At 72.6% G+C, this 53,307-nt stretch carries 46 protein-coding genes (1 of these 46 only partly in view); 24 read left to right on the forward strand and 22 right to left on the reverse strand.

The window, feature by feature from the left end; all coding sequences use genetic code 11:
- From AC156L_RS13535 to AC156L_RS13550, 4 genes are all read left to right on the forward strand, one after another.
- A protein-coding gene (locus tag AC156L_RS13535; RefSeq protein ID WP_330879655.1) for an LLM class F420-dependent oxidoreductase crosses the window boundary here: on the forward strand, positions 1-30 show its 3' end. 1,020 nt of this gene lie to the left of the window's left edge; 30 of the gene's 1,050 nt are visible here — the last part of the coding sequence; its start codon lies off the left edge, out of view; its stop codon occupies positions 28-30.
- Positions 27-848, forward strand: a complete 822-nt coding sequence (locus AC156L_RS13540) for an undecaprenyl-diphosphate phosphatase (RefSeq protein WP_330879654.1) — start codon at positions 27-29, stop codon at positions 846-848. Before AC156L_RS13535 ends, AC156L_RS13540 begins: the two co-directional genes overlap by 4 nt.
- A 65-nt stretch (positions 849-913) precedes the next feature.
- Complete coding sequence (locus AC156L_RS13545) at positions 914-1,603, forward strand: histidine phosphatase family protein (RefSeq protein WP_330879653.1); 690 nt, start codon at positions 914-916, stop codon at positions 1,601-1,603.
- A gap of 66 nt (positions 1,604-1,669) precedes the next feature.
- Complete coding sequence (locus AC156L_RS13550) at positions 1,670-2,179, forward strand: GNAT family N-acetyltransferase (protein WP_330879652.1); 510 nt, start codon at positions 1,670-1,672, stop codon at positions 2,177-2,179.
- Between the two features lie 61 nt (positions 2,180-2,240).
- Here AC156L_RS13550 and AC156L_RS13555 read toward each other — a convergent pair whose 3' ends face one another.
- Both AC156L_RS13555 and AC156L_RS13560 read right to left on the reverse strand, forming a co-directional pair.
- Positions 2,241-3,818, reverse strand: coding sequence for a M4 family metallopeptidase (locus tag AC156L_RS13555; RefSeq protein ID WP_330879651.1), 1,578 nt, complete (start codon positions 3,816-3,818; stop codon positions 2,241-2,243).
- 387 nt (positions 3,819-4,205) lie between these two features.
- Positions 4,206-4,787 (reverse strand): DUF4240 domain-containing protein, encoded by a 582-nt coding sequence (locus tag AC156L_RS13560; RefSeq protein WP_330879650.1) that lies wholly within the window; start codon positions 4,785-4,787, stop codon positions 4,206-4,208.
- A gap of 102 nt (positions 4,788-4,889) precedes the next feature.
- Here AC156L_RS13560 and hrpA point away from each other — a divergent pair, with 102 nt between their 5' ends.
- The gene (gene hrpA / locus AC156L_RS13565) at positions 4,890-8,819 is read left to right on the forward strand and encodes an ATP-dependent RNA helicase HrpA (protein ID WP_330879649.1); all 3,930 of its coding nucleotides are present in this window, start codon (positions 4,890-4,892) and stop codon (positions 8,817-8,819) included.
- A gap of 325 nt (positions 8,820-9,144) precedes the next feature.
- Positions 9,145-11,082: a glycoside hydrolase family 44 protein gene (locus AC156L_RS13570; protein ID WP_330879648.1), complete on the forward strand. Its 1,938-nt coding sequence runs from the start codon at positions 9,145-9,147 to the stop codon at positions 11,080-11,082.
- A 259-nt stretch (positions 11,083-11,341) separates the two neighbouring features.
- Here the strand turns inward: AC156L_RS13570 and AC156L_RS13575 are convergent, their stop codons facing one another.
- From AC156L_RS13575 to AC156L_RS13620, 10 genes are all read right to left on the reverse strand, one after another.
- A complete protein-coding gene (locus tag AC156L_RS13575; RefSeq protein WP_330879647.1) occupies positions 11,342-11,944 on the reverse strand; it encodes an FHA domain-containing protein in 603 nt (200 codons plus the stop codon).
- Positions 11,944-13,224, reverse strand: a complete 1,281-nt coding sequence (locus tag AC156L_RS13580; protein ID WP_330879646.1) for a vWA domain-containing protein — start codon at positions 13,222-13,224, stop codon at positions 11,944-11,946. Before AC156L_RS13580 ends, AC156L_RS13575 begins: the two co-directional genes overlap by 1 nt.
- Positions 13,214-14,194, reverse strand: a complete 981-nt coding sequence (locus AC156L_RS13585) for a PP2C family serine/threonine-protein phosphatase (RefSeq protein ID WP_330879645.1) — start codon at positions 14,192-14,194, stop codon at positions 13,214-13,216. The genes AC156L_RS13580 and AC156L_RS13585 overlap by 11 nt, the downstream gene beginning before the upstream one ends.
- Before the next feature lie 2 nt (positions 14,195-14,196).
- The gene (locus AC156L_RS13590; protein WP_330879644.1) at positions 14,197-16,602 is read right to left on the reverse strand and encodes a serine/threonine-protein kinase; all 2,406 of its coding nucleotides are present in this window, start codon (positions 16,600-16,602) and stop codon (positions 14,197-14,199) included.
- The gene (locus tag AC156L_RS13595) at positions 16,599-17,381 is read right to left on the reverse strand and encodes a hypothetical protein (RefSeq protein WP_330879643.1); all 783 of its coding nucleotides are present in this window, start codon (positions 17,379-17,381) and stop codon (positions 16,599-16,601) included. Before AC156L_RS13595 ends, AC156L_RS13590 begins: the two co-directional genes overlap by 4 nt.
- A 6-nt stretch (positions 17,382-17,387) precedes the next feature.
- Positions 17,388-18,356 carry a glutamate ABC transporter substrate-binding protein gene (locus AC156L_RS13600; protein ID WP_330879642.1) on the reverse strand — a complete coding sequence of 323 codons (969 nt, stop codon included), beginning with the start codon at positions 18,354-18,356 and terminating at the stop codon, positions 17,388-17,390.
- Positions 18,353-19,645 carry a hypothetical protein gene (locus AC156L_RS13605; RefSeq protein WP_330879641.1) on the reverse strand — a complete coding sequence of 431 codons (1,293 nt, stop codon included), beginning with the start codon at positions 19,643-19,645 and terminating at the stop codon, positions 18,353-18,355. Before AC156L_RS13605 ends, AC156L_RS13600 begins: the two co-directional genes overlap by 4 nt.
- A gap of 261 nt (positions 19,646-19,906) precedes the next feature.
- Complete coding sequence (locus AC156L_RS13610) at positions 19,907-20,458, reverse strand: riboflavin biosynthesis intermediates N-glycosidase (protein ID WP_330879640.1); 552 nt, start codon at positions 20,456-20,458, stop codon at positions 19,907-19,909.
- Complete coding sequence (locus AC156L_RS13615; RefSeq protein ID WP_330879639.1) at positions 20,458-21,039, reverse strand: pyridoxamine 5'-phosphate oxidase family protein; 582 nt, start codon at positions 21,037-21,039, stop codon at positions 20,458-20,460. The genes AC156L_RS13610 and AC156L_RS13615 overlap by 1 nt, the downstream gene beginning before the upstream one ends.
- A gap of 67 nt (positions 21,040-21,106) precedes the next feature.
- Positions 21,107-21,670: a GNAT family N-acetyltransferase gene (locus AC156L_RS13620; RefSeq protein WP_330879638.1), complete on the reverse strand. Its 564-nt coding sequence runs from the start codon at positions 21,668-21,670 to the stop codon at positions 21,107-21,109.
- 45 nt (positions 21,671-21,715) lie between these two features.
- Here AC156L_RS13620 and AC156L_RS13625 point away from each other — a divergent pair, with 45 nt between their 5' ends.
- The gene (locus AC156L_RS13625; RefSeq protein ID WP_330879637.1) at positions 21,716-22,348 is read left to right on the forward strand and encodes a class I SAM-dependent DNA methyltransferase; all 633 of its coding nucleotides are present in this window, start codon (positions 21,716-21,718) and stop codon (positions 22,346-22,348) included.
- 149 nt (positions 22,349-22,497) lie between these two features.
- Positions 22,498-23,397 (forward strand): GNAT family N-acetyltransferase, encoded by a 900-nt coding sequence (locus AC156L_RS13630; protein WP_330879636.1) that lies wholly within the window; start codon positions 22,498-22,500, stop codon positions 23,395-23,397.
- On the opposite strand, the gene AC156L_RS13635 is transcribed toward AC156L_RS13630, so the two are convergent.
- Positions 23,361-24,401 (reverse strand): NAD(P)-dependent alcohol dehydrogenase, encoded by a 1,041-nt coding sequence (locus AC156L_RS13635; RefSeq protein ID WP_330879635.1) that lies wholly within the window; start codon positions 24,399-24,401, stop codon positions 23,361-23,363. The genes AC156L_RS13630 and AC156L_RS13635 overlap by 37 nt on opposite strands.
- 93 nt (positions 24,402-24,494) lie before the next feature.
- On the opposite strand from AC156L_RS13635, the gene AC156L_RS13640 reads away from it, so the two are divergent.
- Complete coding sequence (locus AC156L_RS13640; protein WP_330879634.1) at positions 24,495-25,085, forward strand: TetR/AcrR family transcriptional regulator; 591 nt, start codon at positions 24,495-24,497, stop codon at positions 25,083-25,085.
- Between the two features lie 6 nt (positions 25,086-25,091).
- On the opposite strand, the gene AC156L_RS13645 is transcribed toward AC156L_RS13640, so the two are convergent.
- Complete coding sequence (locus tag AC156L_RS13645) at positions 25,092-26,075, reverse strand: GlxA family transcriptional regulator (protein WP_330879633.1); 984 nt, start codon at positions 26,073-26,075, stop codon at positions 25,092-25,094.
- A gap of 123 nt (positions 26,076-26,198) precedes the next feature.
- Here AC156L_RS13645 and AC156L_RS13650 point away from each other — a divergent pair, with 123 nt between their 5' ends.
- On the forward strand, positions 26,199-27,167 hold the full coding sequence (locus AC156L_RS13650; RefSeq protein WP_330879632.1) for an NmrA/HSCARG family protein: 969 nt from the start codon (positions 26,199-26,201) through the stop codon (positions 27,165-27,167).
- Between the two features lie 42 nt (positions 27,168-27,209).
- Here the strand turns inward: AC156L_RS13650 and AC156L_RS13655 are convergent, their stop codons facing one another.
- Positions 27,210-27,632, reverse strand: coding sequence for a VOC family protein (locus AC156L_RS13655; protein WP_330879631.1), 423 nt, complete (start codon positions 27,630-27,632; stop codon positions 27,210-27,212).
- Between the two features lie 91 nt (positions 27,633-27,723).
- Between AC156L_RS13655 and AC156L_RS13660 the strand changes: the two genes are divergently transcribed.
- Positions 27,724-28,704 (forward strand): helix-turn-helix transcriptional regulator, encoded by a 981-nt coding sequence (locus tag AC156L_RS13660; protein ID WP_330879630.1) that lies wholly within the window; start codon positions 27,724-27,726, stop codon positions 28,702-28,704.
- 67 nt (positions 28,705-28,771) lie between these two features.
- Positions 28,772-28,987: a hypothetical protein gene (locus AC156L_RS13665; protein WP_330879629.1), complete on the forward strand. Its 216-nt coding sequence runs from the start codon at positions 28,772-28,774 to the stop codon at positions 28,985-28,987.
- Positions 28,988-29,005: 18 nt separating this feature from the next.
- On the opposite strand, the gene AC156L_RS13670 is transcribed toward AC156L_RS13665, so the two are convergent.
- Positions 29,006-29,620 carry a TetR/AcrR family transcriptional regulator gene (locus tag AC156L_RS13670; RefSeq protein WP_330879628.1) on the reverse strand — a complete coding sequence of 205 codons (615 nt, stop codon included), beginning with the start codon at positions 29,618-29,620 and terminating at the stop codon, positions 29,006-29,008.
- A gap of 191 nt (positions 29,621-29,811) precedes the next feature.
- Between AC156L_RS13670 and AC156L_RS13675 the strand changes: the two genes are divergently transcribed.
- On the forward strand, positions 29,812-31,206 hold the full coding sequence (locus AC156L_RS13675) for an MFS transporter (RefSeq protein ID WP_330879627.1): 1,395 nt from the start codon (positions 29,812-29,814) through the stop codon (positions 31,204-31,206).
- On the opposite strand, the gene AC156L_RS13680 is transcribed toward AC156L_RS13675, so the two are convergent.
- Entirely contained in the window at positions 31,180-32,367 is a 1,188-nt protein-coding gene (locus AC156L_RS13680; protein ID WP_330879626.1) for an MFS transporter, read from the reverse strand. The genes AC156L_RS13675 and AC156L_RS13680 overlap by 27 nt on opposite strands.
- 125 nt (positions 32,368-32,492) lie before the next feature.
- Between AC156L_RS13680 and AC156L_RS13685 the strand changes: the two genes are divergently transcribed.
- From AC156L_RS13685 to AC156L_RS13705, 5 genes are read left to right on the forward strand one after another with little or no spacing between them, the layout of a single operon-like run.
- Positions 32,493-33,488 (forward strand): helical backbone metal receptor, encoded by a 996-nt coding sequence (locus tag AC156L_RS13685; RefSeq protein WP_330879625.1) that lies wholly within the window; start codon positions 32,493-32,495, stop codon positions 33,486-33,488.
- On the forward strand, positions 33,481-34,572 hold the full coding sequence (locus AC156L_RS13690) for a FecCD family ABC transporter permease (protein ID WP_330879624.1): 1,092 nt from the start codon (positions 33,481-33,483) through the stop codon (positions 34,570-34,572). Before AC156L_RS13685 ends, AC156L_RS13690 begins: the two co-directional genes overlap by 8 nt.
- Positions 34,569-35,336 carry an ABC transporter ATP-binding protein gene (locus AC156L_RS13695; RefSeq protein ID WP_330879623.1) on the forward strand — a complete coding sequence of 256 codons (768 nt, stop codon included), beginning with the start codon at positions 34,569-34,571 and terminating at the stop codon, positions 35,334-35,336. The genes AC156L_RS13690 and AC156L_RS13695 overlap by 4 nt, the downstream gene beginning before the upstream one ends.
- A gap of 52 nt (positions 35,337-35,388) precedes the next feature.
- Complete coding sequence (locus tag AC156L_RS13700; RefSeq protein WP_330879622.1) at positions 35,389-36,198, forward strand: Rossmann-like domain-containing protein; 810 nt, start codon at positions 35,389-35,391, stop codon at positions 36,196-36,198.
- A gap of 16 nt (positions 36,199-36,214) precedes the next feature.
- Complete coding sequence (locus AC156L_RS13705) at positions 36,215-37,249, forward strand: pyridoxal-phosphate dependent enzyme (RefSeq protein WP_330879621.1); 1,035 nt, start codon at positions 36,215-36,217, stop codon at positions 37,247-37,249.
- A 474-nt stretch (positions 37,250-37,723) separates the two neighbouring features.
- Here the strand turns inward: AC156L_RS13705 and AC156L_RS13710 are convergent, their stop codons facing one another.
- From AC156L_RS13710 to AC156L_RS13725, 4 genes are read right to left on the reverse strand one after another with little or no spacing between them, the layout of a single operon-like run.
- The gene (locus tag AC156L_RS13710; protein ID WP_330875314.1) at positions 37,724-38,986 is read right to left on the reverse strand and encodes a cellulose-binding domain-containing protein; all 1,263 of its coding nucleotides are present in this window, start codon (positions 38,984-38,986) and stop codon (positions 37,724-37,726) included.
- Between the two features lie 43 nt (positions 38,987-39,029).
- Positions 39,030-40,574: a non-reducing end alpha-L-arabinofuranosidase family hydrolase gene (locus AC156L_RS13715; protein WP_330875315.1), complete on the reverse strand. Its 1,545-nt coding sequence runs from the start codon at positions 40,572-40,574 to the stop codon at positions 39,030-39,032.
- A gap of 44 nt (positions 40,575-40,618) precedes the next feature.
- Entirely contained in the window at positions 40,619-42,004 is a 1,386-nt protein-coding gene (locus AC156L_RS13720) for a glycoside hydrolase family 43 protein (RefSeq protein ID WP_330875316.1), read from the reverse strand.
- Positions 42,001-43,362, reverse strand: coding sequence for a glycoside hydrolase family 10 protein (locus AC156L_RS13725; RefSeq protein WP_330875317.1), 1,362 nt, complete (start codon positions 43,360-43,362; stop codon positions 42,001-42,003). The genes AC156L_RS13720 and AC156L_RS13725 overlap by 4 nt, the downstream gene beginning before the upstream one ends.
- Positions 43,363-44,058: 696 nt before the next feature.
- On the opposite strand from AC156L_RS13725, the gene AC156L_RS13730 reads away from it, so the two are divergent.
- The 6 genes from AC156L_RS13730 to AC156L_RS13755 all read left to right on the forward strand — a co-directional run bounded on the left by AC156L_RS13730 (position 44,059) and on the right by AC156L_RS13755 (position 52,403).
- Positions 44,059-44,832 (forward strand): FadR/GntR family transcriptional regulator, encoded by a 774-nt coding sequence (locus AC156L_RS13730; protein ID WP_330875318.1) that lies wholly within the window; start codon positions 44,059-44,061, stop codon positions 44,830-44,832.
- 210 nt (positions 44,833-45,042) lie between these two features.
- Positions 45,043-46,146, forward strand: coding sequence for a LacI family DNA-binding transcriptional regulator (locus AC156L_RS13735; protein ID WP_330875319.1), 1,104 nt, complete (start codon positions 45,043-45,045; stop codon positions 46,144-46,146).
- Between the two features lie 261 nt (positions 46,147-46,407).
- Positions 46,408-48,036, forward strand: coding sequence for a glycoside hydrolase family 27 protein (locus AC156L_RS13740; protein ID WP_330875320.1), 1,629 nt, complete (start codon positions 46,408-46,410; stop codon positions 48,034-48,036).
- 21 nt (positions 48,037-48,057) lie between these two features.
- Complete coding sequence (locus tag AC156L_RS13745) at positions 48,058-49,704, forward strand: glycoside hydrolase family 43 protein (RefSeq protein WP_330875321.1); 1,647 nt, start codon at positions 48,058-48,060, stop codon at positions 49,702-49,704.
- 19 nt (positions 49,705-49,723) lie between these two features.
- A complete protein-coding gene (locus AC156L_RS13750; protein WP_484406888.1) occupies positions 49,724-51,019 on the forward strand; it encodes a CE1 family esterase in 1,296 nt (431 codons plus the stop codon).
- A 67-nt stretch (positions 51,020-51,086) separates the two neighbouring features.
- Entirely contained in the window at positions 51,087-52,403 is a 1,317-nt protein-coding gene (locus tag AC156L_RS13755) for a glycoside hydrolase family 6 protein (RefSeq protein ID WP_330875323.1), read from the forward strand.
- 81 nt (positions 52,404-52,484) lie between these two features.
- Here the strand turns inward: AC156L_RS13755 and AC156L_RS13760 are convergent.
- On the reverse strand, positions 52,485-53,307 hold an 823-nt coding region (locus AC156L_RS13760), incomplete at its 5' end, for a hypothetical protein (RefSeq protein ID WP_484406889.1).

Genomic DNA, 53,307 nt, shown 5'->3' on the forward strand with positions numbered 1-53,307 from the left:
GCTCTGGATCTGGCAGGAGTGGGTAGTTGAGCTGGTTGCAGGCTCTGGTCCTCGGACTGGTTCAGGGGCTTACCGAATTCCTACCCGTGTCTTCGTCGGCGCACGTGCGGATCACGTCGACGTTGTTCTTCGGCAACGACGCGGGCGCGTCGTTCACGGCGGTCATCCAGCTCGGTACCGAGCTGGCGGTGTTGATCTACTTCGCCAAGGACATCGGGCGGTTCGTCTCCGCCTGGTTCCGCGGCCTCTTCAGCGCGGAGGCGCGCAAGGAGAAGGACTACCGGCTGGCCTGGTACGTGATCATCGGGTCGATCCCGATCAGCGTGCTGGGCTACCTGCTCAAGGACGAGATCCGCACCTCCGCGAGGAACCTGTGGATCACGGCCACGATGCTGATCGTGTTCGGCCTGCTGCTCGGCCTCGCCGACCAGCTCGCCAAGCACTCGCGGTCGGAGCTGACGATGAAGGACGCCGTCGGCATGGGCCTCGCCCAGGCCCTCGCGCTGATCCCCGGCGTCTCCCGCTCCGGCGGCACGCTCACCGCGGGCCTGTTCCTCGGGCTCGACCGGGCGGCCGCGGCGCGCTACTCGTTCCTGCTGGCGATCCCCGCCGTCTTCGGCGCGGGCATCTTCAGCATCCCGGACGTGCTGGACCGGGGCCCGAACGACGCCTCGGTCCCGCAGATGGTCGTGGCCACGATCATCGCGTTCGCGGTCGGGTACGCCACCATCGCGTGGCTGCTCAAGTACGTCTCGAAGCACAGCTACTCGGCGTTCGTCTGGTACCGGGTCATGCTCGGCATCGTCCTCATGGGCCTGCTGTCGATGAACCTGCTCCCCGCGAACTGAACCCCCGTCACCCGTGAGGGCCACCACGTCCGCGTGGTGGCCCTCACGGCATCTAGGGTGGTCCCGTGGCCACCGTGATCCTCCTGCGACATGCCCGTTCGACCGCCAACGGCTCCGGCGTGCTCGCCGGCCGCACACCGGGCGTGTCCCTGTGCGAGAAGGGCGAGGCGCAGGCGCTCGGGCTGGTCGACCGCCTCAAGGGCGTCCCCGTGGACGCCGTCGTGGCCTCGCCCATGGATCGCTGCCTGCAGACCGTGGCGCCGTTCCTCGCCGACCGCGGCCTCACCGCCGTCACCGAACCCGACCTCGCCGAGGTCGACTACGGCAGCTGGACCAACCGCGCCATCAAGGACCTCCTCAAGGAGCCCCTGTGGACGGTCGTGCAGCAGCACCCGTCCGCCGCCGTGTTCCCCGACGGCGAGGGCCTGGCGGCCGTGCAGGCCAGGGCCGTCGCCGCGATCCGCGCCCACGACGCCCGCGTCACGGCCGAGTTCGGCCCCCGTGCCGTCTGGATCGCGTGCAGCCACGGCGACGTCATCAAGGCCGTGCTCGCCGACGCGCTCGGCCTGCACCTCGACGGGTTCCAGCGCATCGTCGTCGACCCCGCCTCGGTGTCGGTCGTCCAGTACACCGAGACCAGGCCCTTCGTGCTGCGCTCCAACGACAACGGTGGGGACCTGGCGGGCATCGTGCCGCCGCCGGAGCACGAGCCGTCCTCCGACGCCGTGGTCGGCGGCGGCGCGGGCGCCGCGTAGTCCGACGGCGGGCACCCGAACGGCGGTACGGCCGAATTGTCGGACCGCCGTTCTAGGGTCTCGGCCATGACGGAGGTCGACGCGATCTGCCTGCGGCCGTGGGCCGAGGGCGACCTGGGGCTGCTGCGCGCGCAGAACACGCCCGAGATGCTGGTCCACCTGGGCGGGCCGGAGTCCGAGGAGGCCGTGCTCGACCGGCACCGCCGGTACGTCGAGCTGTCCGCGAGCGGGACTGGGCGGATGTACGTGGTGCTGCTCGGGCCCGACTCGGTGGTCGCGGGGTCGATCGGGTTCTGGGAGAAGGAGTGGGACGGCGCGTCGGTCTACGAGACCGGCTGGCACGTCCTGCCTGAGTTCCAGGGGCGCGGGGTGGCGACGCGGGCCGCGGTCGCCGTTGCTCGGATCGCCGCCGCCGAGGGCGACCACGAGGAGCTGCACGCGTTCCCGCCGGTGGCCAACACGGCGTCGGTCGGCGTGTGCCGCAAGGCCGGGTTCGCGCTGCGCGGGGAGCACGACATCGAGTACCCGGCGGGCACCTGGACGCGGTGCGAGGACTGGTGGGTGCCGCTGGGGTGAGACGTGCCGGGGCCCGGACCGTGCAGGGGGGCGGTCCGGGCCCCGGAGTACCGGGCGGGGCCTACTTGACGTTGACCGCCGCCCACGCCCTCGTCACCGCGGCGACCTCGGCGCTGCCCGCTCCGTAGAGCTCGGTGGCGGCGGCGATGGTGCCGGTGCGCGCGGCGGCGTACTTGGTGCTGGAGGTGAACCTCGTGGTCAGCGCCCGGTACCAGACCTTCTCGGCCTTGGCCCTGGTGATGCCGGTGACGGGCAGGCCGTCGTAGGTCGGGCTGTCGTAGGCGACCCCGTTGATCGTCTTGGGGCCGCTGCCCTCCGAGAGCAGGTAGAAGAAGTGGTTGGCGATGCCGGACGAGTGGTGCACGTCCAGGTTGCCGACCGTGGAGGACCAGTAGTCCGCGGACTTGCCGTCCCTGGACGGCTTGTCCATGTAGCGCAGGGGAGCGCTCGTGCCGCGGATGTCGATCTTCTCGCCGATGAGGTAGTCGCCGACGTCGCTGCTGTTGTTCGCGCTGAACTCGACCGTGGTGCCGAAGATGTCGCTGGTGGCCTCGTTGAGACCGCCGGGCTCACCGGAGTACACCATGTTGCCCGTGGCCGACGTGACGCCGTGCGACATCTCGTGGCCCGCGACGTCCAGCTCGGTCAGCGGCTTCTGGTTGCCCACGCCGTCGCCGTAGGTCATGCAGAAGCAGCTGTCGCTCCAGTTCGCGTTGTTGTAGGCGTTGCCGTAGTGCACGCGGCTCGTCGCGCCGACGCCGTTGTTCTTGATGCCGCTGCGGTTGTGGACGTTCTTGTAGTAGTCCCACGTGACCGCGGCGCCGTAGGCCGCGTCGACACCGGCCGTGGCCTTGTCGCTGATCGCGCCGTTGCCCCACTTGTTGTCGGCGTCGGTGAACAGCGTGCCCGTGCCGGAGGTGTTGTTGGCGTTGGTGACCGTCTGGTTGCCGCGCAGCGGGTCCTTGAGCTGGAACGTCGACCCGGACCTGGTCGTCTCCAGCTTCACCGTGCCGCTGTACTGGCTCACGCCGGAGCCCTCGACGTGCATCACGCGGTCCTCGCTCATCAGCACCTCGCCGGTGGCGGCGTCGGTGTAGACGTGCAGCTCGCTGGGCGACCGGTCGGCCTTGGTCCCGGTGAGCACGACCTCCCACGCCAGCGTCGGGGCCCGGTCGATCGCGAACACCACGAGCTGGGGTTCGGCCTTCGTCCAGGTCGCGCCGGCCTCGGCCACCCGTGCCGAGGACGCCGCGGTGGCGGCGGGGATCGCGGGCGTCGTGGACACGGTCAGCGCCGCGTCGGTGGCGCGGTCGACGGAGCTGATCGCGCCGGTGCCGGACCGGTGCACGACCATGTCGCCGCCGACGACCCGCAGGCCGTCGAGGGTGCGGTCGTAGCGGACGTGCCGGGTGCCGTCGGGGTCGGTGACGACGTCCTTGACCACGAGCTGCTCCTGGCCGCTCAGGCCCAGTGCCGACCTCACCGCTCCGGCCTGCGACGCCGCGAGGCTCAGGGTGCTCTCGCGGTCGGGCGCGGCGGAGGGTGTGGAGGTGGGCGGCGCCGCGGTGGCGGTGAGGCCGCTGACGGTCACCAGCGCGGCGGAGACCAGCGCCGCGTAGCCCAGGGTGGTGCGCTTCATGGACGCTCCTGTTCCGGTGCAGGGGGAGTTCGGCTCGTCCACGAAATCCGCGAATGAGACGAACACCGAGGAACATCTCGGCCAACAGCGCGTTGACCAGGAAATCGATGTTATGGCTGCCTCTGCGGAGGTAAATCGTCTCCCACATCGTGGGAAAGTCTCAGATTTCGAGCGATCCTGCTGGTCAGGGCTGTCCGACTAATCCGGATTGCGGATGAAAGGCCAGCTCAGCGGGGCCGGAAACGACGGCGGAACAAAGCGCGCAAGCGGGCAGGGGAATGAATCGCGCTGGGCCTTTCGGTGGCGTCCGTTGGTCTGGGACGTGTTGAGAGTTAATGACCGGCCGTGGTCGTTCGGTCACGCACGATCGCGGTGACCGGACGGGTGCTAGCCGTGGGCGACGCGGTCGGCGAAGAGCGCGCTCAGCCGGGGCAGTCTGCTCAGGAGCTCCGGGAGCGCGTCGAAGTCCCAGGGCTCGCCGTCGGGCTCGGGGCTGACCATGGACGCGTGGCGGCGGGCGGCGAGGTCGGCGTCCAGGCCGTCGTGGTCGCCGGTGCGCCGCCGGTGGGCCTCGCGGGCGACGTAGTCGAGGCCCTCCCAGTCGAGCGGCTCGTCGGTGGGCCACGCGTCGGGGTCGGTGGTGGCGAGCCGCTGGACCGGGGCGAGGTCGGCGAGCGCGTCCGGATCGGCGGCGACCGCGGTGAAGCCCGCGCGGCCGAGGCCGACGAGCCAGGCGAGGAAGTAGAAGAAGCCGTCGTCGGAGCAGCCGCCCAGGACGAGGTTCGCCGCTCCCCAGTGCCGCCAGGTGTCGGCCCGGCCCCGGACGTGGTCGAGCAGGACCTGGAAGTCGGTGATGTCGGGCGGGGGCAGGCTCGCCAGGTGCGTGGTGAGCCACGTCAGCCGCTCGGCCGGGGTGCGGGTCGCGGCGGCGGAGCGCTCGATGAGGGCCCAGAAGGAGGCTTCGTCCATGGCGTCGACGGTAGGCGTCGGGTCCGACAGTTGATCTTGGTATCGGGTGCGGGGCTTTAATGGCGGGCTCGCCCGCGCGCGGGGATCTATCCTGGACGCAGTATGGACACGCCGCTCGCCGGGTCACCACTTGCTGACCTGCACAAACGCCTGCCCGAGTTGATGCTTCGCGACCAGCGCAGGCTGCAACGCCGTCTCGATGGTGCCCGCAGGGTGAAGGACCCGCTGTCCAAGCGCGCCATAGCCGCGGAGATCGCGGGGGAGATCGACGACGCCGAGCTGCGGCTCGCGCTGCGGCGCGAGGGCGTGCCGACGCTCTCCTACCCCGAAGAGCTGCCGGTCAGCAAGCACAAGGACGAGATCCTCGCGCTGATCCGCGACCACCAGGTCGTGATCGTGGCGGGCGAGACGGGGTCGGGCAAGACGACCCAGCTGCCGAAGATCTGCCTGGAGCTGGGCCGCGGGGTGCGGGGGCAGATCGGGCACACGCAGCCCCGGCGGCTCGCGGCGCGGACGGTCGCCGAGCGGGTCGCCGAGGAGATGAAGACACCGCTGGGGTCCGCGGTGGGCTACAAGGTGCGGTTCAGCGACCAGTCCGGCGAGGACACGCTGGTCAAGCTGATGACGGACGGCATCCTGCTCGCGGAGATCCAGTCGGACCGCGACCTGAGCCGCTACGACACGCTGATCATCGACGAGGCCCACGAGCGCAGCCTGAACGTCGACTTCCTGCTCGGGTACCTCAAGCAGCTGCTGCCGCGCCGCCCCGACCTCAAGGTCGTCATCACCTCGGCGACGATCGACCCGCAGCGCTTCTCCCGGCACTTCTCCGACGCGCCGGTGATCGAGGTGTCGGGGCGGACGTACCCGGTGGAGGTGCGGTACCGCCCGATCGTGGACCCGGACGACGAGTTCGTCGACCCGGACCGCGACCAGACCTCGGCCATCGCCGAGGCCGTGGTGGAACTCCAGGCCGAGGGGCCGGGCGACATCCTGGTGTTCCTGTCGGGCGAGCGGGAGATCCGCGACACCGCCGACGCGCTCACCCAGCTGGAGCTGCGGAACACCGAGATCCTGCCGCTGTACGCGCGGCTGTCGTTCGCCGAGCAGCACCGGGTCTTCCAGGCGCACTCGGGGAGCCGGGTGGTGCTGGCGACGAACGTGGCGGAGACGTCGCTGACGGTGCCGGGCATCAAGTACGTCATCGACCCCGGAACGGCCCGCATCTCGCGCTACAGCCACCGGCTGAAGGTGCAGCGGCTGCCGATCGAGCCGGTGTCGCAGGCGTCGGCGAACCAGCGCAAGGGCCGCTGCGGGCGCGTGTCCGAGGGCATCTGCATCCGGCTGTACACCGAGGACGACTTCGAGTCGCGGCCGGAGTTCACCGATCCGGAGATCCTGCGGACGAACCTGGCGTCGGTCATCCTCCAGATGACGTCGATCGGGTTGGGCGACATCGCCGCGTTCCCGTTCATCGACGGGCCTGACTCGCGCAACATCGCCGACGGCGTGCAGCTGCTGCACGAGCTGGGCGCGATCGACCCGGCCGAGACGGACGTGCGCAAGCGGCTCACGCCGTTGGGGCGCAAGCTCGCGCAGCTGCCCGTCGACCCGCGGCTGGCCCGGATGGTGATCGAGGCCGACCGCAACGGGTGCGTCCGCGAGGTCATGATCATCGCGGCGGCGCTGTCCATCCAGGACCCGAGGGAACGTCCGCAGGACAAGCAGCAGGCGGCCACCGAGCAGCACGCGCGGTTCGCCGACCCCACCTCGGACTTCCTGTCGTTCGTGAACCTGTGGACGTACCTCAAGGACAAGCAGAAGGAGCTGTCCTCCAACCAGTTCCGCCGGATGTGCCGCACCGAGTTCCTGAACTACCTGCGGGTGCGGGAGTGGCAGGACATCTACTCGCAGCTGCGGCAGGTGGCCAAGACGCTGGGGCTCACCGTCGGCGAGGACGTGGCCGACCCGCAGCGCGTGCACATCTCGCTGCTGTCTGGTCTGCTGTCGCACATCGGCGTGAAGGACGTCCCGAAGAAGGACCCCGGCAAGCGCGCCTCGACCGAGTACGTGGGCGCCCGCGGCGCGCGGTTCGCGGTGTTCCCCGGCTCGGCGCTGTTCAAGAAGCCGCCGCAGTGGGTGATGGTCGCCGAACTCGTGGAGACCTCGCGGCTGTGGGGCCGGATCGTGGCGCGGATCGAGCCGGAGTGGGCCGAGCAGCTCGCACCGCACCTGGTGAAGCGCAACTACAGCGAACCGCACTGGGAGATCAAGCGCGGCTCCGTGGTGGCACTGGAGAAGGTGACGCTCTACGGGGTGCCGATCGTGGCGGCCCGCAAGGTCAACTACGGGCGGATCGACCCGGAGCTGTCGCGGGAGCTGTTCATCCGCCACGCCCTCGTGCAGGGCGAGTGGACCACGCACCACAGGTTCTTCCACGCCAACCGCGCGCTGCTCGCCGAGGTCGAGGAGCTGGAGAACCGGGCCCGCCGCCGCGACATCGTGGTGGACGACGAGACGCTCTACGAGTTCTACGAGCAGCGCGTCGGGGCCGAGGTCGTGTCGGTGCGGCACTTCGACACGTGGTGGAAGAAGACCCGGCAGAAGCAGCCGGACCTGCTGACGTTCACCAAGTCGATGCTGATCAACGAGCGCGCGGAGGTCAGCGAGCAGGCCTACCCGGACTCCTGGCAGCAGAACGGGCTGTCGCTGCCGCTGTCCTACCACTTCGAACCGGGCGCGGGCACGGACGGCGTGACGGTGCAGCTCCCGCTGCCCGCGCTGACGACCCTGGGCGACGAGGCGTTCTCGTGGCAGATCCCCGGCCTGCGGCTCGACCTGGTGATCGCGCTGATCCGGTCGCTGCCCAAGCCGGTCCGGCGGAACTTCGTGCCGGTGCCGGACGTGGCGAAGGCGGTGCTGGAGCGGATCTCCACCGACGATCCGCTGCTGCCCGCGCTGGAACGGGAGCTGCGCGCACTGACCGGTGTGGTCGTGCCGCGCGAGGCGTGGCAGCTCGACCAGGTGCCGGACCACCTGAAGCTCACCTACCGGGTCGTGGACGAGAACAACCGCGAGCTGGCGCTGGGCAAGGACCTGGGGGTGCTGAAGAAGCAGCTCGTGAAGGAGGTCCGGGCCACGCTGACCGCCGCCGCGGTGGACGTGGAGAAGTCCGGGCTGACGTCGTGGAGCTTCGGCAAGCTGCCCAGGACGATGGAGCAGAGCCAGTCCGGGATCGTGGTGACGGCGTACCCGACGCTGGTGGACGAGGGCGAGACCGTGGCGATCCGGGTGGTCGACACCCCCGGCCGGCAGGCGTTCGCGATGTGGCGCGGCACCCGGCGGCTGCTGCTGCTCGCCGTGCCGTCGCCGGTGAAGGTGCTCCAGCGGACCCTCGACAACGCGGCGAAGCTCGCGCTGACCCGCAACCCGCACGGCGGTGTCGCCGCGCTGCTCGCGGACTGCATCTCCGCGGCCGTCGACCGGCTGATGGCCGAGGCGGGCGGTCCCGCGTGGACGGAGGCCGGGTACGAACGGCTGCTCAAGCACGTCCGCACCAACCTCAACGCGGCCGTGTTCGCCGTCGTCGGCGACGTGCGCAAGGTGCTGGTCGCCGCGCACGACGTCGAGCTGCGGCTGTCCGGCATCAAGGCCCCGGTGTTCGGTCCGTCGGTGGCGGACGTGAAGGCGCAGCTCGCGGGCCTGGTGCACAAGGGGTTCGTCACGCGGGTCGGCGCTGCGCGGCTGCCGGACGTGGTCCGCTACCTGCGCGGGATCGAACGGCGGCTGGAGAAGCTGGTCGAGAACGCGGCGCGCGACCAGGAGTGGATGGACCGCGTCCACCAGGTGCACCAGGAGTACCGCGAGCTGCGGGCGCAGGTGCCCGCCGACGAGCCGAACGAGGCGCTGGACGAGGTGCGGTGGATGATCGAGGAGCTGCGGTTGAGCTACTTCGCGCAGACCATCGGCACCCGGTACTCGGTGTCGGACAAGCGGATCTTCAAGGCGTTGGACGCGGTGGTGCTGCCGTAGGTGCTCGTCCGGCCGTCGTCGGTGGGGGACGGCCGGAAACTGGCGCGGACCACCGGCGACGACCAGGCGATCCACCTTCACCGGACTGGGCCGCGGGCAACCGGGTCGAGGTGGTGTTCCCGCCGACCTGCGGGATCGAGGCCGCCCTCGCGGCGCTGCGCCGCGAGGGCGACGGGCTCCTCCGAGTCTCCCGCTGCGACTCGAACACCCGTCGAATCCACTCGAACGCCCGTCGAATCCACCCGGCGCACTTGACTCGTGCCCCCGTCCGGCGCGAGCGTCGTGGACAACTGGTGAGGCACTGACTCGGGCGGGGGCGTCTGTGATGGGCAGTCGGCGACAGCGGAAGGCGCGGTCGGTCGCGGCAGGCGCCACGGCGGCCTCCCTCGTGGCGGCCGTGTTCACGGGCCAACCGGCCGCGGGCGCCGCGGCGGTGACCGACGGACCCGCGCTGTCGGTGGACTTCTCGGCCGCCCGGCACGCGATCAGCCCGGACATCTACGGGCTGAACGGCGGTGACCCGGCGTTCAGCGCCGAGATCGGCCAGTCGGTGGCGCGGTGGGGAGGCAACGCGAGCAGCCGGTACAACTTCAAGAACCGCACCTACAACACCGGCAGCGACTGGTTCTTCGAGAACATCGTCGCCGCCGAGGAGCGCTCCCTCGAAGGAGTGGTCGGCTCAAACCTCGGCCGCGGGATCAAGCCGGTCGTCACCGTGCCCATGGTCGGCTGGGTGGCCAAGGACTCGCCCTCCTCGCACCCGTTCGCGTGCGGCTTTCCGGCGACCCGGTTCCCGGTGCAGGACGGGTTCGACACGTGGGATCCCAACTGCGGCAACGGTCAGCAGGACGGGAAGAACCTCATCGGCGTGCCCGAGGACACCTCGGTCAGGGCGGACGCGGCGTTCGCGGGCGAGATGGTGGCTCACCTGGTGGACAGGTTCGGCACGGCGGCACGGGGTGGTGTGCCGATCTACGAACTCGACAACGAGCCGGTGCTGTGGGCCCACACGCACCGCGATGTGCATCCCGAACTGGTCGGCTACGACGAGCTGGGCGGCAAGGGCACGGCGACCGCCGCGGCGATCAAGGCCGCCGACCCGAGCGCGGCCGTGCTGGGCCCGTCCGGGTGGGGGTACTGCGAGTGGGTCGCGTCCGGGGTGGACGGCTGCGGGCCGGGTGCCGACTCGGCCGCGCACGGCGGCCTCAACCTGTCGCAGTGGTACCTGAAGAACATGAAGGACTACGGCGACGCCCACGGCGGCAGGCGCTACCTGGACTACTTCGACCAGCACTTCTACCCGCAGATCAGCAGTGGCAAGGATCCCGCGACCAACGCCTGGCGGCTGCGGTCCGTCCGGTCGCTGTGGGACCCGACGTACGTCGAGGAGTCGTGGATCGGCCCCGGTGGGGTCAACGCGCCGCCGTTGCAGTTCATCCGCACGATGAAGTCGTGGATCGCCCAGTACTACCCCGGCACCAAGACCGCGATCACGGAGTACAACTGGGGCGCGCTGGACGACATCAACGGCGCACTCGCGCAGGCCGACGTCCTGGGCGTCTTCGGCCGTGAGGGCCTGGACCTCGCCACGATGTGGGGCGAGCCCAAGCCGAGCGATCCCGGCGCGTACGCGTTCCGGATGTACCGCAACTACGACGGTGCCGGCGGCCGGTTCGGCGACGTCAGCGTGTCGGCGAACTCCGCCGACCAGGACCGGCTGGCGGTGTACGCCGCGGAGCGCACCTCCGACAAGGCGCTGACCGTCGTGGTCGTCAACAAGACCGCGGACGACCTGACCTCGCCGTTGTCCCTGTCCGGGTTCGACAGCGCTGGTGCGGCACAGCGGTTCACCTACGGCCCGGCGAACCTGGGCGCCATCGTGCGCGGAGCCGATCTCCAGGTCGGCGACGACCGGGTCGAGGCGACGTACCCGGCGAACTCGATCACCCTGCTGGTCCTGCCGCCCGCCGGGTGCTCGGCCCGCCTCCAGGTCAACGGTGACTGGGGCACGGGACACGTCGCGACGGTGACCGTCACCAACAACCGCGCCACGGCGCTGACCGGGTGGCGGGTCAACTGGACGTGGCCTGCCGGTCAGCAGGTCGGCAACTCCTGGAACGCCGCCCTCAACCAGGACGCGGCCGGCGTGGTCGCCACCGACGCCGGGTGGAACGGCTCGATCGGTGCGGGCGGCTCCACCACGTTCGGGTTCCAGGCCACCGGCGGGGCAGCGACACCACGGTTGACCTGCACGCCCACCTGAGCAGGGCCGCCAGTCCGTCCAGTGCGCTCTGGTGCCATGAAGCCTTGGCCGACCAGTTCGACCTGGTTGTCGGCGTACCAGACGCGGGTCCTTCGCGGTCCTGGGACCCGACCGACCTGGACCCGACCGGCCCCCGGCCCACACCCATCCATCCCCGTGACCGACCAGCCCTCTCCGCCCTTCCCAACCCTTTCCCCGGCCGGACCCCGATTGTTCGCGCTCCTCATGGAGACGACGGCGCGATCGGGGTTCGACCGAGTCACGCCAGGCGGATGGTCAGCGTGGTCCACGCGCCCAGGTGCACGCGGTCGCCGTCGGACAGCGGACGCGGGGCGTTCGGGGGCAGCGGGTTCGTGGCGCCGTTGACCGTGGTGCCGTTGGTGGAGTCCAGGTCGACCACCGCCCACGCGCCCGCGGTCCGCACGAGCATCGCGTGGCTCGCGGAGACACCGGGGTCCTCCGGCGGCCCGATCAGGTCGATGTCGGGGAAGATGCCGCGCGAGCGGCTGCGGCGGCCGATGCTGATCCGGTCGTCGTGCAGCACGAAGCGGCGTTCCGGGCAGTAGAGCGGGAACTCCATCGCGGCGGAGTCCGGGCCGCCCGCGGCGACGACCCGCTCGAAGTAGTCGCGGTCGGCCGTGACGACGGCGTGCCACGCCGCGGGTGTCGGCGGTGCCGGGGCCGCGGTGGCCGTGTCGAGCGAGTCGTGGCCGCACTCCTCGCAGAACCGGCCGACCTGCGGTGTGCCGCACGAGCCGCACACCCGTGGCGGGGCGGGCTCGTCCGGGGCCGCCAGCGGTGTGCCGCAGACGTCGCAGTAGTCGTCGGTGGCGCTGTCGTGGCCCGAGGAGCAGGTCGGCATCAGGGTCTCCCGACCCGCTTGGTCACGGTCGACCGCGTGTCGAGGGTCATCTCGTCGGCGTCCTCGACCTTGGGCCGCAGCTTGACCGTCCCGGTGACCGGGTCGACCACGTCGACGACCTTGGCCAGCAGCTTCGCGGTGTCGGTGTTGCCGGACGAGGTCGCGAGCGCGACCGCGCGCCCGAGCTTCGCGGTCGCCGTCTCGACGTCGCCGGACTTGCGGGCCTCCAGGCCGTCCTGGATGGCCTCCGCCAGCTCGGCCTGCCCGGTGTAGTGGGCGACCTCGCGGTTGATGCGCGTGGACAGGGCGCTGTCGTCGGTCCACACCGCCAGCACCCTGCCCTGCCCGAGGACGTCGCCGGTCGAGGTGAGCAGGCTGACCCGGCCCGCGAGCATCCGGTCGCCCACGCCGGCGGCCTTCACCCGCACGCACACGTGGTAGTCGCGGCTCTCCGAGCCCCACGCGCCGATCGGGTAGTCGCCGGTGCGCGGCCCTGACTCGGTGCGCCGGTCGGTCAGGTCCAGGACGGTGGGGGACACCTGCTTCACGAACGCGACCGTCGCGCCCTCCGGCGTCCACAGCCGCAGCGACACCCCGCCGACGGCCTTGCCCATCGCGGTCGCGGTCATGGCGCGGAAGTCGTCGGCCAGCCCCTGCGGGTCGGCGACGATGTCGACGGAGCCGAGCATCGCCTCGGCGACCTTGCGCAGCTCCTCGACCTGCCAGTCCGTGCCGACGCCCCGGCAGTCGCAGGTGAAGCGGCCGCTGACGGACGCGAGCGTGCGGGAGAGCTGGGCGGGCGTCTCGTGCTGGTTCTGGCCGTCGGTCAGCAGGATCGCGTGCTTGAGACCGCCGCGGTGCCGGGCCAGGACCCGGTCGGCGAGCGTGAGCCACCGGCCCATGGCGGTGCCCCCGTCGGCGGTGAGGCCGCGCACGAGCCGCTTGGCCTCCAGCCGCGTGCGGTCGTTGACGACCGCGAGGCCCTCCTCGCGCGGGTAGACCATGCGGGCGGTGTCGGTGCCCTCGACGACGGCGAACGACACGCCGTCGCGCAGCGCGTCGATCGCGGTGACGGTCGCGTGCTTGGCGGCGTTGAGCTTCGCGGGCGGGTAGCGCATCGACCCCGAGCAGTCGACGATGATCACCTGGGCGACGTCGGTGGACGAGACCGGGGCCGAGGAGCCGCCGCTCGCCGACACCGTGACGATCGCGTCGACCTCGCGCGCGCCCTCCGGCAGGTACTCGTTCTGGAAGACCTCCACGGCGAACTCAGCGGTCATCCGCACCCCCCACCTCGATGACGACCACGGTGATGTTGTCGTGCCCACCCGCCTCCAGGGCGGTGTCGACCAGGTGCCGCGCGACCTCCAGCGGGGCCGCGCCGCGGGGGCGGACCGCGTCGAGGTCCTCCACCTCCGGAAGGTAGTTCCACAGGCCGTCGCTGCACAGCAGCACGATCCCCGTCTCCTCAGGGACGAGCGTCACCACGTGCGGGCTGACCTGCCCGGAGTCGCCGCCCAGCCAGCGCGACAGCACGTGCGAGCGGCGGTCGTTGACCGCCTCGGCCTCGGTGAGCACCCCGTCGGCGACGAGCTGCGCCGCCCACGTGTCGTCCTTGGTGAGCCGCCGCGACGGGGTCTTCGCGCCGTCGTCGGCCAGCCAGTACGCGCGGCTGTCGCCGACCCAGCCCACCACCACGCCGCTCTCGGTCCGCATCGCCGACACGTAGGTGCACGACGGCGCCACGTCCGGCGCCTCCGGACGGGCCAGCTCGCCTGCCGCGCGGTTGGCCGACGCCACCGCCAGCACGGTCGCCCGCTCCGGGTCGGAACCCTCGACCAGCGCGTCGACCAGGACGGCGTTCGCCGCGTCCACGGCGGCCTGCGACGCCTCGTCGGACCGCTCGGAGGACGCGACCCCGTCGCACACGATCGCCGCGACCCCGCGCGCGTGGACCTGGCCGAACGCCATCGAGTCCTCGTTGCGCGCCCGGCGCCTGCCCCGGTCGCTGATCCCGGCGAGCGTGGGCAGCACGAACTCCATCCGGTCCCGCCCGGTCGGCTGGGACCGGCCGCACAGCTCGCAGAAGCCGTCGGAGTCGATGTCCTCGCTGCCGCACGCGCACTGCGCGGCCGCGGACCCGTCCGGGCCGCCGACGGGGGTCGTGCGCACCAGCAGGTTGCGGCCGCACTCCTCGCAGAACCGGTCCTGGGCGCCGACGGGCGCGTCGCACTCGGGGCAGTTGGTCATGGTCACACCAGTGTCCGCGGTCGCACGGCGTTGGCCCGGTCCACGAGGGCGAAGCGCTCCTCTGGCGTGTCGGCGAGCCGCGCGAGGGTCCGGTAGTGGCGCTCCAAACCAAGCCTCAGGCCCCGGTCCGTCAGTTCGCACCCCAGCAGCTCCCCGTGCCCGTTGACCGACGTTCCGCCACCACCGCTCGCGAGCCAGTCGAACGCCGCCTGGAGCACCTCGACGCTCAGCCTCGCCCTGCGGGCCACGTCCAGCTCCAGCGCGGCCAACCGCTCCGCCGCCCCCGAGATCGACGCGATCGCCGGGTCGCCACCCGCCCGGTGGTGCGCCTTGTCGGTCTGCGCCCGGATCGCGGACACCTGCGCGGCCACGTGGTGGCTGGAGGTCTCCGGAACGGTGTGCAGCACCGCCACGGCCCGGTCGGGCGTCCCCGCCGCCAGCAGCACGCGGGCCAGGCCGAACGCGGCCGACACCGAGGAGCGGTCCGTGCGCCACACCAGCTCGTAGTAGTGCGCGGCCTCGTCGAGGTTGCCGGTCGCCTCGGCGCACAGCGCGATGCCGAGCTTCGGCGCGGCCTCGCCGGGCAGCACGTCGTAGACGGTCTCGAACGCCGCCCGCGCGTCGGTCGGGCTGCCCTCCACCAGTGCCGCGAGCCCGCGGTACCAGATGGGCCGCCAGTCGTCGGAGTCCACCAGGGACGGGTCGTCCGGGTCGAACATCGAGGTCGCCGTCAGCCCGTACAGCTCGCGGGTCGCCTCCTCCGACTGGCCGGAGTCGATCAGGGCGCGCACCAGTTGCAGCCGCACCTCGGCGGTCGTCACGGGGGCGGCGCGCAGCGCGGCGATCCGCTCGGCGGCCTCACCGGTCGTGGCGGTGGCGAGGAACCCGGCGGCCGGGTCGGTGGCGTCGACCTGGGGGACCGGCAGCGCCGCCGCGGCGGTCGGCAGGTCCGGGTCGCGCTCGGCACCGAAGCACCGCCGTTCCGGCGTGAACTGGCGCGACAGGCCGGGGCGCGGGTTGCCGTCCTCGGCGGCCAGCACCTCGCGCAGCACGCCGGTGAGCTGCTCGGCCATCTCCTCGGCCGAGGTGAACCGCAGCTCCGGGTTGGGGTCGGTCGCCCGGTGCAGGAACCGCCGGTAGGACTCGAACCGCGCCAGCAGCGGCTCCACCGCCGGGCTGGGCAGACTGGCCCGGTACTTGCGGCGGAAGTCGAACGAGAAGCTCATGACGGCGAGCGCGCGGCCCACGGTGTACAGGTCGGAGGCCACCGACGGGCCGATCGTGCCGATCTCCGGCGCCTGGTAGCCGATCGTGCCGTAGATGGCGCTGCGGTTGTCGCCGATGCGCCGCACCGCGCCCAGGTCGATCAGCTTGAGCTGCTCCTCGGTCTGGATCACGTTGTCCGGCTTGAAGTCGCAGTACAGCAGGCCGACGCCGTGCAGGTAGCCCAGCGCGGGCAGGACCTCCAGCGCGTAGGCGATGGCCTGCGCGAGCGGCAGCGACTCCGTGCCGCCGCCCCGGCCGCGCAGCTCCTTGATCATGTCCTTGACCGACTGGCCGCCGACGTACTCCATGACGATGTAGTCGACGAGGTCGCCGGTCGTGCGGTCCGCGTGCTGCACGAAGTTGTGGATCTTCACGATGTTCGGGTGCTCGACCTCGGCGAGGAACCGGCGTTCGGCCATCGCCGCGGCCATCGCGTCCGCGTCACCGGAGTCGAGCAGGCCCTTGAGCACCACCCACCGGTCGCTGACCGCGTGGTCCAGTGCCAGGTAGATCCAGCCGAGGCCGCCGTGGGCCAGGCAGCCCAGCACCTCGTACTGGCCGTGCAGGACCTCGCCCGGCTCCAGCTTCGGCGTGTAGGAGTAGTGGTGGCCGCACTGCGGGCAGAACCCCTCCACGCGGCCCGGCCTGCCCTCGCGGCTGCGCCCGACCTCCTTGCCGCACGCGCTGCAGAACCGCTTCGCCTCCGGCACCTCGGGGTTCGCCAGCACCGCGGACTTCGGGTCGCGGTAGGGCACGCGCGGCACCTCCACCAGCCCGGCGCCGAGCCTGCCGCGGGCCGTGGACCGGGTGGACGCGCGGCGGCTGCGGCCGGACGGGCTCACGGTGCTCGTCCACGGCGCCGTGCCCGGTCCGGTCGACGGGCCGGTGAACGCGCCCGTGCTCTGCCCCTGGGTGCTCTGCCCCTGGGTGCTCTGCGACCGCGTGCCTGGTCCCCGTGCGCTCGGCGGCTCCGAGCCCCGCGTGCCCGTGGTCCCGGAGTCGGCCGTGGCCTCGGCGGGCCGCGTCGTGGTGAACGCGCCCCCGCTCGCGGGCAGCACCGACGGCGCCTCCAGCCCGCAGTGGTCGCAGAACCCGTCGGGGTCGATGGTCCCCCCGCACCCCGATCGTCGACACGCGCTCATCTCGCCTCCGCCAGGTCGAGCACGGCCTGCTGGTAGCGGCCGACCGCGCGGGTCGCCTCCGGCAGGTCGCACGGTGCGGTGAACAGGACGTCGTGCGCCGCGCGGTGCACCGCGGCCAGGGCCGCGTCCTCGGCGTGCCCCAGGCGGGTCGCCTTCGCCCGGTAGGCCTCCAGCCGTCCGCGCAGCTCGGTGCGGCGGTCCAGCAGCCCGGTCAGGTTCGCCACCAGCGCGCGGCACTCCGGCAGCGCGTCCGGCACCTCGGGCAGGGCGCCGACGGCGATCTTCTCCGCGACCAGCGCCCGCAGCCGGTGCGCCTGCTCCCGCACCCGCACCAGTTCCCGCTGGTCGTCCTCGGTCGCGGTCCGCCGGTCCACGGCCCGCGCCAGGAGGTCGACGACGTGCGCGTACCCCTCCCGCATCCGCGTGACCAGGTCGTCCAGCGCGACCCGCTCCGCGATGACCGCGGGCCCGGTCAGACCGCGCCGCGACAGCGGCACCGAGCGGCTGTCCAGCTCGACGGCCCGCCCGGTCAGCAGTTCGGTCAGCTCGGCCAGGTCGGCGGGCGACGGCCTCTCGGTGCGGGCGCGCACCTCCCGCACCTCGTCCAGCAGCCGCCGGTAGGCGTCGAACTGCGCCCACAGGCCCGCCACGGCCTCGCGCTCGGCGCCGACGAGCAGCGCGTGACCGGGGTGGTCGTCCATGGCCAGCAGCGACTGCGCGATCCGGTCGCTCTCCGCGACCCGCCGCGCCAGCACCTCGTCCACCTCGTCGCGGTCCACGGCCGCTCAGTCCCGGTACTTCGCCGCGGGTGGCGCGGCGCCGCGGTCCAGCGCGCCCAGCCACCGCTGGTGGATCCCCGCCCACGTGCCGTCGGAGCGGATGCGCTCCAGGACCCCGTTGACGAACCGGACGAAGTCCTCGTTCGCCTTGGGGATGCCCATCCCGTACGGCTCCTGGGTGAACTGCGGGCCGACCATCTCCGTGTACGGGTCCTGCGCGGCCAGCCCGGCGAGGATCGTGTCGTCGGTGGACACCGCGTCCACCTGCCCCTGCTGGAGCATCACCAGGCAGTCCGTCCAGTTCGCCACGGCCACCACGACCGGCTTCGAGGCGATGTTCGCGACGTTCGCCAGCGAGCTGGACCCCTTCGTGGCGCACACCTTCCGGCCGCCGAGCGAGTCCGGACCGGTGATGCCGGACCCGCGCGCGGCCAGCACCCGCTGCCCGGCCTGGTAGTAGACGCTGGAGAACGCGACCTTCTGGGCCCGCTCGCAGTTGATCGTCATCGTGCGCACCACGACGTCGACCTCGCCCTGCTCCAGCGCCGGGATGCGCTGGTCGGAGGTCAGCACCTTGAACTGGATCCGGTTCGGGTCCCCGAAGACCGCCTTCGCGACCTCGCGGGCCATGTCGACGTCGAACCCCTCGATCGCGCCGGACTCGGGGTTGCGGAACCCCATCAGGTAGGTGTTCTGGTCCACGCCCGCGATGAGCCTGCCCCGCGCCGCGATCCTCTCCATCGTCGAGCCCGGCGGCATCGCCCCCGGCTGCGGCAGCGGACCGGAGGGCCGCAGGCTCGCCGTCGCGTCGCACGGGGGCACCGCCGCGGCGCTGCTCGGCGGCCCGCCGACCTCGGCCGCGTCCCCCGGCGTGGGGGCGCCCGCCGACCCGACCGTGATGTCCGGCGCGGAACTGGGCACCGGCGCGCACGCGGCCGACAGCAGGAGCAGCAGCAGGACCACCAGTCGTCTCATCGGTACTCCTTCAGGCGCTGCCACACGCCCATCACCGACGCCGCCGCCGCGCCCAGCGCGAGCAGCGCCACCACGGCGACCGTGCCGGTCAGCGCACCCCGCGCGGTGGCGACCGACCCGGTGAACGCGGTGCGGGCCTGCGTGATCGCGGTGACCAGGTCGCGGTCGAGGTTGTCGAACGCCACCGCCGCGCCGCCCTGGTCGGGACCGATCGCCGCGCCCAGCGCCGTGGTGTAGTCGCCGCTGTCGTCGGCCTCCCTGATCCGGCGGTGGGCCTCCTGCCAGGCCTGGAAGTTCTTCTCCGCGGACGTGACCGCGTCGCGCACCGCGGGCGCGGTGGCCAGCGACCTGCCTCGGGCGAGCAGCTCGCCCAGCTCGCCCGAGACCTCGCCGTAGCGCTTCTCGTAGGCCGCGCCGCTGCCGCGCGCCACCAGCGTCAGCGTCTCGTCGCCGCGCGCGGTCAGCGTGGCGATGCGGGCCCGTGCCAGCACGTCGACCTGGGCCGACCCGTTCTCCCGGCTGTCGGACACGGTGGTCGCGACGACCGCGCTCGCGATGCTCACCCACAGCAGCGACACCAGCACCAGCCCGGTCGCGACCACCAGACCGACGTTGAACACCCGGTTGGAGCGGCGGGTGACGTACCACTGGGCGAAGCCGAGCGAGGCGAGCGCGACGAGGCCGAGCAGCAGCTCCGACCACGGGCCGCCGCCCGCGCTGTCCTGGTCGCGGACCACGTTCGCCGTCTCGGCGCGGTAGAGGCCCTGCGCGGCGGGCAGCAGCTGGGCGCGCATCAGGCTGGACGCCTCGCGCAGGTAGGCGGCGCCGACGGGGTTGCCCTGCCGGTTGTGCGTGCGCGCGGTCTCGACCAGCCCGGTGTACACCGGGAGCTGGCCCGCCAGGGTCGACAGCGCGGTGCCGACCTCGGGGGAGCGGGACGTCTCACCGGTCGCGGTCGACAGCGCCGCGGCGGCCTTCGCGATGTCCGCCTCGTAGCGGGACCGCAGGGCGGGCGACTCGACGCCGCCCGAGAGGAACGCCGACGCCGCCGTGGCGTCGGCGTCGGCCATCGACCGGTAGACCTCCTGAGCGGCGAAGCTCAGCGGCTCGCTGCGGTTCGCGAGCTCCTCCAGCGCGGCCGAGCGGGTCTGCACGCTCCACGCGGTGAGGGCGCCCACGACGACGGTGACCGCGACCAGCAGCAGGGCGATCAGGCTCAGCCGCCCCGGTGTGCTCTTCACCAACCCCGTGACCCGGCGCGAGGTCGGTGCGGTGACCACGGCCGTCATCGGGGTCCCCTTCCGCCGCAACCACGTCCTCACCACCCGCGGGCTGTCCCACAAGCGTAGATACAGCCTGGTCACCGTGGGGCCCAAACGTGATGATCCACTGGGCGGACGCGGTCCACCACCCCCAGCGGGCCGGAGATCTCCGGATTCACCCCGCTGAGACACGCGTTCAGGGGACGCGGGCCCCCTCGTGCCGCCGTCGGAACCGGACGCGGCCGACCGGGTGAGGTCCGGTGGGACGAACGGATGAACCCGACCGGTCTAGCGCGCGGCCCTGAGTTCGTCGCGCGCCGTCATCAACGCGAACCCCAGCAGGTTCAGGCCGCGCCACGTGGACGGGGTCAGCGCGCGCTCGTCGTCGTCGCGCAGCCCGATGCCCCAGATCCGGTCCAGCGGACTGGCCTCGACCAGCACGCGCTCGCCCGTGCGCAGCAGGAAGTCCCGCAGCGCCGGGTCCGCGCCGAACTTCGCGACGTTCCCCGCCACCACGATCCCCACCCGGTGGGCGTCCCACACGGCGCTGTCGAACCCGCGCACCTGCCTGCCGATGTTCTTCGCCTCGGCGGGCGTGCGCGCGGTCATCACGCGCTCGGCGGCCTGCTCGTCGCCGAACAGCCGCGCCTTGCCCGCCATCATGAAGTGCTCGGCGGTCGCGTACGTCGTGCCCTCGACGTCGAACGGCGACTCGAACCACTGGCTCAGGCACTCCGAGCCCAGGTCGCCCGCCGACTTCGGCCCCCAGAAGAACACGAACGCCATGGGCACGCCGTTGTGCTCGGCGCGGCGGGCGCTGTCCAGGTCGCGGATCGTCATCACGGGGCCCTCGGCGGTACGGGCAGCGGCAGGGCGGGCAGCCCGTCCATGCTCACGCCGTTGAAGTCCTTGCCCTCGCAGTAGGCGCGGAACTCCTCGTCGGACTTGCGGCCGAAGTACTCCGCGTGCAGCGTCCGCTCCTCGCGGTAGTCCATGAACGGCACCGCGAACCCGCACGTGTCGCTGATCTGCCGCGCGGTCACCACGACGACCGCCCGCAGCCCCGGCGCGTCCGCGTCGCCGAACCCGGCGACCAGTTCGGCGAAGCGCGGGTCGTCGCGGAAGACCGGCACCCCCGTGCCGTGCACCCGCACGATGTTCGGCGGCCCGGTGAACGCGCACCACATGAGCGTGATCCGACCGTTCTCCCGCAGGTGGGCGATGGTCTCGGCGTGGCTGCCGCCGAAGTCCAGGTAGGCCACCGTCTGCTCGTCGAGCACCCGCAGCGACCCCGACCTGCCCTTGGGGGAGACGTTGACGAACCCGTCGCCGGTCAGCGGAGCGGTGCCGGTGAAGAAGACCGGCTGCGCCTCGATGAACTCCCGCAGCCTGCCGTCGATCCGGTCGTAGATCTTTCCCATACCCCCGATTATGGTCCGGGGTGCCCGCTCTGAACCCCGGTTTTTCCACAGCGTGGGCATAACGCCGTCAGCACTCGCCCCGGCCGGGCTCCTCCGCCACCCGCGCGTGCAGGTGCTCGTCGTGGCGCAGGCCGTCCCCGTACACCGATCCCGACCGCAGCGTTCCCTCGGTCGGGTAGCCCGCCTTCACCGCCACCCGGCACGACGCCCCGTTCGCGACCGCGTGGAACAGCTGCACCCGGCGCAGCCCCAGCGCCGCGAACGCCCAGTCCGTCACCACCCGCACCGACGCCGTCGCGACGCCGCGCCCACGGGCCCACGGCGCGACCCGGTAGCCCATCTCCCCGCTCGACCTGCCGAGGTCGAGCTCGTGCAGCGACACGTTGCCCAGCAGCCGCCCGGTGCCCGCGTCGAGCACCGAGAACGTCGCGTGGTCGCCGCTCGACCAGTCCGCGAGCCGCTCGCACCACTCCCGCGCGCTCGCCAGGTCCACCACCGAGGACACGGGGTTCCAGCGGGCCGTCTCCGGGTCGCGGGCCATCGCCAGCGCGTCGGCGGCCTCGCGCGCGTCGGGCGGTCGCAGCAGGAGGCCGCCGACGGTCAGCTCCACCGGGTCGATCGCGGGTGCCATGACCGTGATCCTGGTCCATCCGGCGGTGGCCTAGGGTGCTGGCCCGTGACCGAACCGGACTTCCTCCGCGACACCAGGACCTCCTACGACACCGTCGCCGTCGACTACGCCGAGCTGGTCGGCGACCTGGCGGAGCGCGGCCCGGTGGACCGCGCGATGCTCGGCGTGTTCGCCGAGCACGTCACCGGCGGTCCGGTGGGCGACATCGGCTGCGGTCCCGGCCGGGTCACCGAGCACCTGCACGGCCTCGGCCTGGACGCGTTCGGCGTGGACCTGTCGCCGGGGATGGTCGAGGTGGCCCGGCGGGCGTACCCGCACCTGCGGTTCGAGGTCGGCTCGATGCTGGAGCTGGACCTGCCCGCCGACGGCCTGGGCGGGCTCGTGGCGTGGTACTCGATCATCCACGTGCCGAGGGACCTGCTGCCCGCGGTGTTCGCCGAGTTCCACCGCGTCCTCGCGCCCGGCGGTCACCTCCTGCTCGCGTTCCAGGTCGGCGACGAGACCGTGCACGTCACCCGCGGCTACGGCCACGACGTCGACCTGAACGCCCACCGGCTCCCGCCCGCGGTGGTCGAGGAGCTGCTGGTGGAGGCGGGGTTCACCCTGAACGCCCGCCTGGTGCGCGAGCCGGAGGCCTCGGAGAAGACGCCGCAGGCCTACCTGCTGGTGCGGAAGTGACGGCGGGGCACGGGGCGGTCGGGTGCGCGGAAGCCGGGTACGCGGTCCGCGGGACCGCCTCCGGGGCCCACGCGTCCACCGCCGCGGTGAGGTGAGGCCGCCGGAAAACCGCGTGCGGACCGTCGGGGCGGTGGTGTGTGATCGCGGGCGTGGCGATCGTGGTGGGTGAGCCGGGGGTCGACGGGCTGGGCGCGGTCGTGGACGCGCTGCGGGAGTGGCAGCACGAGGGGACGCCGGTGCAGCTGCACCCTGGGGACCTGGGCTGGTTCTGGCGGTTCGGCCCGGGGGCGACGGCCGCGGCGGTCCGGACCTGGAGCCGCGACGGGCGGGTCGTCGCCGTCGGGCTGCTCGACGGGCCGGGGCTGGTGCGGCTGACGACCGCACCCGACGTCCAGCGGGACGAGGAGCTGGCGCGGCGGCTGGCCGAGGACCTGACCGGCCAGGGGTGCGGTGTGCCCGAGGCCGTCGAAGCGCCGAGGAACGCCCTGGTCCGGGACCTGCTGGCCCTGGAGGGCTGGACGGCCGCCGAGCCGTGGACGCCGCTGCGCCGGGACCTCGCGGAGCCGGTGGAGGACCCCGGCGTGCGGATCGAGGTGGTCGGGCCGGAGCGGGTGGCCGAGCGGACCGCCGTGCAGCGGGCGTCGTTCGACGGGTCGACGTTCACCGACGCGAGCTGGCGCGCGATGGCGGCCGGGCCGCTCTACGCCGACGCCCGGTGCCTGATCGCCCTCGACGAGCGGGGCGACGCGGTGGCCGCGGTGACGGTGTGGTCGGCCGGTCCCGGCAGGCCGGGCCTGCTGGAGCCGATGGGCGTGCACCGCGACCACCGGGGCCGCGGTCACGGCCGCGCGATCACCGTCGCCGCGGCGGCGGCGCTGCGCGAACTGGGGTCGTCGAGCGCGGTCGTCTGCACCCCGAGCGCCAACGCAGGCGCCGTCGCCACCTACCGGTCGGCGGGCTTCGAGCGGCTCCCGGAGCTGCGCGACCGCGGCCGGCCGCCTGAGCGCTCCGCTCAGGACAGGTCGGACAGGTCGAGGACGAAGCGGTAGCGGACGTCGTTGCGGTCGAGGCGGTCGAGGGCGTCGGCCACCCGCGCGGACGGGAGCACCTCGACGTCGGCGGTGATGCCGCGGGCCGCGCAGAAGTCGAGCATCTCGGCGGTGGCGGGCAGGCCGCCGCTGCCCGCCGAGCTGAGCTTCTTGCGGCCGATGAGCAGGTCGAGCGCCTCCACGGTGACGGGGCCGAGGTTGCCCAGGTGGCTGAGGGTGCCGTCCAGGGCGAGCAGTCCCAGGTAGGGCTTGACGTCGTGGGGGACGGGGATGGTGTCGATCACGACGTCGAACCGGTCGCGGGCCGCGGCCATCCGGCCGGGGTCGGAGGAGACGACGAGGTCGTGGGCGCCGAGCCGGGCAGCCTCGGCCGTGCGGTCCGCCGACCGGCTGATCACCGCCACCTCGGCGCCCAGCGCCGCGGCGAACTTGACCGCGAGGTGGCCCAGCCCGCCGAGGCCGCTCACCGCGACGCGGGTGCCCGGCCCCACGCCGAGCGCGCGCAGCGGCTCCCACACCGTGATCCCGGCGCACAGCAGGGGCGCCGCGGCGGCCGGGTCCAGCCCGGCGGGCAGGGGGTGGGTGAACCGGTCGCGGACCACGTACTCGCGGGCGTAGCCGCCCAGCGTCGTCGACCCGTCGTGGCGGTCGGTGCCGCCGTAGGTCAGCGTGGGGAAGTCGCGGCAGAAGTTCTCCTGGCCCGCCTCGCACATCGGGCACGCGCCGCAGGAGTCGACGATGTTGCCGACGGCGACGGGGTCGCCGACGCGGAAGCGGGTCACGTCCGGGCCGGTCTCGGTCACCACGCCGGTGAACTCGTGGCCGGGCACGAGCCCCGGCCCGTCCTCGGGCAGCGAGCGGACGGCGTGCAGGTCGCTGTGGCAGACGCCGCAGAAGTCCACGCGCACCGCCACGTCGTCGCGCCTGAGGTCGCGGCGGGGGATCGAGACCCGGTGCAGGTCGGTCGTCGGGCCGTTCGCCCGCCAGCCGGTGGTGCTCCTCATGAGCTCTCCTCAAACAGACTGTTCGGTTTGTTCAGAAGCTAGGTCAGGTTCGGGGGAAAAGCAAACCAACTGTTCTGTCTGTAGGGTGTGGCCATGTCCGACCGGCACCTGACCGCCCGCGGCGCGGCCACGCGGCAGCGCATCGTCGACGTCGCCACCCGCGAGTTCGCCGAGCACGGCATCGCCGGGGCCCGCATCGAGCGGGTCGTCGTCGCGGCGAACACCAACAAGGCCCAGCTCTACGCCTACTTCGGCAGCAAGGAAGGGCTGTTCGACGCGATCTTCCACGGCTCGCTGGAGCGGATCGTCAACGTCGTCCCCATCGACGCCACCGACCTCGCGGACTGGGCCGTGCGCCTCTACGACGAGTACCTGCGTCGCCCGGACCTCATCCGGCTCGCCACGTGGGCGCGTCTGGAGCGTCGGCCCACCGGCCACCTCGTCGAGCACGTCGACCGCCTCGACGACGGCAAGCTGCGGGCCATCGCGGAGGCGCAGGCGGCGGGGTTGGTGCGTGCGGGGGATCCGTTCGACCTGATGGCGGTGGTGATCGCGATGTCGATGGCGTGGTCGCCGGTGAGCAACGTCTACGCGGCCACCGCCGACGAGCCCGCCGAGGCGCACGACCGTCGTCGGGCGCTGTTGCGCGAGTGCGTCCGGGCGGCCGTCGCGCCCGCGGGCTGAGGACCGTCAGGTGTTCTCGGGGGCGGGCGGGGTGGACGAGTACGCCCGCCGGTAGGCGTTCGGGGTGAGGCCGACCGCCGTCCGCAGGTGCTTGCGCAGCAGCACGGGGTCGGCGAAGCCCGAGGCGTGGGCGATCTCGGTGACGCTCAACCGGGTCGACTCCAGCAGCAGGCGGGCGTGGTCGACCCGCCGCTGGACCACCCACTGCTGCGGGGACAGCCCGACCTCGGTCCGGAACCGCCGGGTCAGGGTGCGGACGCTCATGTTCGCGTGCCGGGCGAGGTCGGCCAGGGCCAGCGGCTCGGCGAGCCGGTCGAGGGCCCACCGGCGGGTGGCCGACGTCGAGGCGTCGCCGTGCGCGGGCAGCGGGCGCTCGATGAACTGGGCCTGTCCGCCCTCGCGCCAGGGGGCGACGACGCACCGGCGCGCGGTGGCGTTGGCGACGGCCGCCCCGTGGTCGCGGCGCACGACGTGCAGGCACAGGTCGATGCCCGCCGCCGCGCCCGCCGAGGTCAGGACGCGGCCGTTGTCGACGAACAGCACGCCGGGGTTCACGTCGACCAGCGGGAAGCGGCGGGCGAACTCCTCGCACAGCGCCCAGTGCGTGGTCGCGCCCTGCCCGTCGAGCATCCCGGACGCGGCGAGCACGAACGCCGAGGTGCACAGGCTGATCACCCTCGTCGTCGGGGCGATGCCCACCAGCGCGGCGGCCAGCTCGTCGCTCAGCCCGCCCGGCCCCGGCAGGTCCCGGTCGCGGTCCTGCGTCGCGATGACGACGGTGTCCGCGGTGGTCAGCGCCGACTCGTCGTTGCGGACGTCGAGGACGAAGTCCTGGCTCGTGGTGACGGGTCTGCCGCCGAGGGAGCAGGTCGTGACCTCGTACAGCGGCGCGCCCGACGGGGCGAAGGCGTGTCCGAGCACCTGCGCGGGGATGCCGAGGTCGAACGGCTTGGCGCCGTCCAGCGCGAGGACGGCGACGCGATGGGGCATGGCCGGATTTTTACCACGGTTGTCTTCCCGGCCAATGTCGGCCGGTGTCGACGATCGCCAGGATGGGCGGTGCGACCGGGCCACGGGGCCCTCGCGACCACCAGAGGGGAATCGAACAGCACCATGAGCGAAGCGCTTGTCATCGGCGGCACCGGGGCGATGGGCGGCAGTGTGGTGCTCCGCCTGCTGGAGGCCACCTCCGACGACGTCCTCGTCCTCACCCGCGACCCCGACTCGCCGAGGGCGGAACGCCTGGCGGACCTGGGCGGCGGCCGGGTCCGGCTGCTCCGCGGCGACGTCGGCGACCCCGCGACCCTCCACGAGGGACTGGAGCTGGTCGACGCGGTGTTCTGCAACACCGACTTCTTCTCCACCGGCTCCGTGGTGGGCGAGTACGAGCAGGGCCTCGCGATCCTCGACGCGGCGCGCGCGGCGAACGTCGACCGCTTCGTCTGGTCCTCCCTCGACCACGCCGCCGTGCTCACCGGCGGCAGGCTGCCGGTGCCGCACTACGACGGCAAGGGCGCCGTCGCGGCGCACATCGGCCTGCGGCGCTCGGACGAGGTGATGAGGCGGGAGACCGACGGCTGGTACTCGCGGCACGTGTCCGTGCTGACCACGGCGCCCTACTTCGAGAACTTCCCGTCGCGGCTCGCCCCGCGGCCCGGTCGGCTGCCCGACGGCCGCGAGGGGCTGCTGTTCGAGATCCCGCTCGGCAGCGGGAGGTACCCGCTGATCGGGCTCGACGACATCGCCTGGTTCGCGGTCCACGTCCTCGACCGGTGGGAGACGTGGGGCGGGCGGGACCTGGCCGTGGCGGCCGACAGCCTGACGGGCGAGCAGATCGCCGCCGCGTTCGAGCGGGTCACCGGGACGCCCGCGGCGTACGTCCCGGTTCCGCTCGACGCGGTGCGGGCGGGCGACCCGGACTTCGGCCACGACTTCGCGGCGATGTTCGAGTTCTTCGCGACCCGCGACCTCGTCGGGCTGGACCGGGACCTGCCCGCCCTGCGCGACCTGCACCCCGGCCTGCTGTCCTTCGAGGACTGGCTGCGGACGTCCGGCTGGGACGGCACCCGCCGGGACGGGTAGCCGTCGCGGGTGCGCGGCACGCGTGCCGCGCACCCGCGCGGATCAGCCCGCCCGCTCGACGGCCACGTCGAGGACCCAGGTGACGCCGAAGCGGTCCGTCAGCATCCCGTAGAGCGGGGACCAGCCCGCCGGGCCGAGGTCCTCGACGACGGTGGCGCCGTCGGACAGGCCCTTCCAGTAGCCGGTGACCTCGTCGACGTCCTGGCCGCGCACGGACACGAAGAACGACCGGTCACCCACGTCGTGCGACTGCCCCTCGCGCACGTCGTAGGCCATGACGTGGAAGCCGTTGTCCGCCCGGACCTCGCCCCACGTGATCCGGTCGGCGTCCGCCGGGTGCTGGACGTGACCCGCCTGGGCGTTGGTGAACGCGACGAGCCGCCCACCGAAGACGGACTGGTAGAACTCCAGCGCCGCGCGGGCCTCGTCCTGGAAGTTCAGGTGGACGGTGGTGGTGATGCTCACGATGACTCCTGTCGGTGTTCTTCGGTGACAGGAGCAAGGCTCGCAGCGGTAGGTGACAGGTTGTGGCACCTACCGCGGCACACTGGGATTCATGCCGAAGACCTCCGCCCGCCTGCTGGCCCTGCTGTCGCTGTTGCAGACCCGCCGCGACTGGCCGGGCACCCTGCTGGCCGACCGGCTCGACATCAGCCTGCGCACCGTGCGCCGCGACGTCGACCGGCTGCGCGAACTCGGCTACCCCATCGCCGCGGTCAAGGGGCCCGACGGCGGCTACCGGCTCGGCGCGGGCACCGAACTGCCGCCGCTGCTGTTCGACGACGAGCAGGCCGTCGCCCTCACCGTCGCGCTCCAGGTCGCCGCCACCAGGCCCGGCGACGGCCTCGCGGACGCCGCCGCTCGGGCGCTGAACACCATCCGCCAGGTCCTGCCCGCCCGGCTGCGCAACCGGGTCGACGCCCTGCGGGTCAGCTCGGTCGACCAACCGGGCAGCAGGCCCGCCGGGCCGGTCGACGGGGGCGCGCTGCTGGCGATCAGCGCCGCGGCCCGTGCGCACGAGGTGCTGCGCTTCGACTACGGCACCGAGGACGGTCCGCCGCGCCGGGCCGAGCCGCACCACGTCGTCACCCTGGCAGGCCGGTGGTACGTGGTGGCGTGGGACCTCGACCGCGCGGACTGGCGCACGTTCCGCGTCGACCGCATGGTCCCGCGCACGCCCAACGGGCCCCGCTTCACCCCCAGGGCGCTGCCGGGAGGCGACGTGACCACCTTCGTCACCAGCCGCTTCCGGGGCTCCGCCGACGACTCCGGCGACTGGCCGTGCCGGGGGACGGTCGTGCTCGACCTGCCCGCCGCCACGGTGGCGCTCCACACCCGCGACGGCGTCGTGGAGGAGATCGGCCCCGACCGCTGCGCGCTCACCCTCGGCTCCTGGTCGTGGCCGAGCCTGGCCGCCGCCGTCGCCCGCTTCGACGCCGACGTCGAGGTGGTCGGCCCGCCGGAGCTGGCGCGGGCCTGCGCGCGCCTGGCCGAGCGGTTCGCCAGAACGGCCGCGACGTTCACCGAAAGCCCCTGACCTCGGCGAACGTCGACCGTGAGCGGGGGAAGCGGTTTCTGTCGGTGCTCGTTGCTAGCGTGCGCGGATGATCGAGAACGAGTCCACGGTGGCGGCGGAAGAGCTGGGCGAGGGGCAGTGGTTCCTCCACGTCCCCGCACCGGGAATGCGGGGCTGGCCGCTCAAGGTGGCCGCGCGCGAGTTCGACACGGTGTCGGTGCGCATCCACACCACGGACGAGGTCCGCGAGGTCGTCTCCTACGCCCGCGACCGCCGCGTTCCGCTGCTGCGCGCGCACGTCTGAGCGGCTCGGCCCCCGCTCTCAGGCTCGGGGGCCGAGCCCGTCGCGCAGGGCGTCGAACAGCCGGGCGAGGCGTGCGCGGTGGTCGTCCACCACGGCGGCAGGCGGTTCGCCCGCGATGAGGCGGCGCGCGGTCCCCACCACCACGGTGCCGTAGCCGGCGGTGAAGAAGGCGGCGAGCAGGGTGCCGTCGCCGTCGAAGGCCTCGTCGCGCTCCAGCTCCTCGGCGAGGACGGCCTGGAGTTCGGCGGCGATCTCCCTGGTTCGCGCGAGGAGCGCGGGCGAGGCCGCCACGGTCCGGTAGAACGGGGCCGACCCGTCCTTGACGCCGGACAGCGCGTGCCGGGTGTCGACGAGGTCGACGGTCGTCGCGCGCAGGGCCGTCAGCACGTCGGTGCCGGGGGCGCGGTCGCGCACCGCCGAGCGCAGGAGGTCGACGGCGTCGCCCACGCGGTCCAGGAGGAGGTCCTCCTTGCGCGGGAAGTGGTTGAAGACCGTCACGCTCGACACCCCGGCCTCCCGCGCGACCTCGGCGACCGTGACCGCGTCGAACCCGCGCTCCAGGAACACCCGCGTCGCGACCTCGGAGATCCGGGCGCGCGTCTGCGGCCCACCCCGCTTCCCGGTCCTGGGCATGAGGCCCCACTTCCTTGTGTGAATAAACTTAGTCACGTAACTTACGTGGCGGGCCCTCGGATCGGACCAGGGCCATTCTCATCCGGCGAGGGCCGCCCCGGAGCGGCGGCCCTCGCCCGCGACCAGACGGGAAGTCCCCTGTGCCCAACCAGGTCGCGGGTCGGTCCCCGCGTTCACTCGGAGAGGCGTGGGTGGCCCTGACGGGGCTGTCCGCGGTCTTCCTCGTCGAGATGCTCGACAACTCGATCCTCACCGTCGCGCTGCCCACGATCGGACGCGAGCTGCACGCCTCGACGACCGCGCTCCAGTGGGTCACGGGCGCGTACGCCGTCGTGTTCGGCGGCCTGATGCTCGCGTTCGGCGCCCTGTCCGACCGGTTCGGCAGGCGCCGGACGATGCTCGTCGGACTCGTCCTGCTGGCCGCGGCCTCGTCGGCGACCGCCTTCGTCGCCACCGCGGACCAGCTCATCGCCGTCCGGGTCGCGATGGGGGTCGCCGCCGCCATGACGACGCCGGGGTCGCTGGCGCTGGCGTTCCGGCTGTTCACCGACGACGGCCTCCGCGTCCGGGCGACGACCCTGATCTCGACGGTGGGGCTGGTCGGGCTCGCGCTCGGCCCGACCGCGGGCGGGTTCGTGCTCACCGTCGCGCCGTGGCAGGCCCTGCTGCTGGTGAACGTCCCGATCGCCCTGCTGGCGATCGTCGGCGTCCGGGCGGGCATCGCCCCGGACGCCGCCGCCGACCTCCACCGCGACCCGGTGGACGGCGTCGGCGCGCTGCTGGGCACGGCGGCGGTCGTGCTCGCGCTCGTCGCGCCGACGCTGTTCGTCGACGACGGCGCCGGATCCGCGGCCCCGTGGGCGGTCGCGGCGGCGGCCGTCGTGGCGGCGGTGCTCTTCGTCCTGCGCGAGCGCACGGTGCGCCACCCGATGCTCGACCTCGCCCTCGTCGCCCACCCCCTGGTCTCCAGCGGCCTGGCGTTCAAGGCCGCGGCCGGGCTGGCCACCGCCTGCCTCGGCTACGTGGTGACGCTCCAGCTCCAGCTCGACTGGGGGTGGACGCCCGCGCTCGCCGCGCTCGGGATGCTGCCGCAGGTCGTCGTCCTCATCGCGGGCGGGGCGGTCGTCGGTCCGGTCGTGCGGCGGGTCGGACTCGACCGCGCGGCGTGGCTCAGCGCCGCGGCGGTCGTGTCCGGGCTCGTCGTCCACGGCCTGCTGGGCAGGTTCGGGTACGCGTGGGTCGCCCTCTCGCTCGTGCTCGTGGCCGCCGGGATGCGCGTGGTCGGTGTCGTCGCGGGCGTCACCGTGCTCCGCGGCCTGCCGGAGAACCGCACCACGATCGGCGCGGCGCTCGTCGACACCGCCTCCCAGGTCACCTCCGGCGTCGCCATCGCCGTCACGGGCACCGTTCTCGCGGCCCTGTTCACCGGCGACATCGCCGCGTCGGACTGGAGTCCTCGCCAGACCGCGGAGTTCCGCGAGGCGGTCACGGTCGCGAGCCTGCTGCTCGCGACCGCCGCCGCGGCGCTCGTCGCCTGGGGGACGGTCCGCGCGCGGCGGTCACCGCACCGCGCGGAAACCGCGTGAGGACGGCACGAGTGCCGCCGCGGCCGGTGCGGCGAAGCAGATGACCGCGCACACCGCGAGCACCGGTTCCGGGCCGAAGTGGGCGATGGCGGGGGCGATCAGGGCCAGGCCGACGGGGGCCAGGCCGTAGGACATCAGGAAGTCCAATGAGGACACCCGCGCCAGCATCCGGGGGTCGACCTCGCGCTGCGTGGCGGTGAACCACGGCACGTTGAACAGCTCGATCCCCAGGCCCGCCAGGACGTAGGCGGCGACGACCACCGCGGCCGGGACGGGCAGCAGCAGGCTCAGCGGCGCGAACCCGTAGCAGGCCAGGCCCGCGAGGGCGGCCCACCCCTGCGCGCGGGGCTTCCAGCGGGCCACGAGGACCGCGCCGACGAGCGCGCCGAGGGTGTAGGCGGTGAGGGCGGAGGCGAGCACGGCCTCGGTGCCGTAGCGGTCCCGGCTCACCAGGGGCAGCACCACGCCGGTCGCGGAGTAGCCGGTGGCGATCACGGCGGTGAGCGCGCCCAGCCCGGCCAGGAACCACGGGTGCCTGCGGGCTTCCGCGATGCCGTCGAGGAAGTCGGCGGTGAAGCGCGTTCCGGCGCCGTCCGGCTCGGTCCGCGGCCTGCCCGTGCCCGCCGGGGGGATGAGCGCGGCGCCCAGCCACAGCACGCCGGTGGCGAGCAGCAGCACCCGCGTGTCGACGAAGACGGCCAGCAGCGCGGTGAGCCCTGGGGCCACGAGCGTGGTGACCCGCACGGAGAGGGTGAGCGCCGCGTTGGCCTGCTGCCGCTGGTCCTCGGCGACGACCTCGGCGGTCAGGGCCTGGAACGCGGGTCGGCAGGCGCCCTGCCCGGCGCCGACGACCGCGGCGGCCACGGCCATCAGCACGACCGACCGGCCCACGCCCGCGGCGATCACCGGTGCCGCGAGCCCGGCGACCAGGCCCGCCCACAGCACCACCCGCCGCCGGTCGTGCCGGTCGGCCAGCACGCCCGCGACGGGGACGGCGGCGAGGAAGCCGAGGGTGCGGGCGGCGAGCACGACGCCCAGTTCCACCGCGGTGATCGACCGGTCGAGCACCGCCAGGCCGAGGATGAACGGCAGCGCCCACGTGGCGATGCCGGACGCCGTGGTGCCCGTCCAGAGCCGGAGGAAGGACGGGCTTCGCAACACCGATGCGGACCTCGCCTCGGTCGGGACTGCGTCGTGCGCCACACGGACTCCTCTTCGCTGGGGCTTGATTTGGAAATGATTATCATTCAGGGTAGCGGAGTCGATGTTGAGCAGCGGAGGGGTCCATGTCACGTTCTGCCCGGTTGATGTCCGTCTTCGCCGCAGCGGTGCTGGCCGCCGCGTGCGCCACACCGGAGAACGCCCCGAGCACCGCCGCGTCCTCCGGGGCGGTCGAGGTCGAGAGCTGCGGGAAGCGGCTCACCTTCGACGGCGCGCCGGAACGCGTGGTCGCCCTGGACCAGTCGTCCACGGAAACGCTGCTGGCGCTGGGAGTGGGGGACCGCGTCGTCGGCACCGCCAACCTCAAGACCAGGGTGTCGCCGCAGTACGCCGAGGCGTACGGGAGGATCCCGGTGCTGTCGCCGAAGGTCCTGACCGCGGAACCGTTGCGGGCGGCCAATCCCGACCTGGTCGTGGCGTCGTTCAAGGAGCTGTTCACCGCCGACCGCGCGGGCACGCGCGACGAGCTGGAGCAGCTCGGCGTGCCCACGTTCGTCAGCGCGGTCAACTGCCCGGACGGTGAGACCGAGCCGTTCGAGCGGATGTTCCGCGACTTCACCGACCTGGGCAGGGCACTGGGGGTCTCCGAGCAGGCGGGGAAGCTGGTGGCCGACCAGCGCGCGGTCGTGGACCAGGCCCGTGCCGCGGGGGAGGAGCGCCCGGCCGGGCTCAAGGTCGTGTGGGTGTACTCCGTCTACAACGGAATCCCCTACGTGGCGGGCAAGAGCGGCATGGCCAGCCACATGAGCGCGCTGGCCGGGGTCGACAACGTCTTCGACGACGTCGACCAGGAGTGGCCGGAGGTCTCGTGGGACGAGATCGCCGCGCGCGGGCCCGACGTCGTCGTGATCGGCGACCTGTCCGAGCGCGGCAACCCCGGTGACAGCGCGGCGGAGAAGCTCGCGATGATGCGCGAGCACCCCGCGGTGTCGCAGCTGCCCGCCCTGCGCGACGGGAAGGTCGTCGAACTGCCCGGCATCGAGATGGACCCCTCCGTGCGCACGGTGAACGCCCTGCGCACCTTCACCACCCGGCTCGACGAGATCACCTCCCGTGGCTGATCGCGCGGGGCTCCTCGACCCCGCCGTGGAGCCGGAGGTCACGCCGTCCTCCGTGGCCGCACCGGGTTCCGGCGGTGGCCGCCGGGTGGCCGTGCTGCTGCTGTCCCTGCTCGTCCTGGCGGTGTCGCTGGTGGCCGCCGTGCGCGTCGGCCTCGGCGGCGGGATGGGGTGGGACGAGATCGGCCGCGCGGTCGGCGCCCGGCTCGGCCTGCCCGTGCCGCCGCTGCCCAGGCTGGCCGACTCGCTGATCTGGGACCTGCGGGTGCCCAGGGTGCTGCTGGCCGCCCTCGTCGGGGCCGCGCTGGCGGTCTGCGGCGCGGCGCTCCAGAGCGTGACGCGCAACGCCCTGGCCGACCCGTACCTGCTGGGCGTGTCCTCCGGCGCGTCCACCGGGGCGGTGGTCGTGGTGCTCCTCGGGTTCGCCGGTTCGCACCTGGGGATGACCGGCGGCGCGTTCCTCGGGGCACTGGTGTCGTTCGCGCTGCTGGTGTTCCTGCTGCGCCGCCGCGGCCTGGACTCGGTGCGCATCGTGCTGACCGGCGTCGTGGTCGGGCAGCTGTTCACCGCCATCACCTCGCTGATCCTGATGTCCTCCGGTGACGCCGACAGCACCCGCGCCCTGACCCACTGGCTGCTCGGCTCGCTGGCACCGGCCCGCTGGCAGTCGGTCGTGCTGTGCGCGCTCGCCTGCGCCGTCGGCCTCCTCGTCGTGTGGCTGCACTCGCCCGCCCTGGACGGGTTCGCCTTCGGCGCGGACACCGCCACGTCGCTGGGCGTGGACGTGCGCACCGTGCGGATGGTCCTGCTGGTGACGACCTCGCTGCTGACCGCCGTCGCCGTCGCGGCGGTGGGCGCCATCGGGTTCGTGGGGCTGATCGTGCCGCACGGCGTCCGCTTCCTGGTCGGGCCCCTGCACCGGGTCCTGCTGCCGCTGTCCGCGGTGGTGGGCGCGACGTTCCTGGTGTGGACCGACGCGCTGGCGCGCGTGGCGTTCGCTCCGCTGGAGGTGCCGGTGGGCGTGTTCACCGCGCTGCTCGGCGTCCCGCTGTTCCTGCTGATCCTGCGCAAGCGGGGTGAGCTGTGAGGATCGAGGCGCGGCACCTGAGCTGGGGCGTGCCGGGCCGCACCATCGTGCGCGACGTCGACCTGGTGGTGGAGCCGGGCGAGACGGTGGGGCTCATCGGCCCCAACGGATCGGGCAAGTCCTCGCTGCTGCGCTGCCTGGCCGGACTGCGCGCGCCGACCGGGGGAGGGGTCCGCTACGACGGCACCGACATCGCCGGGTGGTCCGCGCGCACCAGGGCCCGCCACGTGGCGTTCGTCGAGCAGACCGCCGACACCGACAGCGACCTCACCGTCGGCGAGGTCGTGGTGCTGGGCCGCACCGCGCACGGTTCGCCGTGGCGGGCGCCCGACGCCACCGACCGCGCGATCACCGCCGCCGCGCTCGACCGCCTCGACCTGACGGGGTTGGCCGACCGGCCGTGGACCCGGCTCTCCGGCGGCGAACGGCAGCGCACCCACCTCGCCCGCGCGCTGGCGCAGCGCACGTGGGGCCTGCTGCTCGACGAGCCCACCAACCACCTCGACGTGCGCCACCAGCTCGAACTGCTGGAGCTGGTCGCCTCGACGCGGCAGACGGTGGTCATCGCCCTGCACGACCTCGCACTGGCCGCGCGCTACTGCGACCGGCTCGTGCTGCTCCACGGCGGGACCGTCGTCGCCGACGGCTCCGCGGAGCGGGTGCTCACGCGCGAACTGCTGCGGGAGGTGTTCGAGGTGGACGCCGACGTCGACCGCGACGACGCGGGCCGCCTCGCCGTCGCCTACCGCGGCCCCGCGCGCTGACCGCACCGCCCGTGCCCACCACATTCCCGTTCGGACCCACCAGGGGGACAGCGTGACCGCAACGACCGCAGTGGACGAACTCGTCGCATCCGTGCGCGCGGGCGTCCACGGACCCGATCCGAGGACGACCGCCGCCACCAGCGTGTTCTGGGTGCACCACGGCACCAGGCTCGCGGGCGGCGGCACCACCTACCGCAACCAGTACGTGCTGGCCCGCGTCGGCACCGCGATCGGCGGCTGCGCGTTCGCCGACGGCGAGGTCGACCCCGCCCTGTGCGCCGAGGCCTCCGGCGCCTCCGTGGCCGACCTGCTCGCCGACGCGCCCGCTCCCGTGCGCGTCGCCGTGCTCGACGCCTACCTCGCCCACGCCCGCCCCCACCGCGACTCCGGCGCCGAGCGCGTGGTCCTGCCCGCCGGGACACCGGAGACCAGGGCCGCGGCCAGGGACGCCGCCGTGGCCGGGCTGCTCGACGTGCCGCCCGGCGCGAAGGTGGCCCTCATCGGCGTGGTCAACCCCCTCGTCGCGGCCATCCGCGAGCGCGGAGCCGAGTGCCTGCCGTGCGACCTGGTGCTGCGCACCACCCAGTGGGGCGACCCGGTGACCACCGACATGCGGCAGGTGCTCGACGTCGCCGACGCCGTCGTGGCCACCGGGATGACCATCGGCAACGGCACCTTCGACGAGATCCTGGCGACCTGCCGCGACCGGGGCGTCCCGCTGGTGGTCTACGCCCAGACCGGCAGCGCCGTCGCCCGCCACTTCCTCGGCGCGGGCGTGACCGCGCTGTCCGCGGAACCGTTCCCGTTCTCCCAGTTCAGCGCCGAGGAAACAGTCCTGTACCGCTACCGCGCCCACTCCTGACGGACCGAGGTACGACGTGGACCACCACATCACCGACGCGCTCAGCCGCCCCGCGCTGCTGCGCCTGGACGAGCGCACCACCTGCGTGCGCTTCGAGACCATGAAGGTCGCCTCGGCGCTCACCGCCGTGCGGCACCTGCTCGACCGGGGCGAGGTCGCGCGGGGCGACACCCTCGTGGACAGCTCCAGCGGCATCTACGCCCACGCCCTCGCCCTGGCGTGCCACCGCCACGGCCTCAAGTGCCACATCGTCGCCTCCACCACGGTGGACACGACGCTGCGCGTGCAGCTCGAGGTCCTGGGCGCCACCGTGGAACCGATGCCGCCCACACCCGACCTCAAGCTCGACCAGAGCCGCCGCGTGGCGCGCGTGCGGGAGATCCTGCGCGACAACCCGCGCCACCACTGGATGCGGCAGTACCACGACGACACCCACTACCTCGGCTACCGGCCGATCGCGGACCTCCTGCGACACGAGCTGGGCACCGCCGCGCTGACCCTCGTCGGCGGCGTCGGCACGGGCGCCTCGACCGGCGCGCTCGCCCGCTTCCTCCGCGAGACCGATCCCGACACCACGCTGGTCGGGGTGCAGCCGTTCGACAGCGTCACGTTCGGCAGCGAGCACGTGCGGGACCCCGAGATCATCATCGCGGGCATCGGCAGCTCGATCCCGTTCGCCAACGTGGACCACGCGCTCTACGACACCCTGCACTGGGTCGGGTTCGACGCCGCGCTGGCGGGCAGCGTCGCGCTGCTGCGCGACCACGCCGTCTTCGCGGGCCTGTCGGCGGGCGCGGCCTACCTGGCGGCCCGCTGGGAACGGCGGTCGGCCCCCGAGCGGCACGTCGTGTTCCTCGCCCCCGACACCGGGCACCGCTACGTCGACGCCGCCTACTCCCGGCACCGGCAGGCCGAACCGCTCGGCCGGTTGCGGCCCCACCAGATCGGCGACCTGGGCGACATGGCCCTGCCGTGGTCCCGGATGCCGTGGAACCGTGCGCCCGCACCACCGGCGGCCGTCGCGTCGCGGGTGGTCCCGGCGGCCTCGTGAACAGGCGGTCCACAGAGGTTTCGCCGACGCGACGGCGGCGCCGTTCGGTGGGACCGGATCAGACCAGTCACGAGGGGGAGCACCACGTCCAGCACCCGTCCTGAACGCGCGCGGGCCACCCACCGGCGTCGAGCCGCGCGCGCTGCCGCACTCGCGGCTCGACCCCGGCAGGCCGCGGCCGGGGTCGGGTTTCCGGTGGACGACCCCGGCACCCTGGACGCCCACGACCCCCGCCACGGGGCAGGCGTCGGCTCCGCCGGTCCAGGATCTCCGTCCTGCCGGGGGTGCTGTTCGCCGCGATGCGCGGGGTCGTCCTCCGTCGCGACCCGGTCGCCGTGGTTCCCGATCGGTCCGCACGTCGCCCGGGACATCACCCGCGCGGGCGCCTTCGGCGTCATCGCGTCCGGCTCGGACGAGGCGCCCACCCTTCCCGCCGGTCGGGGTGCTCCCCGCGGCGAGCACCCCGACGAGGCGTCAGAAGTTCTTCTTCGCCACCGTCCACGGGCTCCGGGAGGCGAGTCCCGACGGGTCGAGGATGTAGGTCCGCGCCGCCTGGTTGCCGTAGAGCACCATGTCCAGGAACTGCACGACTGTCGTCATGCCGTCGACCACCTCGTTGCCGGAGATGAACCCGCCGTGCCCGGCCCGCGGTTGCCTGGCCAGCACGGCGGGCACGGTGGCCAGGTCGTAGTTCGCCTGGTTGTTGGCGTAGGCGACGTCGGAGGACCCGCCGTCCATGAACAGCGCCGGTGTGTGCAATTTGGCGAGTTCGGAGCGGGGGTAGCCGAACGAGCCGTCGGCGAAGAAGCCGCTGTTCAGCGAGACCACCCCGGACACCCGGCGGTCCTGGGCGGCGACGAGGGCCTCCAGGCCGCCGCACGAGTGGCCCGCGGTCGCCACCCTCGTCAGGTCGAGCCGCTGCGCCAGCGGGGACCCGGAGCGCTGCTGCTCCCGTTCGGCCCAGGTGATCGCGTCGGTCAGCAGCGACGGGATGGGCGAGCCGCTGGGCAGGCCGTTGGCCGACCCGTTCACCGACCCGATGTCCACCACGAGGAAGCCCTTCGACGCGACGACCGTCAGCGCCCTCGTGACCTCGCTGTTGTTGGTGTGCGCGCACGCGCCGTTGCCGAACGCCAGCACGGGCAGCGGTCGGTCGACGGCCTGCGGGTTCGACGGGCGGAAGACCGTGAAGCGGTTGTCGCCGTACGCGCCCTCGCGGGTGACCGGGAAGTCGTTGTCCACCAGGGAACGTCCCGGCGCCGGTGTCGTGGTGGTCGTGGTCGTCGTCGTGGTGGTCGTGGGTGTGGTCGAGCCGGTGCACACCACGTCGTTGAGCGTGAACGCCGCCGGCGTGGCCGGGCTGGTGCTGGACGTGGCGTTGAAGCCGAACGAGACCGCGGCACCGGTGGCGAGGTCGCCGTTCCACGCCGCGTTGACCGCGGTCACCCGGCCGCCGGACTGGGTGTGCGTCCCGTTCCACGACTGCGTGACGCGCTCGTCCCCGGCGAACGTCCAGGACAGCCGCCAGCCGCTGATCCGGTCGCCGAGGTTCGTCACGACCGCGGTCGCGCCGAACCCGCCCGGCCACTGCGATCCGATGGTGTAGTCGACCCGGCAGCCCGCGGCGGCGGAGGCGGGCTGGGATCCGAGCACGGCCGCCGCGGCGGCGGTCAGTGCCACGACGACACCTGCCGCGGCCGTGCGCCGTGCGCGGGTGTCGGTCCTGGGCGCGGTCATCGATCCTCCTCGTCGGGATGGGGGTTCGGGGGCACCGAACCGGTCAGCAGGGCGAGTTGGTCTGGGTCAGCAGGCCCATGCGGTACGGGAGCTGGCTGTACTCGCCGCCCGCGTTCGGATCGAGGCCCTGGTAGAGGAACTGGAGCTTGCAGGGGCTGATCGGCAGCGTCTGGTCGTTGCCGGAGCGGATCAGCTCGCCGTGGCTGATGTCCCTGGTCCACTGGCCGCCGGGGAAGGTGGTGTTGCTGGTGCGGGCGAACGGGTTGGACTCGCTCGCCGCGTGCGCGGTCCACGGCCCCTCGACGCGGCTGGAGGTGAAGGACCTGTAGTAGCGGCCGGTCGATCCGATGGCCTCCTGGAGCAGCAGGTACTGGTTGCGGCCGTCGACCTTGTAGACCGCGGAGCCCTCGAACAGGTTGTTGCGGTTGGAGTCCTGGAGGGTGATGACCGTGCCGCCGAACCCGTTGGGGAAGTTCGCGACGCTGGTCTGGGCGCGGTAGATGTGACCGTTGTCGTCGCTGGAGAACAGGTGGCAGTTCGCCGAGTCGCAGATGACCCAGAAGTCCAGCCAGTTCCCGTTGCCCTTGTTCTGCCGGACGATGTCGGGCTCGGCGGACATGAAGTTGCGCGGCGTGGACCACGACCGGGGGTTGCTGGGATCGGTGCTGGTCGAGTAGCTCGGCAGGCCGGTCTGGTAGACCAGGTACCAGAGGTTCTGCGGCGCGAAGTAGAACAGGTGCGGCGCCGCCCGGTAGCCGGTCCCCACGCCCGAGGCGGTGTCGAGGAACGTGTGGGTGGCGCTCGCGGCCTGCGACCAGTCGGAGAACGCGAAGTGCACCAGGTTCCAGCCGCCCGAACGGCTGGCGGTGGTGGCGTAGACCTGCCACTGGTTGTTGTACCGCACCACCGTGTAGTCCTTGATGGACACGATGTTGTGGCTCGCGTCGGACTTCGGCCCGGCCAGCACCCCGCTGGAACTCCAGCGGAACGAGGACGGCAGGCCGGTGCCGGGCTGCTCGCCGGAGCCGACGCGGACGAGCTGCCACTGCTGGTTGGCGCCGCCCCAGTCGGTGTACTGCACGACGTTCGCGCCGTCGGTGGTGGCACCGCCCTGGACCTCGACGGCCTTGCCGCTGTTGCGGTTGAGCAGGCGCACGTGGCCGTCGGCGGAGTCGGCGAGGCGGAACTGCTGGTTGGTGCCGCCGCCGTCGGCCCACTGCACGATCGCCCCGCCGTCGGCGGTGGAGAAGTTGTGCACGTCGAGGACCTTGCCGGAGTGGCGGGACTTGAGCCGGTAGTAGCCGCCGCCGGAGTCGGCGAACTGCCACTGCTGCTGGTTGCCGTCGTTGCGGGTCCACTGGGTGATGCGGGCGCCGTCGTCGGTGGCGAGGTTGTAGACGTCCAGCGCCTTGCCGCTCGTGCGGTTGACCAGCACGTACCACGCGGTGGTGTCGACGGTCGCCGCCGAGGCGGGTGTCGCCGCGAGCGCCGTCACCAGGCCGCTGAGCAGCACGGTGACGACGGCGGCGGCGAGACCGGCGAGGTTCCGCCCGCTGGTCCGCGGGCCGGTGGTCCCTGTTCTGGTCACGAACGTGCTCCCCTTCGTCGAGGTGGGTGGACGGTGGCCCACCACTAGGTCGTCCTGGTGAACTGCCACCAGTTGACGTTGAGCAGGTAGCCGCTGCCGCCGCTGAACCGCAGGTACAGGTCGCGGGTGCCGGACAGGCCGCTGACGGGGCAGGACACCGTGGTCCACGCCTGCCAGCCGCCGGTGTTGGGGACGGTGCAGCGGCCGACCACCGTCCCGTTGGGACCGTCGGTGCGGACCTCCACGGCGGCACCGGACACCGTCGAGGACACGCGTGCGCTGAACGACGCCGCGCCGGCGCCGAAGGCGACGTTGCGGACCTTGAGGTGGTCGCCGTTGTCGACGTAGCCGACGTTCATGCCGCCCTCGGAGGACACCTCGGTCTCGATGCCCGAGCCCCACGCCATGGTCTCGGCCTCCTGGCGGGCGTAGGGGTCGAGGGTGTCGGCGGGCGGCGGGCCCGCGGTGGTCATGGACATCGTCGGGATGGAGCCGTCGGCCCCGTAGGTGAACCTCTCGACGGCGACGGACCGCGTGTAGCCGCCCCCGCCGGGCAGCGCGCCGTTGTGGTAGAAGAAGTACGAGGAGCCCTTGTAGTCGACGATCCCCGCGTGGTTGGTGAAGCTGCTGCCCTGGGTCGGCATGACGGTGCCCCGGTAGGTCCACGGCCCGGTCGGGCTCGGGGCGGTGGAGTAGGCGATGAACTCCGAGCAGCACCTGGCCGCGAAGACGTTGTAGTACACGCCGTTGCGCCGGTAGACCCACGGCCCCTCCTCGTAGAGGGTGGGCCGGTTCGGGTCACCGGTGCGGGTGCCGAAGCCCGCGGTCGTGAGCGGGATCTTCGTGGCGCTGCCGGAGTAGGAGACCATGTCGCTGTTGAGCTTCACGTACCAGAGGTTCGGGTTGCCCCAGTACAGGTACGCCTGGCCGTCGTCGTCGATCATCACGGTCGGGTCGATCTCGCCGTTCTCCACCAGCGGGCGGCCGATGGCGTCGCGGAACGGGCCGGTGGGGCTGTCCGCCACACCCACGCCGATCGCCATGCGGCCGGTGGCCCGGTTGACCACCGGGACGTACCAGTAGAACCTGCCGTTCCGCTCGACGGCCTGGCCCGCCCAGGCGTCCTTGCTGGCCCAGCTGAACGTGCCCACGCTCATGGGGGAGCCGTGGTCGGTCCAGTTCACCATGTCGGCCGACGACCAGACCCGCCAGTCCTTCATGGTGAAGTAGGTGGAGCCGTCCTCGTCGTGCCCGGTGTAGAGGTACACGCGGCCGTTGTGCACCAGCGGTGCCGGGTCGGCGGTGTAGACGTGCTGCACGATCGGGTTGTCCGCCCTGGCGGGGGTGACGGCGGCGAACCCGCTCGCGAGGAGCGCGAGTCCGAGCAGTGCGGCGACGCGGCTGGTGGACCTCGACGGTGACGAGGTCATCGCGCCTCCCGTGCGGCCGCGGCGGTGCAGGTCGGGGAGAGCCCCTCGGCGCTACCGCTGCCCTGGAAGCCGAACTCGGTGGACCGCCCGGCGGCGACGGCGCCGTTGTAGTCGACGTTGGTCCAGGTGACCGTGCCGGTGGTACCGCTGCCGACCGCGCTCCAGGACCCCGTGACCGTCGTGCCGGACGGCAGCGCGGTGGTCACCCTCCAGCCGGTCAGGGCCGAGGACCCCGCGGTGACCGTCACGGTGGCGACGAAGCCGCCGGTCCAGGGGTTGAGCGACACCGACGCGGTGCAGCTGCCGGAACCGGGATCGGGTGGTGTGGTCGTGGGGCCACCCGGAACGGTCGTCCCGCCCGCGTTGAGCGCGTTGAGGGTCGAGGTGTAGGCGGCCTTCTTGTTGCCGGAGCCGTCGAACAGCAGCGGGTTCTCGCCCGTGCGCCAGGAATCGGTGTCGCGGATGCCCCACACGGTGATGCCGGTGCAGCGGGCCACGGCCATGCACGCCCTGGTCACCGACGAGAAACCGTTGGCCTGGCTGGATCCCGCGATGTCCAGCTCGGTGATCTGCACGTCCACGCCGAGGTCGGCGAAGCGCTGGATGTTGGCCTGGTAGTCACCGGGCGGGCCGTTGGTGAGGTGGGACTGCAACCCGACGCAGTCGATCGGCACGCCGCGGGCCTTGAAGTCGCGGACCATCGTGTAGACGCCGGTGGACTTCGCGTTGATGCCGTCGGTGTTGTAGTCGTTGTAGCAGAGCTTGGCGTTCGGGTCGGCCGCGCGGGCGGCGCGGAACGCCGCCTCGATCCAGTCGTTGCCGGTGCGCTGGAGGTTCGAGTCGCGACGACCGCCGGAGCCGCCGTCGGCGAACGCCTCGTTCACCACGTCCCAGGCGTAGATCTTGCCCCGGTAGTGGCTCGCGACCTGCGTGACGTGGTTGATCGCCGCGGAGCGGAGGTCCGACCCGCTGAGCCCCCGCGCCCAGCCCGGCTGCTGCTGGTGCCACAGCAGCGCGTGGCCGCGCACCCGCTTGCCGTTGGACAGCGCCTGGTTGAGGATGCGGTCGCCGTTGGTGTAGTTGAACTGGCCGCGGTTGGGCTCGGTGGCGTCCCACTTCATCTCGTTCTCGGCGGTGACCATGGAGAACTCCCGGTTGAGGATGTTCACGTAGGTCGAGTCGCCGAGCTTGCCCGCCGCCACGGCCGTGCCGTAGTAGCGGCCGGTCTGGGCGGCGGCGGCCCCGAGGGTCGTCGCCGCGCTCGCGGAGGTGGTGACGATCAGCGTCGCGCCGAGCGAGGCCGCCAGGACCGTCGACACGATCGCGGTTCGAGACACTGACCTCGATGTCAGGTTCATCGTCCACGCTTTCCGAAGACCGCCCGGAGCGTCCGGGCGGTGATGGGCTGGATGGTCGGACCGCGCGCGAGGTCCGCGGAGGTGTCCGGGCCCGACGCCGTGACTCCCGCGTCGAGACGGGGCGTTGAGCAGTGTGGCAGTGGATGTTTGCGTTCACAAGGCAGTGGATTGCCGCATTGACCAACGCCACTTGATCGGCCTAAAGAGACGCGATGTCGTCCGAGTGAGCGCTAACAATTTAGCTCCGACGCCGCCTCGGGGCGGTGTCGTCGTCGCACGGTGGGGGCCGCGGCGGCGTACCTCGCGGTCCCGTCGCCGGCCGGGGGTCAGGGACAAGGGCGCGGAAAGCGACGTGCTGGTGTGCGGAATTGCGCGGCGGAGGTGTTCCAGCGCCACGGGAGGCCTTTCCCGGTGTCGCCGGAGTCTGGGGATCCACCACGCCGCGGAAAGGCGTTCGGTGGTCCGATCTCGGCACTCGCGGAGTGAAACCGGTCGTTACCCGCGTAAAGGGGAAAACGGCACTCGGTGTTCGGTTCCGTGCTCCAACCGCCGCTCATCCTCATCGTCGAGGACGGCGGCCGGGCGCGGGAGCCGAACGAAACGAAAGTTAACTCGTATGACGTCTGCCGTCAACGGCGTGACGCATCGTGACCGCGTGCCATAGTGGGTGAGCTGGCCAGTTCACCCGGAGGGACGATGACGACGACCGGTTCCGAGCCGACCGCGGCCGTGCCCGCGGGTCCCGCGTGGGCCCGTCGGCCGAACAACCTGGCGAAGGCGGTCACGGCCGAGCTCGTGGAGCGCGTCGTCCGGGGCGTCCACCCGCCGGGGACCGCCCTGCCCCCCGAGCCCGTCCTGTGCGGGATGTTCTCGGTGAGCCGGACCGTGGTCCGGGAGGCGGTGAAGGTCCTCCAGGAGAAGGGCCTGGTCCAGGTGCGGCAGGGGGCCGGGACGACGGTCAACCCGGTCGTGGCCTGGAACATGCTCGACGAGATGGTCCTCGCCGCCACCATCGCCGAGGACGAGAGCCTGGCGATCCTGGACGACCTCGTCGTGACGCGGCGGCTGCTGGAGTCCGACATGGCGCAGGTCGCCGCGCGGACGGCCGACGGCGCCACCCTCGACCAGCTGCGGGCGCTGGTGGACCGGATGGACGGCCTCGTCCACGACCCCGTGGCCTACCGGGAGCAGGACCGGGCCTTCCACGACACGGTCATGCGGGCGTCGGGCAACCGCATCGCCCGCGGCGTGATCCGCGCGCTGGAGAGCCAGGTCGCCACCGAGGCGGGCTACGTGGGCGTGAGCGGGCGCGACCTGTGCGAGGCGTCCAACCGGGGGCACCGCCGCGTCTACGAGCGCATCGCCGCGGGTGACGGGGTGGGCGCCGCCGGGGCCATGTTCACCCACATCACCGAGGCGTGGCTCGTGCGCCGGGCCGCCGCCGGGGATCCCGGCCGGTTGCAGCGCTGAAACCGCCGTTGGGCTCGACGAATGGGTGGCGCGGGCCGAGGGGAAATGACCCGGCTATGTGAAACGTTTTATTGGCAGACGTGTGAACGGTGATTCGGCGCCGTTTCCCGCGGGCCGGTCGGTGTTAACATCAGGTTTCTCAACGGGTGTCCTGCCGGGTGCCTATGTCCGTTGATTCGGTTTGATCGCCGTCGAGACGGAGGATGTGCGGTGGGACGACAGCGCGTGACGCTGGCCGACGTGGCCAAGGCGAGTGGTGTTTCCCCCACGACCGCGTCACTGGTGTTGACCGGCAGGGGCAGGGCCCTGCGCATCTCGCACGCCGCGGAGCGCCGGGTGCGGGATGCCGCCCAGGAGTTGGGGTACCGGCGCCACGCGGTCGCCGACGGCCCGCGCGGGGCGCGCACGCGGACCGTCGGTCTGATCACCGACTTCGTCGTGTCGTCCCTGCTGGCGGGCGACATGGTGCGGGGTGCGGCGGAGGCGGCCGGTGGGCGCGGGTGCGTGCTCTTCACCGGCGAGAGCGGCGGTGACCCCGAGGTCGAGCGGTCGCTGGTCGAGGCCATGCGCGACCACCGGGTCGACGGCATCGTGTTCGCGAGCATGTTCACCAGACGGGTGATCGTGCCCAAGGGGTTGGAGGACGGCCCCGCCGTGCTCCTGAACGCCCTGCCGGTCGGCCGTTCGTCGCTGCCGTCGGTGCTGCCCGACGAGGTGCAGGCCGGTCGGGCCGCGGCCCGCGTGCTCGTCGAGGCCGGGCACCGCGAGGGCATCCACCTGATCGGCGCTGGTCCCGAACTGCACCGGGTGCCCGCGCGCAGCATCGCCGCCGTGGAGCGGCTCGTCGGCATCCACGAGGTGTTCGCCCGCGCGGGCGTCACCGTGGCGGGCGGTCGCCCGTGCGGGGACTGGAGCCCCGACAACGGCTACGACGCCACCCGCGAGCTGCTGCGCCGCGGCAGGCCCTCGGCCCTGCTCTGCTTCAACGACCGCCTGGCCTTCGGGGCCTACCAGGCTCTCGCGGACGCCGCCCTGTCCGTACCGGACGACGTGGCCGTGATGTCGTTCGACGACCACCCGATCGCCTCGTGGCTGCGCCCTCGGCTGACGACCGTCGTGCTCCCGCACCACCGGCTCGGCGCCACGGCCGTCGAGGTCCTGTTCGCCGCGGCCGAGCGGCGTGGTCGGCTCGCGGAGACCGCCGCGGTCCACCGCGTTCCGATGCCGGTCCGGACGGGCGGCTCGGTGAAGGCGGTGACCGCCCCGCTGGTCCACCTCGGTCATCGGGACTGCGCACGTTCACACCTCTCATGATCGTTACAGCAGGTCTTGCTGGCCTGAAACGAAGGTAGCTAAAGTGAACGCTCACATTTAGCTTTGACGCCTTCCGCCGGGCGTCGATAGATTGCTCATCAGGGCCGCCGTGACGACCCCTGCCCCATCCGAGCGCGGTCGCGCTCGTGATCCCGTCGCGGCGTCCACCACGACCCACTCCACCCGCTGAACCACGGGGGTGAGCACCGCGGACGTCCCCGGCGTCCGCGGTGTCCCCGCCGTGCCCGGAAGGAGACGCCCGTGCCGCGCAGAAGAACGGTTCACCTCGTGATCGCCGCGGTGGTGGCCGCACTCCTCACCGCTCTTCCCCAACCGTCGGCCGCCGCCCCCGGCAGCCCCGCCCTGACCCCGCCGCTGGGGTGGAACAGCTGGAACAGCTTCGGCTGCGGCGTCACCGAGGCGCAGGTGCGCCAGGCAGCGGACGCGATGGTGTCCTCGGGGATGCGCGACGCCGGCTACCAGTACGTCGTCGTGGACGACTGCTGGTTCGACCCCCAGCGCGACTCGGCGGGCAACCTCCGGGCCCACCCGACCAAGTTCGCGTCCGGCATGAAGGCGCTGGGCGACTACATCCACGCCCGCGGCCTGAAGTTCGGCATCTACCAGGTGCCGAACGAGCGCACCTGCGCCCAGGGCACGGGCGCGCACCCCGGCTCGACCGGCAGCAAGGGGCACGAGGTCCAGGACGCCCGGTCGTTCGCCTCCTGGGGCGTCGACTACGTGAAGTACGACTGGTGCTCGTCGGCGGGCACGCGGGACGAGCAGGTCGCCCGCTTCTCGATCATGCGCGACGCCCTGCGCGCGACCGGCCGCCCGATCGTCTACAGCATCAACCCCAACAGCTTCCACGCCATCACCGGCGACAAGTACGACTGGGGCCAGGTCGCGGACCTGTGGCGCACCACCGAGGACCTGCTCGACATCTGGCAGAACGGCAACACCAACAGCTACCCGATGGGCGTCGGCAACGTCCTGGACGTGACGGCTCCGCTGGCCGCCCAGTCGGGGCCCGGCCACTGGAACGACCCGGACATGCTCGTCGTCGGCCGCCCCGGCCTGACGCTCACCGAGTCGCGGTCGCACTTCGCGCTGTGGGCGCTGCTGGCCGCACCCCTCATGGCGGGCAACGACATCCGCACCATGTCCGCCGACATCAGCCAGGTCCTGCGCAACCCCCGCCTGCTCGCGGTGAACCAGGACCCGCTCGGCGCGGGCGGTCGACGGGTCCGCGACGACGGCGCCACCGAGGTGTTCGCCAAGCCCCTGTCCGACGGATCGGTCGCCGTCGGCCTGTTCAACCGGGGCGGCTCCACCGCGACGATCTCCACGACCGCCGCGCAGATCGGCCTGGGCGGCAGCGCGTTCACCCTGCTCGACCTGTGGACGGGCGGCACGTCCAGCACGTCCGGCACGATCTCGGCGAGCGTCCCCGCGCACGGCGTGAGCGCGTTCCGGGTGTCCGGCGGCAGCCCGCTGGCGAACACGACCTCGCGCCTGCGCGGCGTCGGGTCGAACCGGTGCGTGGACGTCGACAACGCCTCCACCGCCGCGGGCGCGGCCACGCTCATCTGGGACTGCCACACCGCGGCGAACCAGCTCTGGACGACGTGGGCGGGCGGTGAGGTCCGGGTGTTCGGCGACCGGTGCCTCGACGCCTACGACCAGGGCACCACCAACGGCACGCGGGTGATCACGTGGTCCTGCAACGGCCAGGACAACCAGAGGTGGACCCTCGGCTCCGACGGCTCCCTGCGCAACACCCGCGCGGGCCTGTGCCTCGACGTCGAGCAGGCCGCCACCGCCAACGGGTCGCGGCTGGTCCTGTGGACGTGCAACGGCCAGGCCAACCAGCGGTGGACCCGCGTCTAGCGATCGTCGGAAGGACGGCAGATGTCTCGTCAACGCCAGTGGACGCTGGGACTGGTCGCGGTCGTGGCCCTGGTGGGCGGTGGGATCACCGCGATCCCACCCGCGCAGGCCTCACCCGACTGCTCGGCGTCCCGCACCGCGTCCCCCGCGTGCGCCACGGGACCGAGGGCCTCGACGTTCACGAACCCCGTGCTGTGGCAGGACTTCGCGGACATCGACATCATCCGCGTGGACGACACCTACTACTACTCCGCGTCCACGATGCACTACTCGCCGGGCGCGCCGGTGCTGCGCTCCTACGACCTGGTCAACTGGGAGTTCGCGGGCCACTCGGTGCCCAGGCTGGACTTCGGCTCGAAGTACGACCTGAGCGGGTCGCGCGCCTACGTCAACGGGATCTGGGCGTCGTTCCTCAGCCACCGCAAGAGCAACAGGACGTTCTACTGGGGCGGCTGCGTCGACTTCGCCAAGACCCACATCTACACCGCGACCGCCGTGGACGGGCAGTGGTCCCGCCACACCACGATCGACAAGTGCTACTACGACGCGGGGATGCTGGTCGACGACAACGACACGATGTACGTCGCCTACGGCAACACGACCATCAGCGTCGCCCAGCTCTCGGCGGACGGGAAGTCCGAGGTCCGGTCGCAGCAGGTGTTCCAGACGCCGTCGAACATCGGCACCCTGGAGGGCGCGCGGTTCTACAAGCGCGGCGGCAGCTACTACATCTGGCTGACCAGACCGGCCAACGGCCAGTACGTCCTCAAGGCGTCCAGCCCGTTCGGCCCCTACACCGTGCAGCAGGTGCTGCTGAACATGCCGACGCCCATCCCCGGCGGCGGCGTGCCGCACCAGGGCGGCCTGGTGCAGACGCAGAACGGCGACTGGTACTACCTGGCCTTCGTCGACGCCTACCCCGGCGGACGCGTGCCGGTGCTCGCGCCGATCACCTGGACCTCGGACGGCTGGCCGCGCATCACCACCGTCAACGGCGGCTGGGGCGCGACCTACCCGGTGCCGAACCTGCCCGCCCCTCCCCGGCAGGTGAAACCGATGATCGGCGTGGACACCTTCACCGGCTCCGCGCTGGGCCCCCAGTGGGAGTGGAACCACAACCCCGACACGAGCAGGTACAGCGTCGGCAACGGCCTGCGCCTGTCCACCGCGACCGTCACCAACGACCTCTACTCCGCCCGCAACACCCTGACCCACCGCATCCAGGGCCCGACCTCCACCGCCACCGTCGCCCTCGACCTCTCGGCGGTGCGCGACGGCGACCGCACCGGTCTGGCGGTGCTGCGCGACTCGTCGGCGTGGATCGGCGTCAAGCGCGACAACGGGCGCAACCGGGTCGTCATGGTCAACGGCCTGACGATGGACTCCAGCTGGCGGACCACCGGAACGGGCACGGAGGTGGCGAGCGCCGACCTGCCCGGCACACGGGTCTGGTTGCGCGCCAACGCCGACATCCGCCCCGGCTCCGGCAGGCAGGCCAGGTTCTCCTACAGCACCGACGGCGTGAACTTCACCCCGCTCGGCCCCGGCTTCACCCTCAACAACGCCTGGCAGTTCTTCATGGGCTACCGCTTCGGCGTCTTCAACCACGCCACCCAGGCCCTCGGCGGCACCGTCACCGTCCAGCGCTTCGAACTGTCGACGCCCTAGGAACGGAAGGAGCTCCCCGATGACGAGGAAGAAATCCCTGTGGGCGGCCGCGGTGTCGCTGGTGCTGGCCGCGGCCGGGTTGGCCGCGACCGGAACCCTCGCCGACACCGGGGCGAGCGCCGCGGTCGGCGCCACCGCGGCCACGGCCGGGTGCGGCAAGGCCCCCGGTCTGGCGAGCGGCACGCACACGCTCCAGAGCGGCGGCAAGAACCGGACCTTCATCCTGCGGGTCCCCGCGAACTACGACAGCGCCCGTCAGTACCGGGTGATCTTCGCCTTCCACTGGTGGGGCGGCACGGCCAACGACGTCGCCTCCGGCGGGACCAGCGGCACGCCGTGGGCCTACTACGGGCAGCAGGAGCAGTCCGACAACAGCGCCATCCTCGTGGCGCCGCAGGGCATCGACAACGCGTGGCCCAACAACGGCGGCGAGGACGTCGCCTTCGTCGACGCCATGGTCGGCCGGATCGACGCCGCCCTCTGCGTCGACACCACGCAGCGGTTCGCGACGGGGTTCAGCTACGGCGGCGGCATGAGCTACGCCCTCGCCTGCGGTCGGTCCTCCGTCTTCCGCGCCGTGGCGGTGTTCTCCGGCGCGCAGCTCAGCGGCTGCGACGGCGGGTCGCAGCCCGTGGCCTACCTCGGCATCCACGGCATCAGCGACTCGGTGCTGAACATCTCGCAGGGCCGGGCGCTGCGCGACCGGTTCGTGCGGAACAACGGCTGCACGGCCCAGAACCCGCGCGAACCCGCCGCGGGCAGCCTGACCCACATCACCACCGCGTACTCGGGCTGCCGGGCAGGCTACCCGGTGGTGTGGGCCGCGTTCGACGGCGGGCACCTGCCGGGCGCGGTGGACGGCTGCAACTGCGAGAGCGGCGTCCGGACCTGGACCAAGGGCGAGGTGTGGAAGTTCTTCTCCCAGTTCCAGGGCACCCCGCCGACCACGACGACCACGACCACGACCACCACGACGACGACGACCGTTCCGGGAGCGTCGCAGTGCCGGGTCGCCTACTCGGTCAACTCCTGGGCGGGCGGCCTGACCTCGGAGATCACCATCACCAACACCGGCACGTCGCCGTACTCGGGCTGGTCGCTGGTGTTCACGCTGCCGAGCGGCCAGACGATCACCTCCGGCTGGAACGCCTCCTACTCGCCGACGTCCGGTCAGGTGACCGCGAGGAACGCCTCCTACAACGCGGAGGTGGCGCCGAACGCGTCGGTCGGCATCGGCTTCCAGGCGACCCACTCCGGCGACGCGGGCGAACCGACCTCCTTCACGCTCAACGGCGCGACCTGCACGACCGCCTGACGATCCACCCCGAAGCCGAGGTCCCCTGCCGGGTCCACGTCCTCGCCCATCCCCGAAAGGACACCCGATGATGCGGAGAAGGCAGGTCGCCGCGGCGGGCGCGCTCTCCAGCGCGCTCCTGGCCTCGGTCGCGGCACTGGCGGTCGGCGGCACGGCCGTCGGCGCGGCGGACTCGGCGTTCTACGTCGACCCGTCCAGCTCCAGCGCGAAGTGGGTCGCCGCCAACCCCGGCGACTCGCGGGCGCCGGTCATCCGCGACCGGATCGCGTCGGTGCCGCAGGCGCGGTGGTTCACCACCACCAACACCTCGGCGATCCGCTCGGAGATCAGCTCCTTCGTGGGGGCGGCGGCCTCGGCGGGGAAGATCCCGATCCTGGTCGTCTACAACATCCCCAACCGCGACTGCGGCGGGGCCAGCGGCGGTGGCGCGCCCTCCCACTCGGCCTACCGGGCCTGGGTGGACGAGGTCGCGGCGGGACTGGCGGGCCGACCGGCGGCGATCGTGCTCGAACCCGACGTGCTGCCGATCATGAGCAACTGCCAGAACGCGGACCAGCAGAACCAGACGAAGGCGTCGCTCTCCTACGCGGGCCGGAAGCTCAAGTCCGGTTCCTCGCAGGCCAAGGTGTACCTGGACATCGGCAACTCCGCCTGGCTGAGCCCGTCGGAGGCCGCTGCCAGGTTGCGTTCGGCGGACGTCTCCGGCAGCGCCGACGGCATCTCCACCAACGTGTCCAACTACCGCACCACCGCCGACGAGGTCGCCTACGCCAAGGCCGTGCTGGGCGCGGTCGGCGACGGCAGGCTCAAGGCGGTGGTGGACACGAGCCGCAACGGCAACGGTCCGCTGGGCGAGGAGTGGTGCGACCCGGCGGGTCGCGCGATCGGCACGCCCAGCACGACGAACACCGGTGACTCCAGGATCGACGCCTTCCTGTGGGTCAAGCTGCCGGGCGAGGCGGACGGCTGCATCGCCCCGGCGGGCCAGTTCGTGCCGCAGCGCGCGTACGACCTGGCGGTGGCGGCGGGTCCCACGACGACGACCACGACCACGACGACCGGGAACAACCCCGGTGGCGGCTGCACGGTCGCCCACCGGGTGGTCAGCCAGTGGTCCGGCGGGTACTCCGGCGAGGTCGTCATCACGAACCGGGGACCGTCGATCACCGGGTGGACGCTCTCGTTCTCCGCGCCGGGCGTGACCGTCACGCAGGGGTGGAACGGGACGTGGACCGACACCGGGGACGTGGTCCGGGTCGAGAACGCGTCGTGGAACGGCGCGCTCGCGTCCGGTGGTCAGGCGACCGTCGGGTACAACGCGAACCACGGCGGGGGAACGCCGCCGTTCAGCGCGGCGACGCTGAACGGCACCGCGTGCTCGTGACCCCTCGACCGGTTCCCCGTCCCGACCCTCGCCGGGACGGGGAACCGCCGACCGCACCCGTCGGCGCCGTCGGGGAGCCGGTCAGCCGGTGACGGTGAGGTCGGCGTCGTTGAGGTCGAAGAAGACGTTGCCGAGCGCCTCGACCCTGATCCGGCCCTTGGTGGTGGCGACCCTCGGCAGCGTCACGGTCTCCGACCCGTCGTTGCGCGTCCGGTGGGTGAGCACGTGCGGGAAGGTCCGTCCGCCGTCGGTGGAGAAGGTGATCCGCACGGCGGTCGTGCCGACCGGGGCCGCGGTCGTCCCGGCCACGTCCCAGGTGACCGGCTGCCGCGAGCCACCCCGGTGGGAGGAGGTGGAGGCGTGCGAGGTCACCAGGAACGGGCCCGCGTCCGGCGCGACCACCAGTGCGGTGTCGGCCGTCCCGATCCCGCCGCCGCCCGGCCTGCCGTCGCGGGCGGTGAGTCTGAAGTGCAGGGTGCGCGAGCCGTCCACGCCCACCCAGTCCGCGGTGGGCAGGAACTCCGAGTAGCAGTCGACGACGTCGGCGGGCACGTTCGTGCCGCCACCGGTCTCCGGCGCCGGGGGCGGCGGGGCGGTCGGGCACCGGCCCGTCACGGCGTTGGTGTTGCCCGCGGCGACCTGCGCGAGGTCGGGGAAGACCCTCGTCGGGTCGGTGGTCGCGCTGTTCTGGCCGGGGGAGCGGTACTCCAGCGCGTCCTCGTCGCTGACGACCGCGGCCGTGCCGAACACGCGGAACAGCGGCCCGTCGGTCTTCGCGTTGTCCACCAACGGGGTTCCGGTCTCGCCACCGGGGTCGTCCTGCTCCCACAGGTAGGTCACCGGGTCGCCGTCGGGGTCGGAGGCCCTGCCGGTCAACGAGAACGGCGTGCGCGCCGGGATCGTG

It is taken from the genome of Umezawaea sp. (assembly GCF_057122925.1).

Excerpts from the sequence above, each read along its gene's own strand:
- AC156L_RS13550 (WP_330879652.1), top strand. The coding sequence starts at position 1,670 with ATGACGGAGGTCGACGCGATCTGCCTGCGGCCGTGGGCCGAGGGCGAC.
- AC156L_RS13555 (WP_330879651.1), bottom strand. The coding sequence starts at position 3,818 with ATGAAGCGCACCACCCTGGGCTACGCGGCGCTGGTCTCCGCCGCGCTG.
- AC156L_RS13560 (WP_330879650.1), bottom strand. The coding sequence starts at position 4,787 with ATGGACGAAGCCTCCTTCTGGGCCCTCATCGAGCGCTCCGCCGCCGCG.
- hrpA (WP_330879649.1), top strand. The coding sequence starts at position 4,890 with ATGGACACGCCGCTCGCCGGGTCACCACTTGCTGACCTGCACAAACGC.
- AC156L_RS13570 (WP_330879648.1), top strand. The coding sequence starts at position 9,145 with ATGGGCAGTCGGCGACAGCGGAAGGCGCGGTCGGTCGCGGCAGGCGCC.
- AC156L_RS13575 (WP_330879647.1), bottom strand. The coding sequence starts at position 11,944 with ATGCCGACCTGCTCCTCGGGCCACGACAGCGCCACCGACGACTACTGC.
- AC156L_RS13580 (WP_330879646.1), bottom strand. The coding sequence starts at position 13,224 with ATGACCGCTGAGTTCGCCGTGGAGGTCTTCCAGAACGAGTACCTGCCG.
- AC156L_RS13585 (WP_330879645.1), bottom strand. The coding sequence starts at position 14,194 with ATGACCAACTGCCCCGAGTGCGACGCGCCCGTCGGCGCCCAGGACCGG.
- AC156L_RS13590 (WP_330879644.1), bottom strand. The coding sequence starts at position 16,602 with ATGAGCGCGTGTCGACGATCGGGGTGCGGGGGGACCATCGACCCCGAC.
- AC156L_RS13600 (WP_330879642.1), bottom strand. The coding sequence starts at position 18,356 with ATGAGACGACTGGTGGTCCTGCTGCTGCTCCTGCTGTCGGCCGCGTGC.
- AC156L_RS13605 (WP_330879641.1), bottom strand. The coding sequence starts at position 19,645 with ATGACGGCCGTGGTCACCGCACCGACCTCGCGCCGGGTCACGGGGTTG.
- AC156L_RS13610 (WP_330879640.1), bottom strand. The coding sequence starts at position 20,458 with ATGACGATCCGCGACCTGGACAGCGCCCGCCGCGCCGAGCACAACGGC.
- AC156L_RS13615 (WP_330879639.1), bottom strand. The coding sequence starts at position 21,039 with ATGGGAAAGATCTACGACCGGATCGACGGCAGGCTGCGGGAGTTCATC.
- AC156L_RS13620 (WP_330879638.1), bottom strand. The coding sequence starts at position 21,670 with ATGGCACCCGCGATCGACCCGGTGGAGCTGACCGTCGGCGGCCTCCTG.
- AC156L_RS13635 (WP_330879635.1), bottom strand. The coding sequence starts at position 24,401 with ATGAGGAGCACCACCGGCTGGCGGGCGAACGGCCCGACGACCGACCTG.
- AC156L_RS13640 (WP_330879634.1), top strand. The coding sequence starts at position 24,495 with ATGTCCGACCGGCACCTGACCGCCCGCGGCGCGGCCACGCGGCAGCGC.
- AC156L_RS13645 (WP_330879633.1), bottom strand. The coding sequence starts at position 26,075 with ATGCCCCATCGCGTCGCCGTCCTCGCGCTGGACGGCGCCAAGCCGTTC.
- AC156L_RS13650 (WP_330879632.1), top strand. The coding sequence starts at position 26,199 with ATGAGCGAAGCGCTTGTCATCGGCGGCACCGGGGCGATGGGCGGCAGT.
- AC156L_RS13660 (WP_330879630.1), top strand. The coding sequence starts at position 27,724 with ATGCCGAAGACCTCCGCCCGCCTGCTGGCCCTGCTGTCGCTGTTGCAG.
- AC156L_RS13665 (WP_330879629.1), top strand. The coding sequence starts at position 28,772 with ATGATCGAGAACGAGTCCACGGTGGCGGCGGAAGAGCTGGGCGAGGGG.
- AC156L_RS13670 (WP_330879628.1), bottom strand. The coding sequence starts at position 29,620 with ATGCCCAGGACCGGGAAGCGGGGTGGGCCGCAGACGCGCGCCCGGATC.
- AC156L_RS13685 (WP_330879625.1), top strand. The coding sequence starts at position 32,493 with ATGTCACGTTCTGCCCGGTTGATGTCCGTCTTCGCCGCAGCGGTGCTG.
- AC156L_RS13710 (WP_330875314.1), bottom strand. The coding sequence starts at position 38,986 with ATGACCGCGCCCAGGACCGACACCCGCGCACGGCGCACGGCCGCGGCA.
- AC156L_RS13720 (WP_330875316.1), bottom strand. The coding sequence starts at position 42,004 with ATGACCTCGTCACCGTCGAGGTCCACCAGCCGCGTCGCCGCACTGCTC.
- AC156L_RS13725 (WP_330875317.1), bottom strand. The coding sequence starts at position 43,362 with ATGAACCTGACATCGAGGTCAGTGTCTCGAACCGCGATCGTGTCGACG.
- AC156L_RS13730 (WP_330875318.1), top strand. The coding sequence starts at position 44,059 with ATGACGACGACCGGTTCCGAGCCGACCGCGGCCGTGCCCGCGGGTCCC.
- AC156L_RS13745 (WP_330875321.1), top strand. The coding sequence starts at position 48,058 with ATGTCTCGTCAACGCCAGTGGACGCTGGGACTGGTCGCGGTCGTGGCC.
- AC156L_RS13750 (WP_484406888.1), top strand. The coding sequence starts at position 49,724 with ATGACGAGGAAGAAATCCCTGTGGGCGGCCGCGGTGTCGCTGGTGCTG.
- AC156L_RS13755 (WP_330875323.1), top strand. The coding sequence starts at position 51,087 with ATGATGCGGAGAAGGCAGGTCGCCGCGGCGGGCGCGCTCTCCAGCGCG.